This is a genomic window from Chimaeribacter sp. YP20170169 (assembly GCF_056739715.1).
This window is the reverse complement of record NZ_CP176824.1, coordinates 1,263,438-1,321,108: the sequence shown is the minus strand read 5'-3', so window position 1 is coordinate 1,321,108 and position 57,671 is coordinate 1,263,438. Positions and strand designations below refer to the sequence as shown.

At 63.8% G+C, this 57,671-nt stretch carries 26 protein-coding genes and 1 tRNA gene (2 of these 27 cut by a window edge); 13 read left to right on the top strand and 14 right to left on the bottom strand.

The window, feature by feature from the left end:
* The 3 genes in view from ACK3SD_RS05830 to yejF are tightly spaced (at most 1 nt apart) and all read left to right on the top strand, a layout consistent with a single transcriptional unit that may run on beyond the window.
* Positions 1-284: the 3' end of a microcin C ABC transporter permease YejB gene (locus ACK3SD_RS05830; RefSeq protein ID WP_481127074.1), read on the top strand. 805 nt of this gene lie to the left of the window's left edge; only the last 284 of its 1,089 coding nucleotides appear in the window; its start codon lies beyond the left edge, outside the window; it ends in the stop codon at positions 282-284.
* The gene (locus ACK3SD_RS05825; RefSeq protein ID WP_481127073.1) at positions 281-1,300 is read left to right on the top strand and encodes an ABC transporter permease; all 1,020 of its coding nucleotides are present in this window, start codon (positions 281-283) and stop codon (positions 1,298-1,300) included. Before ACK3SD_RS05830 ends, ACK3SD_RS05825 begins: the two co-directional genes overlap by 4 nt.
* A 1-nt stretch (position 1,301) precedes the next feature.
* Complete coding sequence (gene yejF, locus ACK3SD_RS05820) at positions 1,302-2,924, top strand: microcin C ABC transporter ATP-binding protein YejF (protein WP_481127072.1); 1,623 nt, start codon at positions 1,302-1,304, stop codon at positions 2,922-2,924.
* On the opposite strand, the gene ACK3SD_RS05815 is transcribed toward yejF, so the two are convergent.
* The 3 genes from ACK3SD_RS05815 to rsuA all read right to left on the bottom strand — a co-directional run bounded on the left by ACK3SD_RS05815 (position 2,912) and on the right by rsuA (position 5,612).
* A complete protein-coding gene (locus ACK3SD_RS05815) occupies positions 2,912-3,250 on the bottom strand; it encodes a YejG family protein (protein WP_137764912.1) in 339 nt (112 codons plus the stop codon). The genes yejF and ACK3SD_RS05815 overlap by 13 nt on opposite strands.
* 393 nt (positions 3,251-3,643) lie before the next feature.
* Positions 3,644-4,852, bottom strand: a complete 1,209-nt coding sequence (locus ACK3SD_RS05810) for a Bcr/CflA family multidrug efflux MFS transporter (RefSeq protein ID WP_137762652.1) — start codon at positions 4,850-4,852, stop codon at positions 3,644-3,646.
* Between the two features lie 55 nt (positions 4,853-4,907).
* Positions 4,908-5,612: a 16S rRNA pseudouridine(516) synthase RsuA gene (gene rsuA / locus ACK3SD_RS05805; RefSeq protein ID WP_137762651.1), complete on the bottom strand. Its 705-nt coding sequence runs from the start codon at positions 5,610-5,612 to the stop codon at positions 4,908-4,910.
* A gap of 225 nt (positions 5,613-5,837) precedes the next feature.
* Between rsuA and radD the strand changes: the two genes are divergently transcribed.
* Together radD and rplY are read left to right on the top strand one after the other, a co-directional pair.
* Positions 5,838-7,598: a DNA repair helicase RadD gene (gene radD / locus ACK3SD_RS05800; protein WP_481127071.1), complete on the top strand. Its 1,761-nt coding sequence runs from the start codon at positions 5,838-5,840 to the stop codon at positions 7,596-7,598.
* 137 nt (positions 7,599-7,735) lie between these two features.
* Positions 7,736-8,020 (top strand): 50S ribosomal protein L25, encoded by a 285-nt coding sequence (rplY, locus tag ACK3SD_RS05795; RefSeq protein ID WP_137762649.1) that lies wholly within the window; start codon positions 7,736-7,738, stop codon positions 8,018-8,020.
* A 92-nt stretch (positions 8,021-8,112) separates the two neighbouring features.
* Here the strand turns inward: rplY and yejK are convergent, their stop codons facing one another.
* Complete coding sequence (gene yejK / locus ACK3SD_RS05790) at positions 8,113-9,123, bottom strand: nucleoid-associated protein YejK (protein WP_137762648.1); 1,011 nt, start codon at positions 9,121-9,123, stop codon at positions 8,113-8,115.
* 194 nt (positions 9,124-9,317) lie between these two features.
* Here yejK and ACK3SD_RS05785 point away from each other — a divergent pair, with 194 nt between their 5' ends.
* The 7 genes from ACK3SD_RS05785 to ACK3SD_RS05755 all read left to right on the top strand — a co-directional run bounded on the left by ACK3SD_RS05785 (position 9,318) and on the right by ACK3SD_RS05755 (position 13,850).
* The gene (locus ACK3SD_RS05785; protein WP_137762647.1) at positions 9,318-9,545 is read left to right on the top strand and encodes a YejL family protein; all 228 of its coding nucleotides are present in this window, start codon (positions 9,318-9,320) and stop codon (positions 9,543-9,545) included.
* A gap of 24 nt (positions 9,546-9,569) precedes the next feature.
* Positions 9,570-11,345 carry an LPS biosynthesis-modulating metalloenzyme YejM gene (yejM, locus tag ACK3SD_RS05780; RefSeq protein ID WP_481127070.1) on the top strand — a complete coding sequence of 592 codons (1,776 nt, stop codon included), beginning with the start codon at positions 9,570-9,572 and terminating at the stop codon, positions 11,343-11,345.
* Positions 11,346-11,423: 78 nt separating this feature from the next.
* Positions 11,424-11,500: transfer RNA gene (locus ACK3SD_RS05775), tRNA-Pro, on the top strand.
* Positions 11,501-11,766: 266 nt separating this feature from the next.
* Entirely contained in the window at positions 11,767-12,012 is a 246-nt protein-coding gene (locus ACK3SD_RS05770) for a DinI family protein (RefSeq protein ID WP_481127069.1), read from the top strand.
* Between the two features lie 144 nt (positions 12,013-12,156).
* A complete protein-coding gene (locus ACK3SD_RS05765) occupies positions 12,157-12,501 on the top strand; it encodes a DUF2502 domain-containing protein (protein WP_481127068.1) in 345 nt (114 codons plus the stop codon).
* A gap of 629 nt (positions 12,502-13,130) precedes the next feature.
* A complete protein-coding gene (locus ACK3SD_RS05760) occupies positions 13,131-13,346 on the top strand; it encodes a hypothetical protein (protein WP_137762643.1) in 216 nt (71 codons plus the stop codon).
* Positions 13,347-13,463: 117 nt separating this feature from the next.
* A complete protein-coding gene (locus tag ACK3SD_RS05755; RefSeq protein WP_137762642.1) occupies positions 13,464-13,850 on the top strand; it encodes a helix-turn-helix domain-containing protein in 387 nt (128 codons plus the stop codon).
* A gap of 52 nt (positions 13,851-13,902) precedes the next feature.
* Here the strand turns inward: ACK3SD_RS05755 and ompC are convergent, their stop codons facing one another.
* Complete coding sequence (gene ompC, locus ACK3SD_RS05750; protein WP_481127067.1) at positions 13,903-15,003, bottom strand: porin OmpC; 1,101 nt, start codon at positions 15,001-15,003, stop codon at positions 13,903-13,905.
* A gap of 715 nt (positions 15,004-15,718) precedes the next feature.
* Here ompC and ACK3SD_RS05745 point away from each other — a divergent pair.
* The gene (locus tag ACK3SD_RS05745; protein ID WP_481127066.1) at positions 15,719-17,710 is read left to right on the top strand and encodes a DUF4034 domain-containing protein; all 1,992 of its coding nucleotides are present in this window, start codon (positions 15,719-15,721) and stop codon (positions 17,708-17,710) included.
* A gap of 1,815 nt (positions 17,711-19,525) precedes the next feature.
* On the opposite strand, the gene ACK3SD_RS05740 is transcribed toward ACK3SD_RS05745, so the two are convergent.
* From ACK3SD_RS05740 to ACK3SD_RS05700, 9 genes are all read right to left on the bottom strand, one after another.
* Complete coding sequence (locus tag ACK3SD_RS05740) at positions 19,526-20,056, bottom strand: GNAT family N-acetyltransferase (RefSeq protein ID WP_481127065.1); 531 nt, start codon at positions 20,054-20,056, stop codon at positions 19,526-19,528.
* A gap of 3 nt (positions 20,057-20,059) precedes the next feature.
* On the bottom strand, positions 20,060-20,329 hold the full coding sequence (locus ACK3SD_RS05735) for a type II toxin-antitoxin system TacA family antitoxin (RefSeq protein WP_481127064.1): 270 nt from the start codon (positions 20,327-20,329) through the stop codon (positions 20,060-20,062).
* Positions 20,330-22,324: 1,995 nt separating this feature from the next.
* Entirely contained in the window at positions 22,325-23,488 is a 1,164-nt protein-coding gene (locus tag ACK3SD_RS05730) for a beta-barrel domain-containing protein (RefSeq protein WP_137762637.1), read from the bottom strand.
* Between the two features lie 9 nt (positions 23,489-23,497).
* Positions 23,498-25,648 carry a type I secretion system permease/ATPase gene (locus ACK3SD_RS05725; RefSeq protein WP_481127063.1) on the bottom strand — a complete coding sequence of 717 codons (2,151 nt, stop codon included), beginning with the start codon at positions 25,646-25,648 and terminating at the stop codon, positions 23,498-23,500.
* A 52-nt stretch (positions 25,649-25,700) separates the two neighbouring features.
* Complete coding sequence (locus tag ACK3SD_RS05720) at positions 25,701-27,065, bottom strand: TolC family outer membrane protein (RefSeq protein WP_481127062.1); 1,365 nt, start codon at positions 27,063-27,065, stop codon at positions 25,701-25,703.
* A gap of 162 nt (positions 27,066-27,227) precedes the next feature.
* A complete protein-coding gene (locus ACK3SD_RS05715) occupies positions 27,228-47,765 on the bottom strand; it encodes an Ig-like domain-containing protein (RefSeq protein ID WP_481127061.1) in 20,538 nt (6,845 codons plus the stop codon).
* Positions 47,766-48,368: 603 nt separating this feature from the next.
* Complete coding sequence (locus tag ACK3SD_RS05710; protein ID WP_481127060.1) at positions 48,369-49,418, bottom strand: hypothetical protein; 1,050 nt, start codon at positions 49,416-49,418, stop codon at positions 48,369-48,371.
* A gap of 14 nt (positions 49,419-49,432) precedes the next feature.
* On the bottom strand, positions 49,433-51,400 hold the full coding sequence (locus ACK3SD_RS05705; protein WP_481127059.1) for an Ig-like domain-containing protein: 1,968 nt from the start codon (positions 51,398-51,400) through the stop codon (positions 49,433-49,435).
* A 640-nt stretch (positions 51,401-52,040) separates the two neighbouring features.
* Positions 52,041-57,671, bottom strand: partial view of an Ig-like domain-containing protein gene (locus tag ACK3SD_RS05700; RefSeq protein ID WP_481127058.1) — the end only. It continues 6,948 nt past the right edge of the window; only the last 5,631 of its 12,579 coding nucleotides appear in the window; its start codon lies beyond the right edge, outside the window — the gene reads right to left on this strand; it ends in the stop codon at positions 52,041-52,043.

The window sequence follows — 57,671 nt, the reverse complement described above, 5'->3', positions numbered from 1 at the left end:
AGATCCTCTACCGCCACGTGTTCCGCAACGCCATGCTGCTGGTGATCGCGGGCTTTCCGGCCACCTTTATTAGCATGTTCTTTACCGGTTCGTTGCTGATCGAGGTGATGTTCTCCCTCAACGGCCTCGGCCTGCTGGGCTATGACGCCACCCTGCAACGCGACTACCCGGTGATGTTCGGCACCCTCTACATCTTCACGCTGATTGGCCTGCTGCTGAATATCCTCAGCGATATCACCTACACGCTGGTCGATCCGCGCATCGACTTTGAGGGGCGCGGATGAACCTCTCGCCCCTGAACCGCGCGCGCTGGGCGCGCTTCTGCCACAACCGGCGCGGCTACTGGTCGCTGTGGATCTTCCTGCTGCTGTTTGCGCTGGCGCTGTTGGCGAACGTGCTGGCGAATGAGCGGCCGCTGCTGGTGCGCTATCAGGGCGAGTTCTACTTGCCGTTGGTGGTGGACTACCCGGAGAACACCTTCGGCAGCCCGCTGGAGACGGCAGCGGACTACCAAGACCCGGCGGTGCAGGCGCAGATCGCGCAGCATGGCTGGGCCATCTGGGCACCGGTGCGCTACAGCTACCGCACCATCAACTTTGCCGGCGGCCCCTTCCCTTCGCCGCCGGATCGCCATAACTGGCTCGGCACCGACAGCAAGGGCGGCGACGTGCTGGCGCAGGTGCTGTATGGCTTCCGTATCTCGATGCTGTTTGGCCTGCTGCTGACCCTCTGCACCAGTGCGCTCGGCATTCTGGCTGGCGCGGTGCAGGGCTACTATGGCGGGCGCATCGACCTGCTCGGCCAGCGCTTTATTGAGGTGTGGTCAGGGATGCCGACGCTGTTCCTGCTGATCCTGCTCTCGAGCGTGGTGCAGCCCAGCTTCTGGTGGCTGCTGCTGATCACCGTGCTGTTTGGCTGGATGACGCTGGTGGGCGTGGTGCGCGCCGAGTTCCTGCGTGCGCGCAACTTCGACTATATCCGCGCCGCGCAGGCGATGGGGGTGCCTGACCGGCAGATTATCCTGCGGCACATGCTACCAAATGCGATGGTCGCTACCCTCACCTATCTGCCATTTATCCTGTGTGGCGCGATCACGACCCTCACGTCGCTGGATTTCCTCGGCTTTGGCCTGCCGATTGGCTCCCCCTCCCTCGGCGCGCTGCTGCTGGAGGGCAAAAATAACCTGCAGGCGCCCTGGTTGGGGCTGGTGGCCTTTGCCGTGTTGGCCATCCTGCTCTCCCTGTTGATCTTCATTGGCGACGCGGTGCGCGACGCCTTTGACCCGAACAAGGCCTACTGATATGCCCACTTCCCCGCTGCTCGAGATCCGCCAGCTCAGCATTGCCTTCCGTCAGGGCGGGCAGGCGCGCCAGGTGGTCACCGATCTCAGCCTGTCGCTGGCGGCTGGCGAAACGCTGGCGCTGGTGGGCGAATCCGGCTCTGGCAAGAGCGTCACCGCGCTGTCAGTGCTGCGGCTGCTGCCCGCGCCGCCGGTCGCCTACCCACAGGGTGACATCCTGTTTGAGGGCGAGACGCTGCTACACGCCAGCGAGGCGCGGCTGCGGCAGGTGCGCGGCAACCGCATCGCGATGATTTTTCAGGAGCCGATGGTGTCGCTCAATCCGCTGCACACGCTGGAGAAGCAGTTGATGGAGGTGCTGAGCCTGCACCGCGGGATGCGGCGTGAGGCGGCGCGCGGTGAGGTTCTGGCCTGCCTCGATCGCGTCGGCATCCGCAACCCGCTGCGCCGGCTGGCCGACTACCCGCACCAGCTCTCCGGCGGCGAGCGCCAGCGGGTGATGATTGCGATGGCGATATTGACCCAGCCGGCACTGCTGATTGCCGATGAACCAACCACCGCGCTGGATGTGACGGTGCAGGCGCAGATCCTGCAACTGCTGGCCTCGCTGAAGCGTGAGCTGAACATGGCGCTGCTGTTCATCACCCATGACTTGAACATCGTGCGGCAACTGGCGGATAACGTCGCGGTGATGCGTCAGGGGCGCTGCGTGGAACAGGCACCGAGGGCGCAGCTGTTTGGCGCGCCGCAGCACCCCTACACCCGCGCCCTGCTGGCGGCCGAGCCACAGGGGCGGCCGCAGCCATTGGCCGCTGACGCGCCGCCGCTGCTGGAGGTGGAGAACCTGCGCGTCACCTTTCCCCGCCGCCGTCGGCTGTTCCGCCGTGACCCGCCGCCCCCGCCGGCGCTTGCCGGGCTGAGCTTTACCCTGCGGCGCGGTGAGGCGCTCGGGCTGGTGGGCGAATCCGGCTCCGGCAAGAGCACTACCGGGCTGGCGCTGCTGCGGCTGCTGGCGTCAGAGGGGCGCATCCGCTTCGACGGCCAGCCGTTGCAGGGACTGAGCCGCCGCCAGCTGCTGCCGTTCCGCCGCCGCATCCAGGTGGTGTTCCAGGATCCCCACTCCGCCCTCAGCCCGCGCATGACGGTGGCGCAGATTGTCGCCGAGGGGCTGGCGGTGCACCAGTCGCTGTCGCCGGTTGAGCGGGAGGCGCGGGTGGTGCAGGCGTTGGAGGAGGTGGGGCTGGACCCGGAGAGCCGCCACCGCTACCCCGGCGAGTTCTCCGGCGGCCAGCGCCAGCGCATCGCCATTGCCCGCGCTTTGATCCTGCAACCGGAACTGCTGATTTTGGATGAGCCGACCTCCTCCCTTGACCGCTCGGTGCAGGCGCAAATCTTGGCGCTGCTGACGGCGCTGCAACAGCGCCACGGGCTGGCTTACCTGTTTATCAGCCACGATTTGCAGGTGGTGCGTATGCTGTGCCATCAGGTGGTGGTCTTGCGGCAGGGGGAGGTGGTGGAACAGGGCGAGTGCGAGCAGATTTTCCGTGCGCCAGCGAGCGACTATACGCGCCAGCTGGTGCGGCAGGCCGCCGTCGGCGGCCCCAGCTGGGATCAGAAGGGATAGAGCGCTTTAAGTGAATCGGCAATCGCCGCGCCAACGTTTTTCAGGCGGCAGAGGGTGGCGTCTTCGTCATTGCCGCCGACAAACAGGCACGGCTCCCCTTCCCACTCCACCACCGAGGAGTCCACCTGGATCTCCGCCAGCGTCAGGCGCAGCTTCTCCAGCACCTGCCAGGCAGAGTCGCCATCGTGGCTCAGTAGTTTCAGGCCGATCAGGTTATCGCCATCGCTGGCAGGGGGAACCGGCTCCACCTTGACACCAGTGAAGCCAGCCAGCCAGCGGTAGTGGTGCGGCAAGCGGTGTACCACAGAGAGCGGCATCGTGTTCACGTTCAATCCCCAGAAGATCAGGTTATCACCGCGCGTTGCCCAATCTGGCGCAGCCGGCACTTGCCGCCCTGCCTTGGGTGAAAAACGCGTTACGACGGATGGCCGAGTTCACCCTTAGGCCCTGTCGCGCCCGGAAACGGTGAGAGCCAGGTCTCATTTTTTGTTAGTTGTAACCCTTTACTCGCTGTATCTCAATCATTTTTGTGCAAGCTGATTACTTTTTATAGCTTATTTTTTTACAAAAAAGAAACAATTGGCGGCAGAAAAGACAATTTCGTTGCGTAACTAATTGATTTGCATGTAAACAAATTGACCTTGAGGGAAACCCCTCAACGGGCAAAAAAAGCAGGAAAAAGAGGCAGATCGCGGCCCTGTGCGGGCCGCGATGGGGGGTTAGCTGGCCGTGGCGGCCGCTGCCTTGCCGGGACGGCTGGCGTAGAGGTAGAGCAGGCCCGCGGCGGTGATGCAGAAGGCCATGGAGCCGACCATCGGCCAGGCGCTGTGCGCGGGCAGCATCGAGAGCAGGGAGCCAATCAGCGCCCCACTGCCAAAACGCAGCGTGCCAGCCAGCGAGGCAGCGGTGCCCGCCATGTGCGGGAAGTCATCCATGATCACCGCCATCGCATTGGAAGTGACCATCGCGATGCAGCCCACATAACCGGCCACGCCCAGCACCAGCGCCCAGAAGCCGAGGCCCGAGGCGGTCGCCACCAGCAGCCAGATGCCCATCACGAACTGCACCAGCAAACCGATGCGGAACATGCCGCTGGCCCCGACGCGGCGCACGTTGCGGCTGTTGAACAGCGTCATCACCACCATGAACACCACGTTCAGCGCGAAGTAGAAGCCGAAGTGCTGCGGCGACACACCGTTCAGCTCGATGTAGACAAACGGCCCGCAGCTCAGGAAGGAGAACATGCCCGCGAAGGAGAAGCCGCTCGCCAGCATGTAGCTGAACACCCGCTTGTGGCGGAACAGGCTGGCGAAGTTGCCGGCGGTGGTGCGCAGGTTGAACTTCTGCCGCCGCTCTTTGGGCAGCGTCTCACGGATGAACAGCAGCACCAGCAGCGAGGCCACCAGCGCCGCGCCAGCCATGCTCCAGAAGATGGCGTGCCAGGTGAACAGCACCATCAGCGCGCCGCCCAGCATCGGGGCCAGCAGCGGGGCCACCGTCATCACCAGCATCACGAACGACATCATGCGGGAGAACTCCTCCTTGGTGAACATGTCCCGCATCAGGGCGTTGATCACCACGCTGGCCGCCGCCGCCGAGAGGCCATGCAGGAAGCGCATGTGCACCAGCTGGTCAACCGATTGCGCCATCGCGCAGGCCGCGCCCGCCAGCGCAAACACCAGCGTGCCGCCGAGGATCACCGGCTTGCGCCCCAGGCTGTCGGCCATCGGGCCGTAGAAGAGCTGGCCGATGGCAAAGCCCAATACATAGGCGCTCAGCGTCATCTGCACGCTGCCGCCGGAAACGCCGAACTCCTTAGCGATCACTGGCATACTGGGCAGATACATATCTATCGCCAGCGGCATCAGCATCGACAACAGTCCCAAAATCAACACCAATCCCGTCTGGGACGCGCGCTTTTCTTGCACCTTTACTGCTCCTGTCTGTAAAAAAACGCCTGCGGGGCCGCAGGCGTCAATGTCATCAGCGCGGCACGCCGACGCTGGCAATCTCATCGTCGGTCAGGGGGCGATACTCGCCCGGTGCCAGATCCTCATCCAGCGCAATCGCGCCGATGCGTTCGCGGTGCAGCTCCAGCACGCGGTTGCCGACGGCGGCGAACATACGCTTCACCTGATGGTAGCGCCCCTCGCGGATGGTCAGGCGCACCAACGTCGGCTCCAGCTGCTCCAGCTGCGCCGGCAGGGTCAGGTTCTTCTCGCCATGCAGCTGCACGCCGTCGAGGAACTGCTGCGGCGTCTCCGGCGACAGCGGCTGCTCCAGCGTCACCAAATAGGTCTTCTCGCAGTGGTGCTTTGGCGCGGTGATGCGGTGCGACCACTGGCCGTCGTCGGTCATCAGCACCAGCCCGGTGGTGTCGATATCCAGTCGGCCCGCGGCGTGCAGCTTGTACGCCACCGGCTCATCCAGGAAGTAGAGCACCGTCGGGTGATCGGGGTCATCCGTGGAGCAGACATAGCCCTGTGGCTTGTTCAGCATGAAGTAGCGCGGCCCGTTCTGCTGTTCGAGCGGGTTGCCATCAAATTCCACCACGTTCTCCGGCGTGAGCTTCAGCGCCCCGCTTTTGACGATCTCGCCGTCTACCGTTACGCGTTTGGCACGCAGCTCACGCGCCACCAGCGCCCGGCTGATGCCCAGTTGCTGAGATAAAAACTTGTCCAGTCGCATTAAATCTTTTACGCCCTTTGAGGAGCGGCCACGGTGCCTGCGGCCGCGCGCCATCGATGACAGCCCTCCCGAGGGGGTGGGAGGGCAATATGAACCCGCCAGTATAGCCGGGCTTGCCGCGCTATCATAGCCACGGGCGCGGGTTATCTGGCCGGGTCGCCATGCGGGCTGAAATTTGGCATACTGTTGGCTGAATTACCGCCCCCTTCTGTTGCAGGACACCCCATGTCATTTACCCTTCGCCCCTACCAGCGCGAGGCCGTTGAGGCCACGCTGAGCTACTTCCGCCGTCGCCAGGATCCGGCGGTGATCGTGCTGCCCACCGGGGCTGGCAAGAGTCTGGTGATCGCTGAGCTGGCGCGGCTGGCGCGCGGCCGGGTACTGGTGCTGGCGCACGTCAAGGAGCTGGTGGCTCAGAACCACGCCAAGTACCGCGCCTATGGGCTGGAGGCGGACATCTTCGCCGCCGGGCTGCAACAGAAGGCGAGCGCTGGCAAGGTGGTGTTCGGCAGCGTGCAGTCGGTGGCGCGCAACCTCGACCAGTTCGATGGCGCCTTCTCATTGCTGATCGTCGATGAGTGCCACCGCATCAGTGACGAGGATGAGAGCCAGTACCAGCAGGTGCTCAACCACCTGCGGCGCGCCAACCCCCAGCTGCGGCTGCTGGGGCTGACCGCCACCCCCTACCGCCTTGGCAAGGGGTGGATCTACCAGTTCCACTACCACGGCATGGTACGCGGCGACGAAAAGAGCCTGTTCCGCGACTGCATCTATGAGCTGCCGCTGCGCTACATGATCAAGCATGGCTTTTTGGTGCCGCCGGAGCGGCTCGACATGCCAGTGGTGCAGTATGACTTCAGCCGCTTGCAGGCCAACAGCAACGGGCTATTCAACGAATCTGAATTGAACCGCGAGCTGAAGCAGCAACAGCGCATCACTCCGCACATCATCAGCCAGATCATGGAGTATGCCGCTGACCGGCGCGGGGTGATGATCTTCGCCGCCACCGTCGAGCACGCTGGCGAGATCCACGGCCTGCTGCCGGCTGGCGAGGCGGCGCTGGTGAGCGCCCAGACACCGCCCGCCGAGCGTGACCGGCTGATTGAGGCCTTCAAGCAGCAGCAACTGCGCTATCTGGTCAACGTGGCGGTGCTGACCACCGGCTTTGACGCGCCGCACGTTGACCTGATCGCCATCCTGCGCCCGACCGAGTCGGTCAGCCTCTACCAGCAGATCGTGGGCCGCGGCCTGCGCCTCAGCCCCGGCAAGCAGGATTGCCTGATCCTCGACTACGCCGGCAACCCGCACGACCTGTTCACGCCGGAGGTGGGCGCCGCCAAGGGGGCCTCTGACAACCAGCCGGTGCAGGTGTTCTGCCCGGCCTGCGGTTTCGCCAACCTGTTCTGGGGCAAGGCGCTGCCGGACGGCACGGTGATTGAGCACTTTGGCCGCCGCTGCCAGGGCTGGTTCGAGGATGATGAGGGCCACCGCGAGCAGTGCGACTTTCGCTTCCGCGCTAAAAGCTGCCCGCACTGCGGCGCGGAGAATGACATCGCCGCGCGCCGCTGCCACCAGTGCAATCAGGTGCTGGTCGATCCCGATGACATGCTGAAGGCGGCGCTGAAGCTGAAAGATGCGCTGGTGCTGCGCTGCGGCGGCATGGCGCTGGAGAGCGGGCGCGATGACAAGGGCGAGTGGCTGAACGTCACCTACTATGACGAGGATGGCGCCAGCGCCAGCGAGCGCTTCCGCCTGAGCAGCCCGGCGCAGAAACTGGCGTTCCAGCAGCTGTTCGTGCGGCCGCACCAGCGTGCGCCGGGCGTGCCCTTTAGCTGGCAGAGCGCCGCCGACGTGCTGGCGCAGCAGGCGCTGTTCCGCCACCCCGATTTTGTGGTGGCGCGCCTGAAGGGGCACTTCTGGCAGATCCGCGAAAAGGTGTTCGACTATCAGGGGCGCTTCCGCCGCGCCAACGAACTGCGCGGCTAAGGCTATTTTCATTGCCGCGACAGGCGTAATCCGGTAAAATGCCGCCCGCTTTGCCGCCTGAAAAGGCGCAACGCTGAAATCTCCTACCTGTTGCTGGGTCGCCTGTAGCAGGGTTAATTTCTTAAAGAGAAAAAACAATGTTCACTATCAATGTAGAAGTACGTAAAGAGCAGGGTAAGGGTGCGAGCCGCCGCCTGCGCGCAGCTAACAAATTCCCAGCAATCATTTATGGCGGTACTGAAGCACCGATCGCTATCGAGCTGGACCATGATCTGGTTAAGAACATGGAAGCGAAAGCTGAATTCTATGGCGAAACCCTGACTCTGGTTGTCGACGGTAAAGAGACCAAAGTTAAAGTTCAGGCTGTACAGCGTCACCCGTTCAAGCCGAAACTGGCTCACATCGACTTCGTTCGCGCATAAGCAACGCAGTATGATGGCTCCGGGACGCCGGGGTTCGCCAAATAAAAAACGCCGCATCTGCGGCGTTTTTTATTGCCCTGAAAACAGGCTGGCTATTTGTCACCACCGCTCAGGCGGCGTTGCAGCTGGTCACGCAGGTTGGGCGGCGTGCCCTTGATGGTCAGCGTGTCGGTGGCCGGGTCCCAGAAGATCCGCTCGCCCATCAGCAGCGCGTCAAAGTTGATGCTCAGCCCGCCGCCGCTGCCAGAGAATTTGGTCAGCTGGCGCAGGGTGCTGCGATCCGCCGGGAAATTCTCCTCCAGCGAGTAGCCCTCATCCTGTGAGAACTGCTTGAAGTCGCGCTCGCCAATCGGTGGCAACGCCTGTGCCAGCTCCGTCAGCGCAATCTCCTCGCCGGCCTGCAACTGCTCGTTGCAGTAGCTGTAGACCTGCTGGCGATAGGCCTGACGCTCGTTCTTGTCCAGTTGCCCCTCGGCACAATAGTCATCCACCGCCTGCAACAGGCCACGGTTCTGCGCCTTGGTGTCCAGCCCCTCGGCCGCGCCGAGGAAATCCATGAAGAAGTCCGCGACCTTGCGCCCTACCCGCCCCTTCAGGAAGGTGAGGTAACGGCTCGACTCCGGGTTGGTCTCCCACTCGGTCAGATCGATGCGCGCCACGATGTCCGCATGGTTGATGTCCAGATAGTGGGTGCTGCTGATGTCGAGCTGCTCATTGACGCGCATACTTGGGCAGTTATCCAACACCGCAATCAATAGGTACTCCACCGCCAGGTAGCGGTACTGGCAAAACAGCACCACGCCACCGCTGGCGAACGGGTATTTGGCCAGCTCATCGCGCAGCCGGCCGGTAGCGGCGCGGGAGAAGGCGAGGAAATCGTCGTCGCCCTTGCGGCAGGCACGCAGCGCGTCAGCCAGCTCGCTCCCCTCATTGAACAGGCCATAGGCTTTGCTCTTGGCGCTGTAGACGCGGTGCAACTCAGCCATCATCTCATCCACCGCCGCATTGGTGGTAAGCAGGGAGTCGCGCAGGACCACCTCAAGTGTCTGCTCGTCCCGTTTGATCAACTGGTGTAGGGCGATCTGGCCGATATCCAGACTCATGGTGCTCTCCTCTCGTGGTGGGGTATGCCGTGCGCCGCGTATTCAAACACCGAAGGCGGCTGGCTGCAACTTAAAAGCGGGGTGCCGGGCGCAGGCTTACGCCCACGTCGCGTATAATGTTATAAAAGTGGGGAAACTCACGCGTCTATACGTTAAGATATTGGACTTTGTCAGGTTAAGAAGCACAGTAAACTATGCCACAATCATCCCGTTACAGCGACGAACACGTCGAACAACTGCTTGCCGAGCTGGTGAGCGTTCTGGAGAAGCACCGTACCCCGACCGATCTCTCATTGATGGTACTGGGCAATATGGTGACCAATCTGATCAATACCAGCGTTGCGCCGGCGCAGCGTAAACACCTGGCGCGCTCGTTTGCCGACGCGTTGCAGGCTTCAGTCCGCGACGATACAGCCCATTAAAACCACAGCCGCCCTGAATCCCGTATGGTGAACAATCGTCAGCGCTACCGCGAAAAAGTCTCCCAGATGATCAGCTGGGGGCACTGGTTCGCCCTGTTCAATATCCTGCTTTGCCTGGGGTTGGGCAGCCGTTACCTGTTTGTCTCCGACTGGCCCGCCTCGCTGGCTGGCCGCATCTACGCCTTCGTCAGCCTGCTGGGCCACTTCAGCTTCATTGGCTTCGCCGCCTACCTGCTGATCATCTTCCCGCTCACCTTCGTGGTGATGTCGCAACGGCTGTTGAGGTTCCTCTCCGCCGCCTTCGCCACCGCCGGGCTGACGCTGCTGCTGGTCGACAGCGAGGTCTTCACCCGCTTCCACCTGCACCTCAACCCGGTGGTGTGGGAGCTGGTGGTCAACCCGGAACAGGGCGAGCTGGCGCGCGACTGGCAGTTGATGTTCATCAGCGTGCCCGTGATCTTCCTGGTGGAGATGCTGTTTGGCACCTGGGCGTGGCAGAAGCTGCGCAGCCTTAACCGGCAGCGCTTCGGCAAGCCGCTGGCGATGCTGTTTATATTGACCTTCTTCAGTTCGCACCTGCTCTATATCTGGGCGGATGCCAATTTCTACCGTCCCATCACCATGCAGCGCGCCAACCTGCCGCTCTCCTACCCGATGACCGCGCGCAAGTTCCTGGAGAAACATGGCTTGCTGGATGCGCAGGAGTACCAGCGCCGGCTGGCGCAACAGGGCAAGCCGGAAGCGGTGGCGGTGGAGTACCCGCTGAACGCCATCACCTTCCGCGATGGCGGCAGCGGCTATAACCTGCTGCTAGTGACGGCAGAGAGCCTGCGCGCCGACAATCTGGCGCAGACCATGCCCACGCTGGCCGCGTTTGCCCAGCAAAATATCGCCTTCAGCCAGCACTACAGCGCTGGCAACCAGAATGATAGCGGCCTGTTTGGGCTGTTCTATGGCATTTCGCCGACCTATATGGACGGCATTCTGGCGGCGCGCAAACCCAGCGCCCTGATTGCTGCCCTGAGCAGCCAGGGCTACCAGTTCGGGCTGTTCACCTCGGATGGCTTCCGCTCGGCGCTCTACCGTCAGGCGCTGCTGGCCGACTTCTCACTGCCGGCCCCGGCCCCGCAAAGCGACCGCCAGACGCGCCAGCAGTGGCAACAGTGGCTGGCTAGCCGCAACGGCAACGCGCCCTGGTTCTCCTATCTGAGCTTCAACGGCATCAGTCAGGCGCTGGACAGTGACGGCAAGCCGCTCACTGGCAATGCGCTAGCGCAGCAGTACCGCCGCGCCGCCGGGCAGATGGATGAGCAGATTGCCGCGGTGCTGGAGAGCCTGCAGGCCAGCGGCCAGCTGGAGCGCACGGTGGTGGTGATCACCGGCAGCCACGGCATGGCGCTCGGTGACAAGGGCAAGCTGGCGAACGGCGGCAGCCGCCAGCAGTTGCAGGTGCCGCTGGCCATCCACTGGCCGGGCACGCCAGCACAGCAGATCAGCAAGCTGACCAGCCATGAGGATGTGATGGCCACGCTGATGCAGCGCCTGCTGCATGTGGAGACGCGCGCCGCCGACTACTCGCAGGGCGAGGATCTGTTCGCCGCACGCCGCCGCCATAACTGGGTGACCACCGGCGATCACGGCAACCTGCTGGTGACCACGCCGATGCAGACGCTGCTGTTGAGCGCTGGCGGCGACTACCGGGTCTACGATCGCGACGGCCAGGAGATGAAAAACGAGAAGCCGCAACTGGCGCTGCTGTTGCAGGTGCTGACCGATGAACGGCGCTTTATTGCTGACTAACTGCTTAAAACTAAAGCAGTCATTACGCCGCCCTCTTGCATTCGGGCCGGGAATCGGTAGTATAGTCGCCCATAGCGTCGGCATGTAGCGCAGCCTGGTAGCGCACCGTCATGGGGTGTCGGGGGTCGGAGGTTCGAATCCTCTCATGCCGACCAACTCTTTTTCCAGCCGTACCCGTTACAGCTGGATACCCCACAAAAAACCCGCACTCTCCTTGAGACTGCGGGTTTTTTGTTTTCCAGGATTTGGGGCTGGCGCGCCAGGCTGGCTGCCGTTCTCCCCGCCTCGATAGCGCCATCCATGCCCCTCCCTCTCCGCAAAAAAATTTTTGCCGCCGTCTGGCAAACTCTGGCGAAATGGCAACAACAACTGTATATTCGTCCACCTTAACACCCTAAATTGCCACATGTAAGGACGCGTCATGCGTGTAGAGCTGATTTACGACAAACGTAACGTTGCCGGGCTGCCAAATGCCCATGCCCTGATCACCGCGGAGCTGACCAAGCGGGTGCACCGGGTGTTCCCGGATGCAGAGGTTAAAGTGAAGGCGATGCAGGCCAACGGCCTGAACAGCGACGCCAGCAAGCAAGACAAGTCTGTACTGAACCGTCTGGTCGAAGAGATGTTCGATGATGCGGATGAGTGGCTGACGCACAACGACTATTGATCCATACGGTCGCGAAAAGGGTGTGATTCCTGTCACATCTGTTAAGAAACCGTAGGAGTGCGTAAAAGGGATAAAATCCTATAGCCGACGCTTTTTTTCAGCATTACTTTAGCCGCACCTGACGATCAGGCTGGAGTTAATACGATGAAAAAAACTGTCACGCTGTTCACCTTGCTCTCACTCTCCCTGCCGCTGCTGGCCCTTCCGCAGGTGTCACACGCGGACGTTGAGCTGGGTGTGGATGTGCCCGGCCTCTCCCTGCATATCGGGGATCAGGATCGGCGCGGTTACTACTGGGATGGCGACGACTGGCGCGACCCGGACTGGTGGCACCACCACCGCCACCATGAGGGCCGCTGGGTATGGGTCGAGGAGCCGCCCCACCATGGGCCGCCCCCGCCGCACTGGCATGATGGCTGGCGCGATGACGGCCCCCCGCACTGGCACGATGATGGCCCGCCGCCGGGCTGGCACCACGACCACGACTGACCCCTTTACCGGCTGCCGCCCGGCGGCCGGTTCACCTGCTCTCTTTCTTAAAATTCAGATTGTCTTTCGCGGTTTTTCTGAAAAGATATTGCCGGTCAATCTGCGTGGTCGCGTGAAAGGAGTGCGGGCGTATGAAACGGTTGCTGATGGTGTTGCTCTGTTTTGTGGCAGTGTGCGTAGGCGTCATTTCGCTGATGCAGAGCACCCCGCCCTGGGGTTAAGCGGGCGGCACGGCGGGCGGAAGCGCCCGCATGTCAACCGGTGAAAAGGCCCTGCTTCACCGCGCTGCTCGGCCGATTGCCCTCCCCTCCCGCAACGGATAATGGCAGCTCCTGTTTTGCCCCTGCGGAGGCTGCCATGCACCTGACCCCCACAACCCTCTGGACGCTGCTGATTGGCAGCTGCGCGCTGTTCTGGCTGGCGCTGGCCATGCTGGCGACCCACCTGTTTTAAGCAATCCCCGCCGCACTTTTTGTGGCAACTCGCAGAATTGCGATCCGCCCCTTCACAGCCAGGCATACCGGGCGGATACTAGTGGGCCGGCCTGGGGCGTCCCCTTGACGCCGCAGCCATGCCAGGGCACTTCGTCACGGCAGCTGTTTCCAGGCTACTGAAATCAAGGATGAAACATGCTTAAAACAAACTACATGCACCACACGGTCTACCAGCTTGAGGCGGGCGACCTGCTGACAGACTGTGAAAAGGGCAGCTACGCGGTATTTGATGAGGAGGAGGGTTGGTGGGTGGTCAAGGTGGAGGGCAACAGCGCCAATCCCCTCTCGACCGACCCGGTTGAGAGCCGCGCCGCTGCCTTCGATATTCTGGCCCGCCATTTGAGCCACTGACGATCTGCGCCGGGCGGCCACGCTGGCCCGGCGCATTTCCGCCCCCTCCCCCCGGCTCCGCTATTTCATAGAATTTGTGTATACTGCCCCTATACCTATTCAGAAACAGACAAACCCATGACACCAGATATCCATATCACCGTTGTCTGCGCCCTGAGCAAGTGGATTGAAAACCACCTTGGCCGTGTCATTCACTTGGAAGAGCTGGCTGAGTACTCTGGCTACTCCTTATGGCACATGCAGAAACTGTTCAAAGAGTCGACGGGCATTTCGCTGGGAAAATATATCCGCGAACGCCGTCTGGCGGGTGCGGCCTACCAGCTTAGCGCCAGTGACACTCCCATCTTTGATATCGCGATGGATTTTGGCTTCGGTTCGCAGTCACACTTCACCTATATGTTCCGCAAGCGCTTCAACATCACCCCGCTGGAGTACCGGCAGAACCCGGACATCACGCTGGACATCGCCCCGCCGCTGCATCTGGTGCACCAGAAATCCGCCTGATTTTGCATAAAAAAAGGGCCGGCATCGTGCCGGCCCTGTCAATTCATCAGGCTTAGAACTGGTAAACCAGACCTACGCCCACCACGTCATCGGTGTTGATACCGGCCGCGCGGGTGAACTCGTTGTCATCCAACAGGTTGATTTTGTAATCCACATAGGTGGACATGTTTTTGTTGAAGTAGTAGGTCGCGCCCACGTCCACATATTTCAGCAGATCCTGGTTGCCGAAGCCCTCAATGTCCTTGCCGCGTGATTGCAGGTAGGCCACGGACGGACGCAGGCCGAAGTCGAACTGGTACTGCGCCACCGCTTCCCAGTTGTCCGCTTCGTTGGCGAAGCCTTCAATGGTGCTGCTGTTGTCGCCAAAGCGGGTCGCGTTGTAGGTTTTGGTGTACATCGCCGCCAGATAGATGTTGTTGGCGTCATACTTCAGGCCGCCGGTGTAGGCGTCCGCACGGTCGCCGTGGCCATACAGGGCCGCGTTGTTCTGGTCGTCAGTGCGGTCAGAGCTGGCGTAGGCAGCCGCGGCGCTGATGCCGTTGCCCAGATCGTAGGAGAGCGAGAGGCCATAGCCATCGCCGTTGCTGTCCAGCACGCTGCGGCCATCTTCGCCGGAGCTGCTGCTGTTTTTGCCCTGATACTGCAGGCCGAGGCTCAGGCCATCCACCAGACCAAAGAAGTTGTTGTTGCGGTAGGTCAGCATACCGTTGCCGCGCTGCATCATGAAGTTGTCAGTACCGTAGGTATCGCCGCCGAACTCCGGCAGGACGTCGGTCCAGGCGCCCACGTCATAGATCACGCCGTAGTTACGGCCGTAGTCCAGGGCGCCATAGTCACCGAACTTCAGGCCAGCGAAGCCCACACGGGTGAAGGTGTCTGCGGAGCCTTCGGACTCGGCGTTGTTCAGCGCCACCTGGTACTCCCACTCGCCGTACCCGGTTAACTGGTTAGAGATTTGAGTCTCGCCACGCAGGCCGAAGCGCATGTAGGACTGGTCGCCATCGCTGCCGTCGTTGTCAGAGAAGTAGTGCAAACCGTCAATCTTGCCGAACAGATCCAGCTTGTTGCCATCTTTGTTATAGATTTCTGCAGCACCTGCGGTGCCGGCAACCAATAAAGCGGGAACCATCAGAGAGAGAATGCGGAGTTTCATTGTAATTTCCTCGATCGTGATGTCGGGCGTGCGCCACTGTTACCAAATAATAATTAAAGCCCGACAAGGCGAATTCATTCTCATGATAAGTGAATAATTAATCCAGAAAGAAAATGCTACCAACCTGGTGATAATGTTTCCTTGTTATAAATAAGCGTATCTGGTTGTAAAAATAAGTGCATTTTTCCAGCGTAAAAATAAAGGCAATAAAGCATCTTATGGTAAAGCAGGCGTGATAAATCATATAAAATCTTTATTTATCATATATTTAATTTATCGCACATTGTGATAAAGCAAATCTAAAAATTAACTATATACTTCCTCTCGCTATCATCATTATTTGTATTTATCTTCATTATCTCCGATAATTTGACTGTTTTTTGCACCGGCCTTTTGGCCGGTTTTTTATTGCCTTGAATAAGTAGTTATTCTGCGTGATTGATAATAACGGTAATCATCGATTAGTGCTGCGCAAATAAACGCCACTTCATCTTTAATGGAATAAATAATAGTCACTCCACAGGAAAATAGGCAACGTCCCAGCTTACACTTTATTTCCCTGATAAACAGTGCTGTTATTTTCTGCCCGCCACGCCTACGATGGCGCTTCTCGGAACATTCTGGCTGCGGCGCGCGGCCGCCATTACTTAGACTTATGCCGAGAAAATTCGCATAATCACGCCCTGACCGCCACCTGCCACCATAAAGGAACCGCATGCCACACCCTGACACCCAGCCCGATGAGATCCTGCGGGCGCGCACCCTGCTTCTGACCCGCCGCTTCGCCAAACTGGACGAGTGGCTGCTGATGCAGATGCGCGGCTGGCAGTCGCACAGCGATCCCCACAGCCCCTACGGCGTGGTGATGAGCATGGAGACCCTGTTCAGCGGCGGCGAGTTGGACGCGGCCGGCCGGCTAGAGCTGCTACAGGAGTGGGTGCTGCACTCACCGACGAGCTACCATGCGCGGGTGCTGCTCGGCATGTTCTGGCATGAGCAGGCGTGGGCGATCCGCAGCCAGGGCGACGAGGCCGAGATGCCGGACAGCCAGTGGCTGGGCGCGCAGCTCTGCTGTGACCATGCGGTGCTGGCGCTGCTGGACGTGGTGGCCTGCCACCCGCGCCCGACCCACGCCTTCCGCCACCTGATGACCCTGAGCGGCGGCTTTGGCGAGCCTTACTGGCTGCGCGCGCTGTTCGCTGGCGAGGTTCCGCTGCCACTGCACCAGAAATTCAAGTTGGAGAACAACCCGCTGTGGGCCGAGGGCGTCAGCTGGTTGCACCGGTTGGGCGCGGCCGCGCCTTCCGCCTGGCCGTCGCAGTTGCCGGCGTCGTTGCCGCCGCGTGAGGAGGCGGAGGCAGCGGTGGACTACTGGCTACGGCTGGCGCTGGCGGTGCGGCCGGGTGACAGCGGTACGCTGGAGTCGTGGCTGGTGTTCCAGACTCCGGCGTGGGGCGGCGATCAGGCGCGGATGGAGGAGGTGGTGGAAGGCCCGCTGATGGCGGCCTTTGATGAGGAGACGCGCCAGCGTTTTCGCGCCGAGGCGCTGTTGGCGGCGCTGGCTGGCGAGGTGGCTGAGCCGGAGAGCGACCGGGCGACGCAGTTGCAGCAGCGGCTGGCAGAGGTGCTGGCCGCCGATCTTGCCCCGGCGCTGCGCTGGCGATTGCTGGAGGCGGCCGCGCCCTGTCTGGCCTACTGGCAGGATGACGATGCTGCCGGGCTGGCCTGTTACGCCGAGATGCTGCCGCTGTGCCCGGAGGCGACGCCCTCCCCCTTCGCCACGCTGTTTATCTCGCGGGCGGTGCTGGCCTCTGGTGTGGAGGATGAGCACGGCGTGCTAGCGAGCCTGTTGCGGCGCGCCTGTGCCTTCCCCTCCGACGCGCTGTTGGCGGCTTTCGCGGCCTGCGCCAGCGCCCACGGGCTGTATGGCGTGCCGGAGAACCTGCGCCTCTCCACCTCGCTGATGGATTACGCCGCTTCCTTGCTGGCAGCGGATGGCGCACGTGAACAGACCGAGCAGCAGCAGATCACGCTCGCGCACGATATGGCGCTGCATGGCGATCTCAACGCCGCCCACACCATGCTGTTGGGGATGGCCCTGCACGGCAGCGCGTTGCACAGTTACGAGCTGTACCTGTTTTACCGTAACGCCTGGCACGAGGATGTGCCGGAGGCGTTGCAGAGCGCGCACGGGGCGATGCAGGCCGCTGGCCGCGCCGCCGAGGCCGGCATGGTGCCAGCGATGTTCGCTTACGCCAATGCGCTGCGCGAGGGCAGCGGTGGCGAGCCTGACTACGCCGGAGCGATGCGCTGGTATCAACAGGCGATTGCCGGTGGCGATCTGCACGCCCGTTACTGGCGCGCCACCTGGGCGCTGGAGGCTGGCCCGGAGGCCGATCGCCGTCAGGCGGTGGATCAGTGGTTGCCGGAGATTATCCGTGATGAGGAGAGCCGCACTCGCGCCGAGGCCGCCTGGTCGCTCGGCATGGCCTGGCTGAACGGTCTGGGCTGCGATCGCAACCGCTACATGGCGCAGCGGCTGTTTGAGCTGGCGCTCAGCTTAAACCCGGCATTTGACGAAGCGCGAAGCGCGCTGGAGAGCCTGAGCACCACCCTGCGCGGGCGGATGGCGCTCTGGCAGGATAAGCGGAAATTGAGTGACTCTCACGCTCTGGAGTCGGTGGGGCTAAGGGGCGAGGCCCCTTAATATCCCCGCTTGTTTTGGCATGGGGGATGCCGGTAGGCGGGGGAAAGGTTCAGGCATTGCGATTGCCTTTGGCCTCGCTAGGCCGGAGCAGGGTTTCGGTTGTTTGAGTTCCTTTGTCTACCTGTGCCTCGGAGCCTCAACCGAGCAGGGCCTGCCGGCGCGCCGGCCCTGCACCCGCGAGCGGCTTAACCTTCGGTTTGTCCTTGTCTTTTTCTGTCTTTGGCTTTCGTGGTTATTTTTGGCCTCGCTGGGGCCGGAGAAAGGTTTCGGTTGTTCGGGTTCCTTTGTCTACCTGTGCCTTGGAGCCTCAACCGAGCAGGGCCTGCCGGCGCGCCGGCCCTGCACCCGCGCGCTCTGGGTGCCTCGGCTAATTATTGCCCGCTACCGCGGGTTCCCTCCGTCAGCTTCCGGCCTGTCGGGCCGCGGCAGACGCGCTCCCAGCGCGACTGCCACTTTCGCGCACATCCCTGTGCGCTCACCCGGCCCGGAATCCTTCGTCGGCAATAATTAACGCCCCCACCTCCTCTACAAATTCTTGGCTATGTGAGGAAAGAGTTGGGGGGATTTTTATTTGTGGGGTGTTGTGGGTGAGGCTTGCTGTGGCCTGTTGTCGCGTTTAGGCCGGAGCAGGGTTTCGGTTGTTTGGGTTCCTTTTTCTACCTGTGCCTCGGAGCCTCAACCGAGCAGGGCCTGCCGGCGCGCCGGCCCTGCACCCGCGCGCTCTGGGTGCCTCGGCTAATTATTGCCCGCCACCGCGGGTTCCCTCCGTCAGCTTCCGGCCTGTCGGGCCGCAGCAGACGCGCTCCCAGCGCGACTGCCACTTTCGCGCACATCCCTGTGCGCTCACCCGGCCCGGAATCCTTCGTCGGCAATAATTAACGCCCCCGCCTCCTCTGCAAATTCTCGGCTATGTGAGGAAAGAGTTGGGGGGATTTTTATTTGTGGGTGTTGTGGGTGAGGCTTGCTGTGGCCTGTTGTCGCGTTTAGGCCGGAGCAGGGTTTCGGTTGTTTAGGTTCCTCTTTCTGCTTTGGCTCCCGAGCTTCAACCGAGCAGGGCCTGTCGGCGCGCCGGTCCTGCACCCGCGCGCTCTGGGTGCCTCGGCTAATTATTGCCCGCTACCGCGGGTTCCCTCCGTCAGCTTCCGGCCTGTCGGGCCGCGGCAGACGCGCTCCCAGCGCGGCTGCCACTTTCGCGCACATCCCTGTGCGCTCACCCGGCCCGGAATCCTCCGTCGGCAATAATTAACGCCCCCACCTCCTCTACAAATTCTTGGCTATGTGAGGAAAGAGTTGGGAGGGTGATTTTTATTTGTGGGGTGTTGTGGGTAGAGCTTGCTGTTGCCTGTTGTCGCGTTTAGGCCGGAGCAGGGTTTCGGTTGTTTGGGTTCCTTTTTCTACCTGTGCCTCGGAGCCTCAACCGAGCAGGGCCTGCCGGCGCGCCGGCCCTGCACCCGCGCGCTTTGGGGGAATGGCTAATCATTGCCCGCTCTCGCGGGTGACCCTCGCTGCGTCTCCGGGCTTGCGGGCCGGCCCAGACGCGCTCCCGGCGCGGCTGGCCCTTTCGCGGGCGTCCTGCCCGCTCACCCGGCCCTACGCCTCCACTCGGCAATGATTTAACGCCCTCACCTCCTCTGCGCGCTGTAAGTATGTGAGGAAAAAGTTGGGGGGTGATTGTATTGGAGGGTGGGATGTGCCCGCTCACCCGGCCCTGCGCCTCCACTCGGCAATGATTAACGCCCCCACCTCCTCTGCAAAACCTCGGCTATGTGAGGAAAGAGTTGGGGTGATGTTTTTTTGAGGGTGCGATGCTTTTGCTTATTCGTCTTTCTCATCAAACAGCTGTTCGATAGATTTGGTCGGATAAAAGAGGTAGTTCTCACTCTCTCCCTCGAGTTGTGTAAAGCCCAATCTCAGGTAGAAGTTTTTCGCATTTGCATTTAGCGCTTCGACGAACATTCCGTGAATGCCAACGGCCTGTGATGCCCGGTAAACGACTTTCATGGCATGGGCGACAAGCAACTCTCCCCAGCCTTGCCGATGGATGTTCTTATCAATTGCCAGGCGACCCAAGGTCACGCTTGGGACGTTCTTGTAAGGCACTCGCCTTTGCTGCGTTTTGCTTGGAAGAAAGGTCTTTTCAAAGCAACTTCCTGACAATGTGTAGTACCCCATGACACGCGGCTTTTCCTCTCGCGTAATGAGCATATAGCCACGTAAAACTTTATTGTCGTGCTGGCGTTTTAGGTGCTCAGTAAGAAAATTATTGAGGTACGCTTCACCGCAATCGAAATTGCTTAAATCATATTCAACTTCCTCAGAAAAAATCTCTACTTTTAAACCGTCCACTTATCACTCCATTTCTTGTAGACGCTTGGCTGCTCGTTTCAACCGGCTGTTTGGTTCTGGTGGGTTATTGATGGCATCCTGAACCAAGTTCCATGACTGCTCGCTGAGGATCAGGCGGCGGTGCTGGTCAATAATTTCCGCTGCACGTTGAGAGGCCGTGTTGACCATGAACTGTGAAATGGACTGGTTAGTCATTGCCGCGGCTTCTTCGATCAGGCTTTTGTCGTTTTCGTTTAGTCTCAAATCGATGCGCTGTTTCTTCAAGGTTGACATGTCTTTCTCCTCGACCGCCCGTGATGAAGGGAGGACGGTGACTCCTCGTTACGAACCATAAGGCTCTCTCTATTTTTTAGACGCTATGCCTACTATTCTATCAATATCAAATGGTGTACGGAATTATGCCGTACAAACATGGTAGGGTTTCATAGGTGGGAACTCAACACTTATTGTGCTTTAAAAAGGTACAAGCCAGAGTAATTCTCATACCTGTCGAAACGCATAATTAACATTTATAATCAATTAGTTATTGTAATTACATTCAGTAGATTAACAATATAACTATTCACCCATTGCCGAGTGGAGTCGCAAGGACAGGTAAGCGGGCATATCGCTCAAGAAAATCACCCCAACTCTTTCCTCACATAGCCCAAGGATTTGCAGAAACGGTGAGGGCGTTAAATCATTGCCTAGTGGAGGCGTAGGGCTGGGTGAGCGGGCAGGACGCCCGCGAAAGGGCCAGCCGCGCTGGGAGCGCGTCTGGGCCGGCCCGCAAGCCCGGAGACGCAGCGAGGGTCACCCGCGAGAGCGGGCAATGATTAGCCATTCCCCCAACGCGCGCGGGTGCAGGGCCGGCGCGCCGGCAGGCCCTGCTCGGTTGAGGCTCCGGGATACAGGCAGACAAAGGAGCCCAAACAACCGAAACCCCTCTCCGGCCCCAGCGTCGCCACAGGCACCCGCCATTCCCACCCACAACACCCCACAAATAAAAACTCCCCTACTCTTTCCTCACATAGCCAAGCATTTGCAGAAACGGTGGGGGCGTTAAATCATTGCCGAGTGGAGTCGCAGGGCCGGGTGAGCGGGCAGGACGCCCGCGAAAGGGCCAGCCGCGCCGGGAGCGCGTCTGGGCCGGCCCGAAAGCCCGGAGACGTAGCGAGGGTCACCCGCGAGAGCGGGCAATGATTAGCCATTCCCCCCAAAGCGCGCGGGTGCAGGGCCGGCGCGCCGGCAGGCCCTGCTCGGTTGAGGCTCGGGAGCCAAAGCAGAAAAAGGAACCCAAACAACCGAAACCCTGCTCCGGCCTAGTGAGGATACAGGCAACAACAATGCCCTCACGACACTCCACATATATAACGAACTCCCCTATTCCTTCCTCACATAGCAAAGGATTTGCACAATGGTGAGGGCGTTAATCATTGCCGAGTGGAGTCGCAGGGCCGGGTGAGCGGGCAGGACGCCCGCGAAAGGGCCAGCCGCGCCGGGAGCGCGTCTGGGCCGGCCCGCAAGCCCGGAGACGCAGCGAGGGTCGCCCGCGGGAGCGGGCAATGATTAGCCACTCCACCCCAACGCGCGCGGGTGCAGGGCCGGCGCGCCGGCAGGCCCTGCTCGGTTGAGGCTCGGGAGCACAGGTAGAAAGAGGAACCCAAACAACCGAACCCCCTCTCCGGCCTAGCGCGGCCACAGGCACCCGCCATGCCCACCCACAACACCCCACAAATAAAAACTTCCCTACTCTTTCCTCACATAGCCAAGAATTTGCAGAAACGGTGAGGGCGTTAATCATTGCCGAGTGAAGTCGCAGGGCCGGGTGAGCGGGCAGGACGCCCGCGAAAGGGCCAGCCGCGCCGGGAGCGCGTCTGGGCCGGCCCGAAAGCCCGGAGACGCAGCGAGGGTCACCCGCGAGAGCGGGCAATGATTAGCCATTCCCCCCAAAGCGCGCGGGTGCAGGGCCGGCGCGCCGGCAGGCCCTGCTCGGTTGAGACTCCGAGGCACAGGTAGAAAAAGGAACCCGAACAACCGAAACCCTGCTCCGGCCTCAGCGAAGCCTCACACAACAAAGAAGCCAAAGCAGAAAAAGACATGAACAAACCGAAGGTTAACACGCCCCCGCCGGCAGGCCCTGCTCGGTTGAGGCTCGGGAGCACAGGTAGAAAGAGGAACCCAAACAACCGAAACCCCTCTCCGGCCTAGTGAGGCCAAAGGCAATTGCAATGCCTAAAAATCTTTCCCCCCCCAGCGGGGGCTAAACGGGGTCACCAGCCCCCCTCCTCACCGTTCCCTCAACGACTCCTTCACCTTGTTCAATGGCTTCAGCAGATAGTCCATCACACTCTTCTGGCCGGTCTTGATGTCCACGGTGGCGACCATCCCCGGCACGATGGGGAACTGGCGGCCGCTGCGGTTGGTCAGGAAGGCGCGGTCGGTGCGGACGTAGACGCGGTAGTAGAACTGGTCACGCTTCACCTCGTCCTGGATGGTGTCGGGCGAGACTGTCTCCACCTGGCCCTTCAGATCGCCGTAGATGGAGGAGTCGTAGGCGGTGATCTTCACCGTCGCCGGCAGGCCGGGGCGGATGTAGGCGATGTCGCGCGGGTTGATGCGCGTCTCAATCAGCAACTGATCCTCAATCGGCACGATCTCCATCAGCTTGCCGCCCGGTTGCAGCACGCCGCCCACGGTGGTCACCTGAATGTCCTTCACGATGCCGCGCACTGGCGAGAACATCTCGGCACGCGTCACCTGATCCTCCTTGCCGGCCATCACCTGCATCTCGGCCTCCAGATCGGCGTTGTTCTTCACCTGCTCCTCGCGCGCCTTCACCGCGTACTGGTTGCGCGCCTCATCAATCTTGCCGCGGATCTCGCTGGCCTGCCGCCGCAGGCGGATCACCTCCACCTGCCCCGCCGCGCCCTTGGCAACCAGCGGCTCGGTCATGCGCAACTCCTGCTCTACCAGCCGCAACGAATCCTGCAAGTTCTTCACCGTCTCGTCGCGGTTCTGCTTGCGCGACAGATAGAGCTGACGCTCGCGCGCCACCAGCTCCGGCGACTTCATCGACTCGGCGCTGAACACCAGCGGCGCGCCGGTCAGTTCGGCGCTCAGGCGCTCGGCAGAAGCACGCAGAGTGCGCACCCGCGCGGCCGCCTCGCCAAAGTTGGACTGGAAGCGGGTCGGGTCGAGGCGCGCCAGAATCTGCCCCTTATTGACGATGCTCCCCTCCTGCACCAGCAACTGCTTGATCACGCCGCCGTCCAGGCTCTCAATCTGCTGGGCGCGGCTCGAGGGCGTCACCTTGCCGGTGCCGACCGTCACCTCATCCAGCACCGCAAAATAGGCCCAGACAAAAAACAGCACCAGCGCCAGCAATGAGAGCCAGATAATGCCGGAGACGCGCTTCTCCTGACGTTCAAAATCATCCGTTATGAGGGTCATACAGGCTCCTTATGCCGCGCCCTGGCGCGCTTTGGCGGCCGCGGCCTGAGTGGCAGCGGCGTTAGAGAGGATCTGGTCACGCGGGCCATCGGCCACCACGCGGCCGTTGTCCATCACCACGATGCGATCCACCAGCTTCAGCAGTGCCGGGCGGTGGGTCACCAGCACCAGCGTGCGGCCGGTCAGCCAGGTGTGCATCTGGCGCAGCACGTACTCCTCCAGCTGCTCATCCATCGAGGCGGTTGGCTCATCCATCAGCACCACCTGCGGGTTGCGCAGTACCATGCGGCTGATCAGCACCATCTGCTGCTGGCCGCCGGAGAGGCCGCGCCCGCCCTCGTTAATGATGCGATCGAGGCTGGCGGCGTCCTGCTGCACCATGGTCAGCGCGCCACTGATGCGCAGCGCCTGCAACATCTCCTGATCGGTGGCGTGCGGGTAGCCCAGCATCAGGTTCTGGCGCAGCGTGCCGAAGAACAGCCGCGAATCCTGCGACAGGTAGCCCAGCTGGCGGCGCAGGTCGGCTGGCTCGACGCGGGTGATGTCCACGCCGTCGATGATGATCTTGCCGCCGGTCGGTGTCGCCTGACCGGAGAGCAATTTCAGCAGCGTTGATTTGCCCGCCCCCACCTTGCCCAGAATCGCCACCCGCTCGCCGGGCTTGATCTCCAGCTTGCCGATGCCCATCACGTTCGGCCCCTGCTCCGGATCGTAGGCGTACTGCACGTTGCTCAGCTGGTAGTGGCCACTGAGCGCCGGGCAGTGCGCCAGCACCTCCTCCTCTGGCCGGTCGAGCGGCTTTTTCAGCAGCTCATCCAGCCCCTTCATCGCGCTCTTGGCGTGCTGCCAGCGCGAGAAGACCATTGTCAGCTGCATCAGCGGCGCGATGGTACGTGACGAGAGCAGGCTGGCGGCCACCAATGTCCCGGTGGTGATGTCGCCCTGCAACACCAGATAGACGCCGAACACCAGCATCCCGGCGTAGGTGAGTTGCTGCACGGTAGAGGCCCAGCCGGTCAGGCGCGCGCCCCACTGCCGCTGCTTGATGCCGATGGTGGCCCCAACGTCGTGGTTCTGCTCCCACTGGCGCTGGAAGTAGGGTTCGGCCTGCAACGCCTTGATATCCTCAATCCCCTCAATCGACTCCACCAGCACCGCGTTACGCAGCGCGCCCTCACGCATCCCCTCCTGCGCCAGCTTCGCCATCGGGATCTGGATCAGCAGGCCGGGAATGACGATCAGCGGGATCGCCAGCAGCGGGATGATCACCAGCGGCCCGCCGAGAAAGGCCATGATGCCAAGGAACAGCAGCACGAACGGCATGTCCGCCGCCGCACCGACGGTGGTGGAGGTGAGCAGCTCGCGCACCTGATCAATCTCGCGCAGCTGGGCGATAAAGGCACCGGTGGACTTGGGCCGCGCCTCGTTCTTCATCGCCATCGCGCGCGAGAAGAACATCGACGACACCTTAAGGTCGATGCGTTTGCCCATCAGGTCAGAGACGCGGGTACGCATCAGCCGGATGCCATACTCAATCGCCGCCGCCAGCAGCACGCCGACAAACAGCACCCACAAAGTTGGGAAGGACTCGGCGGGAATAACGCGGTCATAGACCTGCATCGAAAACAGGATGCCGGCCAGCGCCAGCACGTTGCCCACCACCGAGGCCAGCGAGATCTCGGCGATGCGCCGCCCGGTGCCGCGGAAGTTGTGCCAGAACCAGTGCTTGCGGTAGGGCTGCACGAACTCATCGATGCGCCCATCGCGCCCGCGCGCCGCCACGCCCACCAGCACCACATTGCCGTCGCCCTGCGACAGCAGGCTGGAGAGATCGGCCTGACGCATGATGTCGCCGCCATCCTCCATCCAGTAACCGGCCTGCCCCTGCTCATCCAGCGTCTCGATCACCGCGGTGCCGCCATGCTCCAGCACCACAATCGCTGGCAGCACCTCTTGCCGCCAGCGCACGCGGTCGCGGTTGACGATGCTGACCTGCAATCCCATCAGGCCGCTCAGGCGGTCGAGCTGGCGGTTCCAGGGCAGTTGCTCAAACCAGCGCATCTGCTGGCGCAAAAATTTTGGATCGGCGGGCTTGCCAAAGATCTCGGCGGCCCGGACCATCGCCGCGATCCAGGCGTCCGTTGAGGCTGTCGTTGTCATCACACTCTCCATTCACGGGCCGCGCGCCCTGCGCCGGCCCGAAGCAATAAGGTCACAGGGCTGGCAGGGTGTCGCCAGCCTGTCGCTGCCGGTCAATTCCCAGCATGTCGAGCAAATTGTCCACGGCAGCGGCGTAGCGCACCGTGCCGTCCCAGCCGTCATAGAGCGCGCCAATGCGCATGGTGTCCGCCTGGAACACATCCTGCTCCACCGTCAGCAGGTCATTGAGGCTGCGTTTGCTGAGCTTGTACTCATCCTGATAGACATCGCGGGTGTGGGTGGCGCTGGCATACTGGTCGTCGCCGGCGCGCTGGCGCTGCTGCGCGCCCACCATGTCCGCATAGGCCGTGGAGGCCTGTTGGTTAATGTCAAGTTTAGCCTTCTCCACCTCGGCCTGCGCCGCCTCGCGCTCCCCCTGTGCCGACTCCACTTGCGCGCTGATGGCGCCGCCTTGGTAGACCGGGGCGTCCAGCACCAGCTGCACCTGATCGTCCCAGTAGGAGCGGGTGTCATTCTCATAGCGGGTGCGGCCCGCCTGCACGCGGATGGTGGGCCAGTGCTGCGCCTGCTGGGCGCGCACCCGCTGGATGGCGGCCTCCTGCCGCGCCTGCGCGCTGCGCACCAGCGAGCTATTCTGGTAGGGGATGCGCGCCAGCACCACCTGCTGGTTGAGCAGGCTGCGCGGCAGATCCGGCAGATTGTCAGAGACCACGCCGGTCAGCACCGTCAGCTGGGCGGCGGCGGAGCGCTGCTGGGCGCGGTACTGCTCCAGCGTGGCGCGCATCCCGGCGATGCGGGTCTCGGCCTGCAACACGTCCGACTGCGAGCTAAGCCCGGCGTCGGCGCGCAGCCGCGCGGTGTCGCGCACCCGCTCCAGCGAGGTGATGTTGTCCCGCGCCGCCACCACCAGCGCCTGATAGCGTTTCACCTGCAAATAGGCCTGAAGCGTGCTGAGGCCGACGTCGGTCATGGTGCTGAACAGCGAGTAGCGGTACGCCTCGGTCAGCCGCTCCTGCTCATCGATGCTGCCGCCGGTCTTGCCAAAGTCATAGATCAGCTGGCTTAGCTCAATGCCGCCGGAGGCGTTGTTGTTCAGCTGCCCGGCGGAGTCGGTCTGGTTGGAGCGCCCCGTCGCGGCGTTGAGGGAGATTTGCGGGAACCAGGCACTGCGCGCCTGTTTGAGGTCGCCCTGGCCGACGTGGATCTGTGCCGCCGCCGAGGCAATTTGTGGGTTGCGTGCGAAGGCCCGCAAGATGGCCTCACGCAAAGAGAGGCTGGCGCGCGCCTCCTCGGTGGGCGCCGCCTGCCATTGGAATTCCGGTTGTGTTTCGGCGTGGGCGCTGCCCGTCGCCAGTATCCCTGTTACCCATAACGTGCTGAGCACAATCCCAGCACAATGCCTGCCTTTTTTGGTCATTACCGACGCTACCCTCTCTTCGGTGATCTCGGTTGACCGCCCGGCCAACCTGCCGGGCGGCCGCTCTGCTTTCCATACTTAATCGGGGCCGGACAGTGCCCGGCCCCTTGCGTCAGACCTTTCTCTTCCCAGCCGGGGCCGTCGCCCCGGCGATGTCGCTCCTTATACCTGATGCACCTGGATGCCGTGCTGCACCAGCACATCGGCCAGCGTGTTGCTGCTGTCCAGCGTGTTGTTGTGGTAGACGTCGAAGGTCATGCCATCGACTACCCGTTCACCGGTGTTGGCCCAGGTGCCGCCGTCGCCCGCCAGATTGACCTGGCTGCCATCCGCCCCCTTGATCAGCAGGGTGTCGGCCGGCGCATCCTTGACGTTCTGCGCCTCATTGAGGTTCAGCGTGATGCTGTTGGTGCCGCTCTGCCCGAGGTCAAAGATCTCGATGTGCTCCACCTTCAGCCCGAGCGCCACCAGATCGAGGTGCTGCTCGGTGCCCGCCAGCAACAGGGTGTCGGTGCCGGCACCCCCATCAATGTGCGAGAAGTCGAGGGTGTAGAGCGCAATGGTGTCATTGCCGCTGCCACCCACCGCCTCGCCGCCGTTGGTGGAGAGATCGAGGGTCATGCCGCCAATCGAGTAGGCCGTCTCCTCGGCTGCCGTGCCGGTTTCCGCCGTGGTGCTAGTGGTATCCGGTGTGGCCAGCGCCGTGGTCAGGGTGCTCTCTGGCTGGCTGCTGTCGCCCTCCGCCGTCACGCTGAAGGCCGAGAGCGTGACCGTACCAGCATCCTCGGTGGAGAGTGCCGAGACGTCATCGGTGGTGACCGCCGCCAGCGTGGTGGCCGCCACTGCCGGCTCACTCAGCAGTGAGCCAAGCAGCAGCGAGGTAGTGACCGCCGCCGTGTTGCCCGCCACGTCCGAGGCCGACACCGTGACGGTTGACAGCAGGGTGACCCCCACTTGGGTCAGCAAGCCACCGCTGTAGTGGACGCTGTAGTTGCCCAAGGCATCCACGGTGCCGGTCTGCACAAGGCCTTGCAGGTTAACGGTGACGCGGCTGCCCGCTGCCAGGTTACGGGTCGGGCCAGTCACCGTCAGGCCGGTCAGCAGCACACCCACCAGGCTGGTGAGCGGGTAGACGCCCACTTCCGGCGGCGTCTGCACATCCGCCGTAAAGGCGCGGCTGGCGGCGGCGGTATTGCCCGCCGCGTCACGCAGGGTGACCGAGACCGTATGCGCGCCATCCGCGATGGCGCGCAGCTCTGCCGGGGCCAGCGTGACGCTCCAGGTGCCATTCGCCGCCACCGTGGCGGTGTGGTTCACCCCGGCTACGGTGACGGTGGCGGTGCCACCCACCGCGTTGGTGGAGGTGCCGCTGATGGTCTGCCCGGCGTTGGCCTCGCTCAGGTTCAGGTAGCCGTCGCCGCCGAAGAAGTTGTTGAGCGTCACCGTTGGCGTGGTATGGGTGATCACCTGCACCGCGGCGCTGCTGCTGCCAGTCAGGTTGGCGGCGTTGGTGACGCTGGCGGTGACGTTATAGTTGCCATCCGGCAACGCGATCAGGGTGGTGGACGGCACCGACAGGCTCCAGGTGCCGTTAGAGGCCACCGTGGTGGTGAAGGTCTGCGTCCCCAGCGTCACGCTGACGATAGAACCTTCCGCGTTGGTGGTGGTGCCGGTGATGGTCTGCGCCTGATGCGAATCCGCCGCACTGATGGCGTTATCGCCAAACACCGAGGTCAAGGTCACGGTCGGCGGGGTCTGGGCGATGACGCTGACCGAGCCATTGGCGGTGGCCGTGTTGCCGTAGGTGTTGGTCACCGTCGCCACTACCGCCTGGTTGCCGTTGGCCAGCGCCGCCAGCGCGCTGGTGGGCACCGTCAGGCTCCAGGTGCCGCTGTTGCCCACGGTGGTGGTGTAGGTGCTGCCCCCCAGCGTGACGCTGACGTTGGAGCCGGTCGCCGCGTTGGTGGTAGTACCGCTGATGGTTTGGGCGGTAGCGAGATCCGCCGCGCTCAGCACGCCATCGCCAAAGATAGTGTTCAGCGTCACGGTCGGCACGGTGGCCGGGCTGGTGCCGACGCGCACCCCGGTGCTGAAGCTGGCGACGTTGCCGACCGGGTCACTCAGGGAGACGCCGAGCGTCAGGTTACCATTCAGCAGGGTGCCGAGGATGTCCGGCGTCAGCGCGGCGCTGAAGCGGCCATTCTGGTCAACCGCCGCGGTGGTGGTGATGTTGCCCACGTTGATGTTGACCGTGGTGCCCGCTGCCGCGTTGGTCACTGTCCCGCTGACGGTCTGGGTCACCAGCGACTCGACCAGACTCAGCACGTTGTCGCCGCCAAACAGCGGGTCAACCGTCAGGGTCGGCAGGTTGGTGATGCCGACCAGCGCGGTGCCGGTGGTACTGTTGCTGTTGCCCGCGGCATCCGTCACCGTTACGCCCACGGAGAGGTTGCCATCCGTCAGGGTGCGCAGTACGGAGGGCGTGATGCCGAGGTTAAAGCTGCCATCTGCCGCGGTGGTGGTGACCAGTTGTTGGTTGCCAATGGTTACCGCCACGCGCGCCCCGGCCTCGGCGCCACTGACCACGCCACTCAGCGTCTGGGTGACCAGCGCATCCGCGGCGTTCAGCAGGCCATCGCCAAACAGCGGGTTGAGGGTAATCACCGGCGGCGTGACATCCACCGTCAGCAGCCCGCTGGCGGTGGCGGTATTACCCGACGCACCGTTCAGGGTGGCGTTTACCGTCAGCGGGCCATCGACCAGGGTGCCCAAGATGTCAGGCGTCACGGTGGCGGTGAAGGTGCCGTTGTTGCCCACCGTGGCATTGACGGTGCTGTTGCCAACCGCCAGCGTCACGCTGCTGCCCGGCGCGGCGTTGGTCACTATCCCGCTGATGGTCTGGTTCACCAGCGCATCGGCGGCATTGAGGATGCCGTTGTTGAAGATCGGGTTGAGGGTGATGGTCGGCTGCAGGTTAAACACGCCAATGCTCGCCGTGGTGGAGGCGACGTTGCCCGCCGGGTCAACCACAGTGACGCCAAGGTTGGTGTTGCCCACCGCCAGCGTGGCGAGATCCACCGCCGGGATCAGCACGTTGAAGCTGCCATCCGCCGCCACAGTGCCCTGATAGCTGCGAGTACCGAGTGTGACATTGACGGTCGAACCCGTGGCCGCCGTCACCACGCCGCTGACGGTCTGGTTGACCGCCGCCTCGGCGACGTTGAGCAGATTGTCACCGCCAAACAGGCCGGTCAGGTCACCAATCACCGGCACATTATTGATGATGGTGGTCACGGTCTGGCTGACGCTGCGGCTGTTGCCGGCGGCGTCCGTCAGGGTGACGTTGACCGCCAAATCGCCATCCGTCAGGGCTTGCAGCACGCTTGGCGGTACTACAATCGCCCACTGGCCATTCTGGCCGACCGCTGCGGTCAGGTTGGTGCCGCCCAGGTTGACGGAGACCGTTGCCCCGACGCCAGCGGAGGTCGCCACCCCGCTGATGGTCTGCGCCACCGTGGTGTCCAGCGCGTTCAGCGTGTTGTCGCCAAACACCGAGTCCACCACCAGGTTCAGCGCCTGATTGACAACCTTGTTGACGGTCAGGGTGGCTTCGGTCTGGTTGCCCGCCACATCGCTGACGCGCAGGCCGAACACTAGCGTGCCCTCAGTCAGGCTGCCCAGCACCTCTGGCGTCAGGTCAAGGGTAAAGGTGCCATCCGATTGCACCACTGCGGTGGCGATCGGGTTGGCATCGCCCAGATAGAGGCCGATGGTCTGGTTCTCGGCCCCTACGGCAGTACCGGTCAGCACCTGGCCAATCAGGATGTCGGCGGCATTCAGGATGTTGACGCCCAGCAGCGCATCCACGGTGATCAGCGGCGCGCTGGTGTCCAGCACCACATCCTGGGACTGGCTGGTGGTGTTGCCGGCGGCATCGGTCAGGGTGGCGACCATCGGGTAGGTGCCGTCATCCAGCGCCTGCAAGGCACCGCTTGAGATGTTCACCGACCAGTTGCCGTTGGCCTGCACCGCCGCCCGGTAGGTAGTGCCGTTAAAGGTGATGGAGACAATCTGCCCTGCCTCGCTGGTGGAAGCAGTGCCGCTGATGGTCTGGCTGCTGTTCTCCTCGCTGGCGTTGACCACGTTGTCGCCGGTGAACGGGTTGAGCGTCAGGGTCGGCGGCGTGCGATCCACCAGCACATCGACGCTGCCGGTCAGGGTCTGGCCTGCGCTGGTGGTCAGGGTGGCAGTCAGGGTGTCGTTGCCCTCCGGGATCAGGGTAGCGTCAACCTGTGCCGTCCAGTCGCCCGCCGCCCCAGAGATCCCTACGCTGCCAATCACGGTGCCATCCGCCAGCGTCAGCGTAATGGTGCCGGTGCTGTCTGGCAGCAGGTTGGCGAAGCTGCCGGTGACCGGCAGGGTGGTGTCGCCGGCGTTGATGATGTTATCACCGCCGATCGCGCCGACAATCAGCAGCGGATCCGGCGGCGGGGTGAGATCGACCGCCACGGTCAGGCTGGTGTTGCCGACGTTGCCCGCCAGATCGGTGATGGAGACGTTAATCACGCCGCCCGCCGCCCCCAGCCCGGCCAGTTGCGCCGGTGTCACGTTAACTGACCAGCTGCCATCCGCTGCCAGCACGCCGGTGGTGGAGAGGTTGCCGATGCTGACGGTGACGATGTCGCCCGGTTCCGCGTTGGTGGTGGTGCCGGTCAGGGTCTGGGTATCGAAGCTCTCCAGGTATTCCAGGGTCGTCCCGGCCGAGAAGGTGGTGACGGTGATGACCGGCACCGTGGTATCAACGAAGATCACATCGTTGATGGTGGCGCTGTTACCGGCGGCATCGGTCGCCGTCAGGATCAGCGGCTGGTTGCCCTGTGCAACCGAGGCCAGTTCACCGGCCGCGAACGACACTGACCAGTTGCCACTCTCATCCACGCTGGCGGTGTAGGTCTCGGTGCCGAGCGTCAGAACTACGCTCTGGCCCGCCCCAATCTCGCCGGTGGTGCCGGTGAAGGTCGCGCCGTTCACAACGGCGGCGTTGTCCAGTATCCCCGTGCCAGAAGCCACGGAGAAGGCCGGCAGCGGCGCAGTCTGGTCAGAGGTAAAGGTGGCGGTCTCGGTGGCGCTGTTGCCCGCCTGATCGGTGATGGTCACCTCCAGCTCATGCTGGCCATCCGGCAGGTAGCGCAGTGCGCCCGCCGGTAGGGTCACCGTCCAGTCGCCGTTGTCCTCTACCGTGCCGGTGTAGGTCACGCCATTGAGATCCAGTGTCAACTGCACACTCTCACCCGGCGCGGGTTCACCGGTGTTGCCGGTCAACGTCAGGGCGCCCGCGGCCTCATTGATGCTCAGCAGGCCATCGCCAAACGGCGTGTCGATGACCGGTGCCGGCCCAGCCAGGCTGGCGACAAAGGTCAGCGGCGCACTGGTGTTGCTGTTGCCCGCGAAGTCGGCGGCGGTGACGCTCAGGGTATGAGGCCCCTCTGCCAGCGCGAGCAGCAACTCCGGTGCCAAATCCAGACTCCAGAAGCCGTTGACATCCACGTCTGCCGCGATTGGCGCCCCGCCATCGATGCTCACGGTAACCGTCACGGTGCCATCAGGGTTCGCCAGCCCGGTTTCGCCGGTCAGGGTCTGCCCGGCCGTGGCCTCCGCATTGTTGAGCAGCAGGTCGCCAAATGGCGCATTCAGGATTGCCTGCGGCAGATTATTGACGGCAACGGTGATTGAGCCACCAATGGTGGCGCTGTTGCCTGCGCCATCCGTGACCGTCACGGTGCCGAGCCACTCGCCATCCGGCAGTGCGGTCAGCACCTCCGCCGGCAGCGGCAGCCGCCAGTTGCCGGTGTCGGTGTCCACCTCCGCCGTGTAGAGCGTGCCGTTGATGTTCACCGTCACGGTCTGCGCACCCACAATGCCGGTGGTGCCGGTGAACTCTCCGCCCTGCGCCGCCTCAGTGGCATTGATGATGCCATCGCCAAACGGCACATCGAAGGTCGGGGCTGGCAGGGTGTCAACGATGGAGGCGAAATCAACGCTGTTCTGTGCGCTGTTGCCAGCGCGATCAGAGGCGGTCAGCGCCAGCGTGTGGGTGCCATCCGCCAGATCGCCCAACTGGGCGGCGGTCAGGGTGGCACTCCAGACGCCATTTTCATCGACCGTCACATCCACTGCCGTGCCATCAAGGGTCAGCGCCACGGTCTGCCCCGGCCCGGTGAGGCCGGTGGTGCCGCTGATCACCTGATCGGTGGTGGCCTCGGCGGCATTCAGCAGCCCATCGCCAAACAGCAGGTTGAAGCCGATGGCCGGCGCGGTGGTCACCAGCAGCTCGACGCTGGTATCGGTGGAGGCCACGTTGCCATAGACATCGGTGGCAGAGACCTGCAACGCATAGAGGCCATCGCCCAGCGTGGTCAGGCTGCCAGCCGGGATCAGCGCGCTCCAGGTGGTGCCGTCACCGTTGACGGTGCCGGTGGTGGTGAAGTCGCCCAGCGTGACGTTGACCGTGCTGCCCGCCGCCAGATTGGTGACGCTGCCGGTCAGGGTGAAGTCGCTCGTTGCCTCGGCGATATTGACCAGCCCATCCGTGTACGGCGTGTCGAGGGTCAGGGTCGGCAGTGCGTTGAAGGCCACCGTCAGATCCACACTCTGGCTGATGGTATTGCCGCTGGCATCCACTATCGATACCGTCAGCGGCAGCGGGCCATTGGCGGTAATCAGTTGCAGGTCGCCCGCTGGGATCAGCACGCTGTACTGCCCATCGTCACCCGATGCCACGCTGTAGGTGGTGCCATTGAACTGCACCGCGACGTTGATGTTCGGCTCGGTGGTGCCGTTGACCGTCAGGCCAACCGCCGCCTCGGCCTGATTGATCGCCAGATCGACCCCGGCGCTGGTATTCACGCTCAGGGCCGGTGTGGCGGTATCCACCAGCACGCTGGTGCTGCCGGTGCCGGTGTTACCGGCGGCATCGGTGGCAGTGACGCTAATGTCGAGCGTGGTGCCTGATGGGGAGAGCGCGATATCCGTTGGCGGCACCAGCACGCTCCAGCTGCCGTCGGCGGCGACCTGCGTCTGGTAGCTGGGGCCGCTGCTGAGGGTGACGGTCAGCAGGCTGTCCTCTGGCAGGCGCTGGCTGTTGCCGCTGATGGTGACGTCAGCCTGCGCCTCCAGCGTATTGATGATGCCATCGCCCGCCACGGCGTTGAGGGTGATCAGCGGCAGGCTGGCGGCCTGCGCCGCCACGGTGAACTCACCGATGTTGTTGGCCGGGTTGCCGCTGGCATCCGAGGAGGTGACGGTCAGGGTCTGCGCGCCATCTTGCAGGTTGGCGATATCCGCCTGCGGCACCAGCACGCTCCATGTGCCGTCCACGCCCACCGTGCCGCCATAGCTTAGGCCATTCAGGGTCACGGTGACCGGGCGGCCCTCCTCCAGGTTGGTGCTGCTGCCGGTGATGGTGACATCGGCCGCCGCCTCCGCCTGATTGATGAAGTTATCGCCAGCGACCGCCGTAACGGTCAGGGTCGGCAGGTTGGCGTCAGAGGCATCCACGGTCAGGGTCAGGGTCTGTGGCGCGGAGATATTGCCGGCGGCGTCAGTCAGGGTGATCTCGACCGGATAGGTGCCATCGGCCAGATCCTGGGTCACCTCAATCGGCAGGTCGATGCTCCAGCTGCCATCGCCCAGCACCAGCGTGGTGTAGGTGGTGCCATTGAACAGCACGCTGACCGGCTGGCCGCTTTCGGCCGGATCCGTGCTGCCGATAATGGTGACTGGCAGGGTGGACTCGGCGGCGTTGATGGCGTTATCGCCGCTGATGGTGGTGGCGTTGAGCACCGGCACCGTGAAGTCGACGGTCAGGGCGCTCTGCGCGCTGCCCTGGTTGCCAGCGGCATCGGTGACATTCACCAGCACCTGCTGGATGCCCTCTGGCAGGCTTTGCAGCACCTCTGGTGCCAGGGTCACGCTCCAGTTGCCTGCCTCATCCGTGGTGGCCGGGTAGGTCTCGCCGTTGAGGGTGACGGTAACGGTCTGGCCCGCCCCCGCCACCCCGCTGTTGCCGGTCAGGGTCTGCGGCTGGGAGGCCTCGGCAAGGCCGAGGTAGCTGTCGTCCAGCGGGGTATTGATCTGCGGCAACGGTGTGCCGGTCACCAGCGTCAGCGGGTTATTGACGGTGCTGTTGTTGCCAGCGGCATCAGTGAGGCTGACGGAGAGCGGCACGCTGGCCGCCGTCACGCCGGTCAGCGCGCCAGTCGGGATGGTGACAAGCCAACTGCCATCGCCCTGCACTGTCGTCTGGTAAGTGACGCTGTTGAGCAGCACCGTCACGGTGCGGCCCACTTCGGCCGGATCGGTGGTGCCGCTGACATCAAAGGCGGCCTGCGCTTCCGCGCCATTCAGCACGTTGTCGCCGCTCACCGGGTTGACCACCAGCACCGGCAAGGTGTAGTCCACGGTGACGTTGCCGGTGGTCTGGTTGAGGTTGCCCGCCGCATCCCGCGCGGTGACGGTGACGGCGTTTGGCCCATCCTGCAAATCTTGCAGGTCGTCAGACGGAATCGTCACCGTCCAGCTGCCATCCGGGTCCACATCCGCGTTGTAGGTGACGTTATTCAACACTACATCCACGCTCTGCCCATTGCCGCTGACGCCGGTGGTGCCCGAGAGAGTCTGGTCAGCGGTGGCGTCCGCGCTGTTGAGCACCCCATCACCAAACAGGCTGCTAATGACCGGGGCCGGCAGGTTGGTGATGTGCACGCCGATGTCAACGGTCTGGGTGATCAGGTTACCGCCCAGATCCGTGACGCTGGCGGTCAGCGGCACCGTGCCATCCGGCAGGCGGGCCACGTCTGCCGCCAGCACGGTGATGCTCCAGGCGCCGTTCGGCCCCACCGCCGCGATGTAGCTCTGACCATCCAGCGCCAGCGTGACAATCGCCCCTTCGGCCACGTTGGTGGCCACGCCGCTCAGGGTGACATCGGCGGTCGCCTCGTTGGCGTTGATGAAGTTGTCGCCGGAGACCGGATCGAAGGCGATGCCGCCCACATCCAGGTTAACGGTAACCGAGCCGCTCTGGACGGCGGTGTTGCCGTAGATGTCACTGACGCTGGTGGCGATGATGACGCTGTCGCCATTCGCCAGCCCGGCCAGCGCGCCCTGCGGCAGGACAAGGCTCCAGCCGCCACCGGCGGTGACCTCGGTGGTGTAGTCGGTGCCATTGAAGTTGACGGTGACAAGCTGCCCCGCCTCGACGCCCACGGTGCTGCCGCTGATGGTCTGCGGCACCAGCACTTCCGCGCCGTTGATCACATCATCGCCAGTAAAGGCATCGCGGGTAATGGCGATGTCCAGGTTACGCGCCACGCGCAGCTCGTCGTTGAGGGTGGTGACGTTGCCCGCCGCATCGGTCACGCTGATGCTGTAGGGGTAGATGCCGTTTGGCTGCTGGTTCAGGCCGCTGAGGAAGAAGGTGTAGCTGCCATCCTGCTGCACTTCGGCCTGGTAGGGCACGCCAAACAGCGTCAGTACCACGGTCTGGCCGATGGCATCCGAGGAGCCGGTAACGGTGGTGCTGGTGTCGGTGTTGACCAGCACGTTGTCATCGGAGATCGGTTGCAGCGTCAAGGTCGGCGGCGTGAAGTCAACGGTGAAGGTGCTTTCGCTCGGTACGCTGTTGCCCGCGGCGTCGATGGCGTTGACCGTTACGGTGGTCGGGCCTTCGCCCAGCCCGCTCAGCAGGCTGGCTGGCAGGGTGGCGCTCCACGTGCCATTGCTATCGACGTCGGCGGTAATGGTCTGGCCGCCGAGGGTGACAGTGACACGCTGCCCATCACCGGTGATACCGGTGGTGCCAGAGAGGCTCTGCCCGGCCACGTTGGTGGCCTCGGCGCGGCTCAGCAGGCCATCGGCAAACGGTGTGTCAATGGTCGGCGCTGGCAGGGCATCGACAAACACGCCCACGGTGACGCTGGCGGTGAGCGGGGTATTGCCAGCATCGGTGGCGGTGGCGGTCAGCAGCAGGTTGCCGTCGGTCAGCAGCGCGGTGTCCTCCACCGGCACGGTGACGCTCCAGCCCCCTTGCGGGCCGACCACGGCGGTGTACTCATTGCCGTTGAAGGTCAGGGTGACCGCCCCGCCCTCTGGCACGTTGGCGCTCGAGCCGCTGATGACAATCGCCCCGGCCGCCTCCACGGCGTTGATCAGGTTGTCGCCGGTGACCGGGTCGATGCTCAGTCCGCCCTCGGCGTTGTTGAAGGTGACGTCACGGGTGGCGGTAGCCGGGTTGCCAGCCAGATCCGTGACGGTAGCGCTGATGGTCTGCGCGCCGTTGCTGACCAGCGCGAGATCGGTGGCTGGCACGCTCACCGACCACACCCCGCCCGCCTGCACCTGCGCCGTATAGCTGCCCGCGCCGAGGGTGATCAGGACGCTGCGCCCCGCCTCCACGTTCTCGGTAGTACCGCTGATCAGCTGGGCTGTGCGCGACTCGGCCCCGTTGACGATGTCATCACCGGCGAAGCTGTCGATGGTCAGGGTTGGCAGGTTGGCAGCGTTGCCATCCAGCGTAACGACCCGATCAATGGTGGTCGGGTTGCCAGCCCCGTCCGTCAGGGTGACGCTCAGGGTGTAGGGGCCATCCGCCAGGTTAACCAGTGCCGTGGATGGCAGGGTGAGGCTCCACGCCCCGCCCGGCTGCACCTCGGCGGTGTAGGTATTGCCGTTAAACAGCACGCTGACCAGCTGCCCCACCTCCGAGCCGGTGCCGGAAATAGGCACGCCGCTGGCGATCTCGGCAGCATTGAGCAGGTCATCGCCGGTGATGCTATCCAGGGTGAGCAGCGGCGCACTGAAGTCCAGCTGCACCGGGATGCTGGTGCTGGCGGTATTGCCGCCAAGATCGCTGACGGTGACATCAATGCTGGTCGTGCCATCCGGCAGGCCATTGAGCGTCTGGGCCGGGATGGTGACGCTCCAGACACCGTTCTCATCGACGGTGCCGTCATAGAGCACGCCGCCCAGCGTGACAGTGACGCTCTGGCCCGCGCCGGTGGTGCCGGTGTTGCCGGTCAGGGTCTGCGGCAGTGCGGCGTCGGCGCTGCCGACGATGCCATCACCAAACGGCGTATCGATGGTCGGCTGCGGCAGGTTTTGCAGGAACACTGTCAGGGTGCTGCTGTTGCTGACCAGATTGCCGCCGGCATCGGTGGTGGTCGCCTCCACGGTCTGCGGCCCGTCGGCCAGGTTAACCAGCGCCGACTGCGGCACCAGCACCAGCCAGTTGCCCAGCTCATTGGTGGTGGCGTTGTAGGTCTGGCCGCCCAACGTGATGGTGACCGGGGTGTTGGCCGCCACGCCCTGGGTGGTGCCGCTGATCTCCAGCCCGGCGGCGCTCTCCTGCACGTTCAGGCGGTTGTCGCCTGCCAGGGTGTTGAGGCTGATGCCGCCCAGATCGAGGTTCACCTCAAAGGTGCGCTCGCCGGTGGCGACGTTGCCCGCCACATCCTGCACCGTGCCAGTGACGGTGACGTCACCGTTGGTCAGCAGGCGCAGGTCATTGGCTGGCACCTGCACACTCCAGCTGTTGTCGCTCATCACCTCGGCGGTGTAGGTGCGGCCATTGAGGGTCAGGGTGACGAGTTGCCCCTGCTCGACGTTATAGGCGAAGCCACTGAGGGTCTGGGCGGTGTTCTGCTCGGCCCCATTCAGGATGTCATCGCCCGCGAAGACGTTGAACACCAGCTCCGGCGTGCTGGCCGGGTCAGTGGCGAGGGTGACGCTGCTGGTCACCTCGGTGCGGTTGCCCGCGCTGTCGGTGATGGAGGCGACGATGTCATAGCTGCCGTTGGGCAGGCCCGCCAGCACGCCCGGCTCCAGCGGGATGCTCCAGGTGCCCTCCTCGGTGACGGTGCCGCTGTAGGACTGGCCGTTGAGCGTCACGTTGACCGTCGCACCGGGCGCGCCATTGCGCGGGATGTCGGCGGAGGTGCCGCTCAGGGTCAGCGCGCCCGCCGCCTCGGTCTGGTTGACGATGTTATCGGCGGTCAACGGCCCGATGTTGAGGCCCGGCGGGGTGATGTCAACGGTGAAGGCACCGGTGGTGTTGGCGAGGTTGCCCGCCACGTCACTCACCTGCACGCTGTAGTTCACCAGCCCATCGGTAAGGGTTTGCAGGGTGCCGGAGGGGATATCAACGCGCCACAGGCCATTCTCATCCACCGTGCCGGTGAAGGTCTGCCCACCCAAGTTGACGCTGACGCTCTGCCCGACGCCAGTGACGCCGGTCTGGCCGCTCAGCGTCGCGCCGTTCGCCGCCTCGGTGATGTTCAGGAAGCCGTCACCAAAGGCCGGATCGCTGACGACCACCGGCGGGTTATTGATCAGGACGTTGAGATCCTGGCTGGCGGTGATTGGCGTGCCGTCATTGCCGGGGGTGGTGGCGGTCAGGGTATAGGCACCATCCGCCAGCCCGGTCAGCGCTTCAGCCGGGATCACCACGCTCCAGGTGCCATCGCCGTTCACGTCGGCGGTGTAGGTCTGCTCATTGAAGGTGACGGTCACTGCCGCGCCGCCGGTCACGCCGGTGGCCGCGCCGCTGACCGTCAGGCCCGCCGCCGCCTCATCGATATTCAAATAGCCGTCGCCGGAGAGCAGGTTAATTGCCAGCGAATCGACGCCGGTATTGACGGTGATCTCGCTGGTGGCGGTGGCCGGGTTGCCAGCCAGATCACTGACGCTGGCATCCAGCGTAATCGCGCCAGCGGCCAGCAGTTGCAGGTCAGAGGCAGGCACCGTCAGGTTCCAGCTGCCATCCGCCAGCACAAGGGCGGTGTAAGTCTGGCTGCCGAGGGTGACGGTCACCGTCTGGTTAGGCTGCACGTTGGTGGTGGTGCCGCTCAGCAGCTGGTCAACGCTACGCTCCGCGCCATCCAGCACGTTGTCCACAGCGAAGGCATTGAGCGTTAGGGTGGGCAGTGCGGTGGCCGCCAGCGTGAAGGATTGGGTCACGCTGGTGACGTTGCCGACGCTGTCCTGGCTGGTGACGACCACCTGATAGGTGCCATCCGCCAGCCCGACCAGCGCCTCCGGTGGGATCTGCGCGCTCCACGCGCCATTCCCATCGGCGGTGGTGCTGAAGACCTGCCCGTTAATGGTGGCGGTCACCAGATTGTTGGGTTCGGTGGTCAGGCTCAGGGTGATGCCCGCCGCCAGCTCCGCGGCGTTGATGATGTTATCACCGGCGATCGGATCCAGTGACAGCCCCGGCGCGGCGGTGTCCACCACCAGCTGGCCGGCGGTGGTGCTGATGTTGCCCGCCACGTCGGTCACCGTCACGGTGACCGGGTAGCCGTCATCCGGCAGATCCGCCAGGTCATCGGCGGGTATCGTGGCGCTCCAGCTACCATCCCCCGCCACCAGCCCGGTGTAGGTCTGGCCATTCAGGGTAACGGTGACCGACTGCCCATCGCCCGCCACACCGGTATCGCCGGTGATCACCAGCGGGTTCTGCGCGGCATCAGCATTCAGGGCTGGCAGTGGGTCGAGGGTCGCCTGCGGCAGGTTAGTGACATGCACATCCAGCGAGGTGGTGGCGTTCTGCGCCGTGCCCGCGCTGTCGGTGACGGTGGCGGTGATGGCGTTGGGGCCATCGGCAAAGGCAGTGGCCGGGATGCTGGTGCTCCAGCTGCCGGTGTTGGTGACCAGCGCGGTGTAGGTCTCCCCGCCCGCGGTGATGGTGACGGTGCTGCCCGCCGCCACATTGACGGTGGTGCCGCTGATCACCAGCGGCAGGCCCGCCTCGGTGGCATTGAGGGCGTTGTCGCCGGAGAGGGTATCAAAGGCCAGCCCGCCGAGGGTGTTGTTGACTGTCAGGGCGCGGCTGTCGGTGGCCGGGTTGCCGGCCGCATCGGCCAGCGTGGCGGTGACGGTCAGGCCACCATTGGTCAGCACCGCCAGATCGGTGGCCGGTACGGTGACCTGCCAGTTGCCGCTTGCCTGCACTTCGCCGCTGTATGACACGCCATTCAGGACGACGGTGACGGTCTGCCCAGCGGTGCCGCCGCTGCTGGTGCCGCTGATCACCAGCGGCACTGCCTGTTCGGCGGCGTTGAGGATGTCATCGCCCGCCAGCGCATTGAGGGTCACGGTCGGCGCGGTGGTATCCACGGTCACGGTTGCCTGGGCATTGCTGACGTTGCCAGCGGCATCCGCCACCTGCACCGCGATCGCCACGTTGCCGCTCTGTGCCTGCAACAGCACTGCCGGTACTGTGACGCTCCAGTTGCCGTTGTTGTCCACCGTGCCGGTCAGCTCGGTGCCATTGAGCGTCACCTGCACCGTCTGCCCGGCCCCGGTGACGCCGGTGCGCCCGGTGAGCACCTGATCGGTTGCCACCTCCTGCGCATTGAGATAACCATCGCCAAACGGCGTATCCACGGTCGCCACCGGCAGCGGGTTGACGTAGAGGGTCAGCGCCAGCGTGCCGGTGAGAGTATCGCCCTGCACGTCGGTGGTAGTGACCACCGCCTCCGTCGGGCCATCGCCCAGCGCCTGCACATCGGCGGCTGGCACAGTGATGCTCCAGCGGCCCCCCGCCAGCGTGCGGGCGAAGTAGGTGCGGCCACCCAGTGCCAGCGCCACCTGCGTATCTTCCGGCACGTTGGTGGTCGCCCCCTGCACCACCAGATCGCCATTGGCCTCCAGCGCGTTGATGCGGTTGTCATCCGAAATGGTGTCGATGGCGATGCCGGTGAGGGTCTCCTCGACGCTAAAGTCAAAGGTGGCCGGGTCAGCGGCGTTGCCAGCACTGTCAGAGACGGCGGCGGTCAGGGAGCCAGCCCCAGCTGGCAGCGCGGCCACCGCGTCGGCGGGCACAATCACGCTCCAGCTGCCGTCGCCCTGCACGGTAGTGGTGTAGGTCTGCTCATTGAGGGTCAGGGTCACCAGCTGGCCCGCCTCAACGTTGGTGGTGGTGCCGCTCAGGGTCTGCGCCACCTGGTGCTCCGCGCCATCCAGCACCGTGTCGCCGCTGCCAAAGCCAGTGATGGTCAGGGTCGGCAGGGAGGCGGAGTCGGCGTTGATCACCAGATCCTGCGTGGTGGTAGTGGTGTTGCCATTGGCATCGGTGATGGTGGCGGTCAGCGGGTAGGTGCCATCCGGGAAGGCACCCGCCGCCGTCAGGGTGTCGGCCGGGATGGTCAGGCTCCAGGCACCCCCGTCGGCGGTCTGGGCGGTGAAGGTCTGGGTGCCCAGCGTTACCGTGACCGTGCCGTTGTTGACGGAAGAGGTGCCGCTGACGGTGATATCCGCCGAGCCTTCGGCAAAGTTGATCAGGTTGTCGCCCGCGATGGCATCCAGCGTCAAGGTTGGTGCGGTGACGGCCACGGTCGGCGTGAAGTCGGTGCTGTTGGTGTTGCCACCGGCGTCAGTCACGGTCACCGTCAGGGTGGCGGTGCCATCTTCCAGCGCTTGCAGGTCGGTGGCAGGCAGCGTGACGCTCCAGTTGCCAGCCTGATCCACGCTGCCGGTGTAGGTGTTGTCGCCCAGCGTCACGGTGACGCCCTGCCCGGCCCCGATGGCGCCGGTGGTGCCGGTCAGCACCTGATCAAGCGCCGCCTCCTCGGCGGTCAGCACATTGTCGCCAAACGGCGTCTCCAGCGTCGGCGCGAGGGTGTTCTGCACATAGTTGCCAATCTCGACGCTGGTCACTTCGCCCTCCGGCGTGGTGACGGTCAGGGTCAGCGGGTTGCCAGTCCAGTTCTGCACATCTTCGGTAGGCAAATCAAAGCTGAAGGTGCCATCCGCCAGCACCGGGGTGGTGTAGGTCTGGCCGCCGACCGCGATGGTCAGCTGATCGCCCTCCGCCAGCCCGGCGGCGCTGCCGCTCACGGTCAGGCCCGCCGCCGCCTCATCGGCATTGACGATGTTGTCACCCCCGAGCGGATCGAGGGTGATGGCGGCTGGCACCTGATCCACCTCGACATTGGTGGTGGCGGTGTTGCTGTTGCCTGCGGCGTCGGTGGCGGTCACGGTCAGCGGCGTGGTGCCCTCTGGCAGTGCCTGCAACGCGGTGGCTGGTAGGGTGGCGCTCCAGTTGCCGTTCTCATCCACGGTGGCCGGGTAGTCGGTGCCGCCCAGGTTCACGCTGACGATCTGGCCTGCCCCGGCCACGCCGGTGGTGCCGGTGACGATCTGGTCAGTGGCGGCTTCATCAGCATCCAGCACGCCATCCGTAAACGGCGTGGCGGTGATTGGGGCGGGCAGGTTCTGCACAAAAATGCCCAGATCGACGCTGGCGGGCGGATTACCCGCCACGGCAGCGGTCAGGGTGGTGGTGCCATCCGGCAGGTTCAGCAGATCGGTGGCGGGAATCGGCACCGACCAGCTGCCATCCGGGTTGACGGTGCCGCTGTAGTTCTGGCCGTTCAGGGCCACAGTGATCGGCAGGCCAGCGGCCTCTGCCCCGGCATTGCCGGTGATGGTAACGCCCGCGGCCGCCTCGGTGGCGTTGATGCGGTTATCTTCCGCGATCGGATCCAGCGTCACCACCGCGTTGCCGAACGCCACGTCAAAGCTGGCCTGTCCGCTGGCGGTGTTGCCCGCCACGTCGGTGGCCTGCACGGTGATCTGGCTGGTGTCGCCAGTGATGGCTTGCAGGGCGGCGGCCGGGATGTTGACCGTCCAGTTGCCCTCCTCCGTGACGGTGGCGGTGTAGTTGATGCCATTGACGGTCACCACCACGTTCTGCCCGGCCCCGGTGATGCCGGTGGAGCCGGTCAGCAGCTGGTCAGTGGCCGCCTCGTTGCCGGTCAGGACGCTGTCTTCAAACGGCGCGTTGACCTGCACGTTGAAGTTGGCCTGATTCTGGATAAAGACGCCGATGTCAGCGGTGATCGGCGCGCTGCCCGGTGCGCTGACGGTCAGGGTCTGGGTGCCATCCGGCAGGCCAACCAAGGCATTGGCCCCCACCGGCGCGCTCCAGGTGCCCTGCTCATTCACCGTGGCGGTGAAGGTGCGATCACCGAGGGTGATGGTCACTGGCGTACCAGCTGCCAGATCCGGCGCGCTGCCGCTGATGGTGAAGCCCGCGGCCGCCTCGGCGGCGTTGATCTGGTTATCGGCGGTGATCGGATCGAGCGTCAGGCGCTCGGTGGTGAAGTTTACGGTCACTGGCTCGCTGGCGCTGGTGCTCTCCCCGGCGAGGTTGGTGACGGTAGCGGTCAGCAGCGCCTGTCCATTGCTGAGCAGCAGCAGGTCGGCCGCCGGGACGTCCACCGTGAAGCTGCCATCCTCATTGACGGTGGTGGTGTAGGTGCGGCCATTCAGCGTCACGCTGACGCTCTGCCCCGCCTCCACGCCGGTGGTCGCGCCGCTCACCGCTTGCGCGGTGCCGGTTTCATCCTCGGTCAGGATGTTGTCTTCCGCGAAGGGATCCAGGGTCAAGGAGGGGAGCGCGGCATCGACGGTCAGGGTGTTGCTGGCGCTGGCCTGCAGGCCAGCGAGGTTGCTGACGGTGGCGGCAATCAGGTCACCGGTCACCAGCCCAGCCAGATCGGCCACTGGCACCTCGACGCTCCAGCGGCCATCTTCTCCTACGTTGGCGGTGTAGCTGTTGCCGCCCAGCGTCAGGGTCACGGTCTGGCCCGCTTCGACGCCGGTGGTGGTGCCGGAGAGGGTCTGGGCAACGGCCGCCTCGTCCCCACTCAGCACGTTGTCGCCGGCGAAGGCGTCCAGGGTGATGGAGGGGGCATCCGGCTGGATAATCAGGTTGCTGCTGGCGGTGGCTGCCGTACCGGCCTGATCGGTGACCGTGGCGGTCACGGCGAGGCTGTCACCGGCACCAATCAGCGATTGCAGTTGGCTGGCGGTCAGCGGCGCGCTCCAACTGCCATCGGCCTGTACCGTGGCCTGCACGGTGAAGAGGGTGCCAAACGCCACCGAGACCGTCTGTCCGGCCTCGACGTTGGTGGTGGTGCCGTTCACCAGCTGCTCAGTTTGCGCTTCGCCGCTGGTCAGGACGTTATCCCCGGCAATGACATTCAGGGCAATTGTGGGCAGTTCAGCGGGGGCCTCGACCGTCAGGGTCTGGCTGGCGGTGGCCTGCTGACCGTTGAGGTTGGTGACGCTGACATCCAGCGTCTGCTCGCCCGCCGCCAGCGCCGCCAGATCGGCCGCTGGCACCAGAATGCGCCAGCTGCCATCCGCAGAGACCAGCGCGCTGTAGGTTTCACCATTCAACGTCAGGGTCACCGTCTGGCCCGCCTCCACGCCAGTGGTGGTGCCGGTCAGCGCCTGCGCCAGCTGGCTCTCCGCGCCGCTCAGCACATTGTCGCCCGCGAAGGGATCAAGGCTCAGGGTTGGCACCGGGTCAGGCCCGTTGGCAGTGATCACCAGTGGCAGGCTGTTGGTGACTTCGGTGCCCTCCAGCGTCGTGACCGTGGCGGTCAGGGTGGCGTCACCGCTTGGGATCAGCGCCAGATCGGCCGCTGGCACCGTGGTGCTCCAGCTGCCATCTTCGCCGACGGTGGCGGTGTAGGTTTTGTTGTTCAGGGTGAGGGTAACGGTCTGCCCGGCCTCAATGCCGGTGGTGGTGCCGGAGAGGGTCTGGGTGCTGTTGCTCTCCTCTTCGGTCAGGATATTGTCGCCGGTGAACGGGTTGAGGGTCAGGGTCGGATCGACCGCCGCGGCCTCTACCGTAATGGTCGCGCTGGCGGTGGCCTGCTGGCCGTTGGCCGTGTTGACCACCGCGCTCAGGGTAAGGTCGCCGCTCGCCAGCGCCTGCAAATCAGCAGACGGCACATTGACGCTCCAGGTGCCATCCTGCGCCACTACCGCGGTGTAGCTGTTGCTGCCAAGGGTGACCAGCACCACCTGGCCAGCGGTGACATTGGTGGTGGTGCCGGAGAGGGTCTGGTCACTCTGGCTTTCGGTGGCATCCAGCACGTTGTCGCCGGCGAACGGCGCGAGCGTCAGGGTCGGTTCACCGCCGCCGCCCGTCGCCACGGTCAGATCCACACTGGCGCTTGCCCCCTGCCCGGCGGCGTTGGTGGCGCTGGCGGTCAGGGTGGTGGTGCCATCAGTCAGCGCCTGCAAGTCCGCGGCTGGCACGGTGACGCTCCAGCTGCCGCCCTCGCCGACGGTGGTGGTGTAGGTGATGCCGTTCAGGGTGACGGTGACCGGCTGGCCGACCTCAATGCCGCTGGTGGTGCCGGAGAGGGTCTGGTCACTCTGGCTCTCGGTGCCATCCAGCACGTTGTCGCCAGCGAACGGGTTGAGGGTCACGCTTGGCTCACTGCCGCCGACGGAAACGGTCAGCTCCACGCTGGCGGCTGCCCCCTGCCCGGCGGCGTTGGCGGCCGTGGCGGTCAGGCTGGTGGTGCCATTCGCCAGCGCCTGCAAGTCGGCGGCTGGCACGGTGACGCTCCAGCTGCCATCCGCGCCGACGCTGGCGCTGTAGGTCACGCCATTCAGGGTGACAGTGACCGGTTGGCCAGCCTCAATGCCGCTGGTGGTGCCGGAGAGGATCTGGTCGCTCTGGCGCTCGGTGGCGTCCAGCACGTTGTCGCCGGTGAACGGGTTGAGGGTCAGGGTGGGCAGTACCGCGCCGCTGGCGTTCAGGGTCACGCTCTGGCTCAGGGTGGTGGTGTTGCCAGCGGCATCACTCAGGCTGGTGGTGATCAGGTAGCCGCCATCAGCCAGCCCGCTCAGGGCCTCCGCCGGAATGGTTAGGCTCCAGCTGCCGTCTGCGGCCACGGTGCCACTGTAGGTCACGCCGTTGAAGCTGACGGTGACCGGCTGGCCCGCTTCGCTGGCGGAGGCGGTGCCGCTGACGGTCAGCGGCTGGCTGGCCTCGGTGGCGTCAATCACGCCATCGCCAGCAATGGGCGTCACGCTCAGGGTGGGCGGTGTCTTGTCAACGATCAGCGGGATGGTGGTCTGGCTGGTCTGGCCGGTGGGGGTGGTGATGGTGACGCCAATGGTGCTGGTGCCATCCGGCAGGCCCTGGAGGGCGGAGGCCGGGATGGTGACCGAGACGCTGCCATCCGCGCCAATGGTGCCGGGATAGGTGACGCCATTCAGGGTGGCCTGTACCGTGCTGCCCGCCGGGGCATTTTGCAGGGTGCCGGTTAGGGTCAGGTCATTTTGGCTTTCGGAAGCATTCAGCTGGTTGTCGCCCGCGGCGGGCGTCAGGGTCAGTACCGGGGTCGCACCCGGCGTGCCATCGTCATCCTCCCCGCCGCCACCGCCACCACCGGTGCCAGCGGCAATCGCAACCCCACCGCCCACCGCCACCGCGCCCAGCCCGGCCAGCACTGCCGGGGTGAAGACCGAGCCAGCAAACTCTAGCGCGGCCAAGCCATCGAGCGCCACAAAGGTCGGCTCCAGCGCCAGCGGTGCCGCCGGGGCGGCTGCCTCGGCAAAGACGGCATGGTCGAGCAGGCCGGTGCCATCATCAAACACCAGCTCGCTATGGTAACCGGCGGCATCCTCCAGGAAGAAACTGCGATAGCGCACCGTGGTGCCATCCTGCATGTGCAGGATCAGGTCGTTGCCGACGCGCTCATAACTGGTGACCATGCTGCGCACGCCATTCAGGCGCACAATGCTCGGCTCCGTAAGGGAGAACGTCTGGGAGCCGTCTGAAACCTGGGAGATGAAAGTGCCTTCATTGCGGGAAAGGATCTGTCCGGTTGCCATATGCTGCCTCTTATCCAAATCGTCGTGAAAAAATTCCATGTGCCTGTGGCCCGGCATACAGCAGGGAGTAGGACGCGCGGAAAATTGACTAAAGCCCACTTAATTTGTGGCTTTGTGGTTTCTCAATCTGGTGTGGCACGGCAACAAAGAACAAAAAATAAACACTACATAAAAATAATCAGTGATGTCCTGACCATTGATAAACGATGCTTTTTTGAGTCAGCGACCCTCTAGGTATATGTTTCAAAGTGTGGCTCTGCTTTAAAAAAAATCTATCATAGAGATAAAAAATATTTATTACATCGATGTAAACGGATGCAACTTTGTTAAATAAACCGGTTTATAACGGCAAACACCCGCTATAAAATGCTGATTAAAAACAAATTTAACTAAACTTATTATAATTTAACTTAAGGTGCACATAATAAACACAACTTTTAACACAGAAAAAGGGGCGGCCAGGACACATCAGAAAAATTTATCTATTGTGCGAGCTGAATCGAGCAGCCCAGCCGGCGGCCTGCTTTATCCGTATAAAAAGCGAACGTTTTATGGCGTGTTGAATGGCAAAGGCCGGGTTGCCCCGGCCTAATGTGATGGATGTTAGATCTGGTGCACCACAATCCCCTGCTGCACCAGCACGTCGCCCAGCGTGTTGTCGCTCTCCAACGCGCTGTTGTGGTAAACGTCAAAGAGCAGCCCATCCAGCTGCCGCTCGCCACTCTCCGTCCAGAGGCTGCCATCGCCCACCAGATTGAGCTGGCTGCCCGCCGCCCCCTTGATCAGCAGGCTCTCATCCGGCGTGTCCTTGAGGGTTTGCGCCTCATGCAGGCCCAGCGCCAGACTGTTGCTACCGCTCTGGCCGAGATCGACGATCTCGATATGCTCAATCTTCAGCCCCAGCGCCGCCAGATCGAGGTGCTGATCCTCGCCCGCCAGCAGCAGGGTATCGATGCCCGCGCCGCCGTCGATGTGCGCCACCTCCGCCGTGGTGAGCAGCAGGGTATCATTGCCGCTACCGCCCACCGCCTCGCCCTGCACACTCTCCAGCCGCAGGCCGCCAATAAAGCCCCCCTCCTCAGCCTGATCGGGCGTGGCCGCGACCTCCGCCGCGGCGGGTGCCGCCATCAACGCGCTCTCAATGGCGGCAGGTGCACGCGCCTCCTCTGCCCCGGCCAGCGTCAGTACGCTATTGACCTGCGCCAGATTGCCAGCCAGATCGCTCAGGCTGATGGCCAGCGGCAACTCGCCCGCCGGTTGGTCTGCCAGCGCCCCGGCCGGGATGGCGGCCGTCCAGCTGCCATCCGCCTGCACCGGCGCGTGGTAACTCACCCCATCCAGCATGATCATCACCAGCAGCCCGGCCGCCACCGCGCTGGCGGTGCCGGTCAGGGCAAAGCCCGCCTGCGCCTCCTGGAGGGTAATCAGGTTATCGCCAGTGACCGGTGCCAGCGCCAAACTGGGGGCGGTGAGATCGACGGTGAGCGTGGCTCTGGCGCACAGCATTCGGCCATGCGCGCCACGCACATGGGCCGTCAGCGTCGCCGTCCCCTCCTCCAGCGCCATTGCATCCGCCGCCGGGATGCGCGCTGACCAGCTGCCGTCCCGGCCGACGCGGGCGCTGTAGTGCTGGCCGTTTAGCGTCAGGTGCACCAGCGCGCCGCGCGCTACCCCTCGGTGTGGCCGCTCAGGGCGATCGCCCCGTCTGCCTCGCTGGCGTTGATCAGGTTGTCGCCGGTGACCGGGTCGATGCTCAGGCCGTCACGGTGGCTGTGGACGTGGATTGCCCGCGAGGCGCTGGCCGGGTTGCCAGCCACGTCACTGACGCTGGCGCGCAGCACCTCGCGGCCATTGCCAAAGTCCGCCACCGCCTCCGCCGGGATGATCAGCGACCAGCGCCCATCCGCCTGCACCACGGCGCTGTAGGTGACGCCATCGGCCTCCAATTCCACCGTCTGGCCGCTCTGCACATGGCGGGTGGTGCCGCTGATGATCTGGTCACTCTGCACCTCCGCCCCGTTCAGCACGTTGTCACCGCTGACCGGGTTGATACGCAGCGACGGCAAATTGTCCTGATAGACCATCAGGGTCTGGGTGATGTCGAGACTGTTGCCCGCGCTGTCGCCGGTGTTGACCGCCACGGTGTTCGGGCCATCCGGCAGTTGCGCCAGATCCGCTGCCGGGATGGTCACGCTCCAGTGACCGGCGTCATTAATCACCGTCGTAAAGTAGATCTTGCCGTTGAGGATGACATTCACCCCGTTGCCCAGCGGCACATCCTCGGTGTCGCCGCTGATCACCAGATCCTGCGCCCCCTCCGCCGCATTCAGTTGGTTGTCACCGGCGATCGAGTCAAGGGTGAGGCTGCCGACGTTGAGGTTGACGTACAGACTGCCCTCGGCAAAGGCGGTGTTACCGGCGCGATCCGCTACCGTAGCGGTGATATCGACCGGGCCGGTGGAGAACTGGCCCAGATCCGAGGCCGGGATCAGTACGCTCCAGCTCTCGAAGGTATCCACCACCGCGCTGTAGGTGAAGTTGCCCAGATGGAGGGTGACGATCTGCCCCGGCTCGACAAAGTAGGCGTGGCCGGTGAAGTACTGGTCGGTGGCCTGCTCCTGCACGTTCAGCACGTCATCGCCAGCGAAGGCGTCAAAGTAGAGCTGCGGCGTGTCGATGATGTCCGTCACCAGTTGCAGGCTGTCTGACAGCGGGTTGCCAAATTCGTCGGTGGTCTCTACCACCGCCGCCAGCTGGGTGTCGCCCAGCGCCTGCACATCCGCCGCCAGCACCGTGACGCGCCAGCTGCCATCCGCTTGCACCTGCGTGCTGTAGCTCAGGCTGCCGAGCGCCAGCGTGACCGGTGTCCCCGCCGCCACCAGATGGGCGATGCCCTGGATCACCACGTCGCCTTGCGCCTCCGCCGAGTTGATGATGTTGTCACCGGCCACGGTATCAATGGCGATGCCCGGCAGGCTGTCCTCAAAGATAAAGCGTGAGAGGGCCGGCTCCACCGGGTTGCCCGCGCGGTCAGTGACGGTGATCCAGAGGTTGTCGGTGCCGTTGGGCAGCGAGGCGACCTCCTCCGCGGACAGGAGCACCTGCCAGCTGCCATCCGCCTGCACCTGCGTGGTGTAGACCCGCTCATTGATGTGCAGTATCACCTCCTGCCCGGCCTCGACGTTTTCAGTCCAGCCGTTGATGGTCTGCCCCACCCGGTGCTCCGCGCCGTTGTTGACGCTGTTCTCAAAGCCGCCGCCGCCCGACGGCAGCGAGCCGCTGTCGCTGTTGAGGTAGAGCACCCGGCTCACCACCTGGCTATTGCCGTTGCCATCCGCCACGCTGGCGGTCAGGGTGTAGTTGCCATCCGGGTAGGCACCCGCCGGGTAGCTGAGGGTGTGTGATGGGATAATGACGCTCCAGCCGCCGCTGGCATCCGTCTGGGTGGTGTAGCTGCCGCTGCCGAGCGTCACGGTCAGGTCAGCATTGACCAGCGACGACGTGCCGTTGACGGTGATGCCGGGTTCCGCTTCCGCCTCGGCAAAATTGATCATGCCATCCGTGGCGACCGGGTTGATGACTAGCGTAGCGGCGGCGGCAGTTATTGCGCCGTCGCTGAGTTGGGAAAAGAGCACCCCGCCCTCACGGGCGGAGGAATTTATCGTTGAAATAGTTGCCTCACTCTTTACAGAATTCGCGAAAATTCCCACCCGGCCCCTTTCCAACGGGAAAAGGCAGGTGGGGGATAACCTGAATGCCTTGCATCAGGTTATTACGCTCTCTGAACGCAGGAGGCGCGTAAAATAGCCGGAGCGGTAAAAAACCGCGCCAGCTTAGCGTTATCACACGGATCTTTTTTCACTGCCTGCCGGTTGATTTAATGATATTTTTCCAACGCAGGCTATTCCGGGCGTCCATATCCCGTTCCGCTTTGCAAATAACACTATTGGGTTATTCTGTGTCTTTTTAAAAAGCGGTTTCTTTTGCCGGGAAATCGATGTTCACTTTTTTTTAGCGCAAAACCCATTAAACGTTGCCATACGCCTTGCGCCCAGCAAATAGGCCGCCCGCCAGAAACGGGGACAGGGGGTCTATTTAATCCCATGCTATACCCAATGTTCAGGTTAATTAATGGGCGGCCCATCGCGCCGGACGATATTTAATTTATTTGCGTTCTGAATCGACCTTTAATGCAATTTCCCACTGAATAAAATGCCCTGAATGGCAGGCATAAAAAAAGGCCGGGGCAACCCGGCCTTTTTTACCGCGTGAACGTTACACCTGCTGCACCACAATGCCGTGCTGCACCAGCACGTCGCCCAGCGTGTTGTCGCTCTCCAACGCGCTGTTGTGGTAAACGTCAAAGAGCAGCCCATCCAGCTGCCGCTCGCCACTCTCCGTCCAGAGGCTGCCATCGCCCACCAGATTGAGCTGGCTGCCCGCCGCGCCCTTGACCAGCAGGCCGTCCGCCGGTTGGTCTTTGACGTTCAGCGCCTCATCCAGATTGAGCGTCAGGCTGTTGCTGCCGGTGCGCCCGAGGTCGAAGATGTCGATGTGCTCAATCTTCAGCCCCAGCGCCGCCAGATCGAGGTGCTGATCCTCGCCCGCCAGCAGCAGGGTATCGATGCCCGCGCCGCCGTCGATGTGCGCGAAGTCGAGGGTGTAGAGCGCGATGGTGTCGTCGCCATCGCCCCCCTGCGCCTCGTCGCCCGCCTTGGTGAGATCGAGCGTGACGCCGCCAATGGTGAAGCTCCCCTCGCTGTTGGCCTCCGCCCGATCCTGCGTCAGCGAGCCGGTGTCACTGGCGAGCGCCGCTGTCAGGGTGCTCTCAACAGTCGTGTCGCCGCCCTCCGCCGCCGTCTCCACCGTGGCCGTGTCGCCCTCGGTGCGCAGCGTCACGCTGCTGGTGAGATCAGTGGTGTTGCCCGCCTCATCCGTCAGGCTGATCGCCAGCGGCCAGCTCGCCTCAAAGGCTGGCAGTGCGCCGCTCGGGATCTCGGTTGACCAGCTGCCATCCTCTTGCACCTCTGCCTGATAGCTTTCGCCGTTAAGCAGGATCAGCACCACCAGCCCGGCCGCCGCCGCCGTGGCGGTGCCGCTCAGGGTGAAGCTGGCCGACTGCTCCGCCAGGCCGATGGCCGGCAGCGGGGCCAGCGACAGCACCGGCGGCGTGAAGTCCACCAGTACGGTACGGGTGGTTTCGGCGCTGTTGCCCGCCGCGTCCTTCGCCACCACCCGCACCTCCAACTCACCCTCCGGCAGTGCCCGCAGGGCGGCCGCCGGTAGCGTGACCGACCACTGGCCGCGGTTGTTGACATCCGCGCTGTAGTCCACGCCGTTCAGGGTGAGCGTCACCAGCTGCCCCTCGCCGCGCACCCCGGTTTCGCCGGTGAGGCGCTGCGCGGTACGGGCGTCCGCCAGGTTCAGCGTGCCATCCCCAAACGGCGTCTCCAGCGACAGGTCTGGCAGGTCGCGCGTATGCACGTCCAGCGTCAGGCTGTCACTCAGGCGATCGCCATGCCGGTTCTTGACGTTGGCGGTGAGTTTCAGCTCGCCGTCACGCAGCCGCGCCGCCTCAGAGGCTGGGATCTCGGTAGACCAGCTGCCATCCTTCTGCACGGTGGCGCTGTAGCGGTGGCCGTTCAGCTTCAGCTGCACCGTCGCCCCTGAGCGCACGTCGTAGGTCTCACCGCTCAGCACGATTGCCCCGTCCGCCTCGCTGGCGTTGATCAGATTGTCGCCGGTGACCGGGTCGATGCTCAGGCCGGGGCATTTGCCCTTGATGGTGAAGTCACGATCCGCCTCCGCTGGGTTGCCGGAGCGATCGGTGACGCTGGCGGTCAGGGTTTCACGCCCGTTGCCCAGCGCCAGCAGATCGGCGGCTGGCACACTCACGGCCCAGCTGCCGCCCGAGAGCACCACGCCGGTGTAGGTGTGGTCGCCGAGCGTCACCGTCACTGGCTGACCAGCCTCCACATTTTTCACCGTGCCGGTGATGATCTGGTCGCTCTGCACCTCTGCACCATTGAGCACGTTGTCCCCGCCGATGCGATCAATGTTGATCGTCGGCAGGTCGCGCGGATCGCCATCCAGCCGCAGTGTCTCGGTGACGGTGGTGGTGTTGCCCTCGGCATCGGTCTGGCTGACGGTCAGGGTGTAGTCGCCGTCACGCAGGTGGGTCAGCAGCCCGGCTGGCAACCTGATCTCCCAGCTGCCATCCTCCTGTACCTCGGTGTCGTAGCTGACGCCCTCCAGCAGTTGCAGGTTGACCCGGCCACCCACCTCGGAGCTGGTGCCGCTGACCACCACCCCGGCGGCCATCTCGGCGGCGTTGGCGATGTTATCGCCCGCGACGGTGCCGAGCGCCACCTCAGGGCCAGTGGTGTCCACCACCAGCGTGCTGGCGAGGGTGGTGCTGATGCCATCGGCGTTCGTGGCGGTGATCTCCAGCGTGTTGTCGCCCTCCGGCAGCCCGGCCAGCAGTGCGCTTGGCAGGGTGAGGTTCCAGACGCCTGTCTCATCCACCGTGCCAGTGAAGGAGATGCCGTTCACCACCACGCGCACGCTCTGTCCCTCGCCGCTGAGGCCGGTATTGCCGGTCAGCACCTGGTCAAGCTGTGCCTCCTGCGCGTTGAGCACCCCATCCTCAAACGGCGTGTTCAGCGTTGGCTGCGGCTCGCTGACCAGATCCACCGTCAGCGGCGCGGTGGCGATCAGGTTATTGCCGCGCGCATCCTGCGAGGTGACGGTCACTGTGTAGAAGCCTTCCGGCAGCGCCAGCAGCTCCGCCGGGGGAATATAGAGATCCCAAGTGCCGTTGGAGGCAGTGACCGAGGTCTGGTAGGTGGTGCCGTTCAGCTCCACATAGACCGGGGTGCCAAACTCCCAGCGCGAGATGGTGCCGCTGACGATTATCCCCTCGGCCGCCTCGGCGGCGGAGAGGATGTAGTCACCGCCGGCCAGCGGATCGAGGCTCAGGTTGCCGTAGGACTCATCGACATAGAAGGTGTGGTCGGCGCTCGCCAGCACATTGCCGTCGGCGTCCGTCACCTGGCCGAAGAATACCGCGTCACTCTGTTCGGGCAGTGCTTGCAAATCTGTCGCCGAGATGGTCACGCTCCAGCGCTGGTCTGCCTGCACCTCGGCGGTGTAGCTCAGATGGCCGCCCATCGTAATGGTGACCACACTCCCCGCCGGCACGCCATAGGCAAGGCCGCTGAGCGGTTGGTCGTAGCTGTCCTCATCGGCTCCCACAATGTCATCCCCGGCAAAGGGATCGAACACCAGCTCCGGCTGGAGGTTGAGATCCACCACCAGCGGCGCGCTGGCGCTCAGGGCGTTGCCCTCCGCATCCTCGGCGCTGGCGGTCAGGGTGTAGTTGCCATCCGTCAGCCCGAGCAAATCTTCCGCCGGGATGGTGAGTTGCCAGCTGCCGTTGGAGGCCGTGACGGTGGTCTGGTAGGTGTTGCCGTTGAACTCCACGGTCACTGGGGTATCCACCATCCACAGCGTGATGGTGCCACTGACGATCAGCCCGTCCGCCGCCTCATCCGCCGTCAGGATACTGTCCTCCGCCAGTGGGTCGAGCGACAGGGTGCCCAGCCCGCGGTTGATGAAGATGCCCAGCTCACTGCTTGCCAGCACGTTGCCGTCGGCGTCGGTGATCTGCCCGCTAATCAGGCTCTCGGTGTCATCCGGCAGTTGCGCCAGATCGTCGGCGGTGACCTGCACGCTCCAGCGGCCATCCGCCTGCACCTCGGTGCTGTAGCTCAGATCGCCCAGCGTCAGGGTGACCAGACTGCCGACCGGCACGGCAAGCGCCTCACCGCTCAGCGTCTGGTCGCTGAACTGCTCGGTGCCATCGACGATGTTATCGCCGGCAAAGTCATCAAAGACCAACGCCGGATCGATGGCCGCCAGCTCCACCGGCTGGCTGATGTTCAGGACACCGTTGCCAAAGGTATTATTCAGCCAGACCACCATGTTGTAGGTGCCGTTCGGCAGCGCCGCCAGGCTACCCTCCGAGATCGTGACGCTCCAGTGACCCGTCTCATCCACGGCGCCATCAAAGACATATTGGTCAATGAACACGCTGACCAGCGTTCCCTCCCCCAGATAGGTGGCATTGCCGGTGATCACCTGGGCCAGCTGCGCCTCCGTGCTATCCAGCACGTTATCGCCAAACGGCGTGTCCAGCGTCAGCGTGATGCCGCTCGCCAGCGTCACCTCCTGCGCCAGCGAGGTGTCACCCTGCGGCCCGTTTACCGTCACGGTCAGCGGGTAGTTGCCGTTCTCCGTATCAGCCAGCGCGCCCGCTGGGATCAGCACGCTCCAGGCACCGTTCTCATCCACGGTGGCGCTGAAGATCTGCCCCGCCAGCTCGAGGGTGACACTCTGCCCTTCGCCGCTCTGGTTGGTGGTGCCGGTCAACTGCTGATCCTGCTGCGCCTCCAGAAAGTCCAGCACGCCGTCGCCAAACGGCGTGTCCAGCGTCGGGGACGGTAGGCTGTAGAGATCAACCTCCAGAAGGGTGGTGGCGATCACCGAATTGCCGCTCAGGTCGGTACTGCTGGCGGTGATCGTCAGTGAGCCGTCCGGCAGGAGCGCCAGCTCCTCTGGTGAGAAGGAGACTGACCACTGCGAGCCGCTGTTTGAGTCGATATAGAAGTATTTGGTCAGGCCATTCAGCTCCACGGTGATCTGGTTGCCGTTGCGCGGATCGTAGAGGTAGTTGCTGTCGCCGCTGATCACCAGCCAGTCCGCCACCTCATCGGCGGTCAGGATATTGTCCCCGGCGACCGGGTCAAAGGTGATGCTGCCGCCGCCCTGCGGCAGTACCGCCACATCCAGCGGCACGCTGCCATTGACCGTGTTGCCTGCCCCATCGATGACCGACGCGCTAAACCCTATCCAGTCACCAATAATCTGCAACATATCCGCGGCGGGCACGGTCACGCTGAAGTTGCCGTTGTCGTCGGTGCGCGTCTCATAGCTGAAGGTCTGTCCGCCGCTGTCCTGTAGGGTGACGCGCGCCAACAGGTTCGCGTTCGGCCCCTCCTGGGCGAAGTAGGTGCCAGTCAGCACCTGATCCTGCGTCTGCTCGTCATAGGTCAGCGTGTTGTCCCCGGTAAACAGGTCCAGCACGATGTCGCCAACCAGCGGACGGGTGTCCATGGTGAATTCACGGCTGGCGGTGGCGGTCGCGCCATCCTCCTGCGTCAGCACCGCCTCCACGGTGTAGAGGCCGTTGTCGGTGGAGTAGTAGAGATCGCCGGCTGGCACCGTGACGCTCCAGTTGCCCTCGGCATCGACCGTGCCGCTATAGCTGCGCTCCGGGATGAAGGTGAAGGTGACGGCCACCGCCGCGCCCGCCCAGCTCACGGCAGCATGGCCGGTGACGGTGAAGTCCTGATCCGCCTCACTGTCCGTGAGCCGGTTGTCGTCGGTGATCGGGTCGATGATCAGGCCGGTCAGGATGACGCTGAAGGCGCGATCGACACTCACGCTATTGCCCTCTGCGTCGGTGGCAGTCACCGTCAGGCTGTTTTCGCCCTCGGGCAACGCTTGCAACGCCTCAGCCGACAATGCCAGCTGCCAGTTGCCCTGCCCATCCACCTGCACGTCATAGTCGATGCCCGCCAGGCTCACCACCACGCGCTGTCCATCGGCCACCAGCCCGGTGCTGCCGACCAGCGTCTGCCCCTGCGCGGCCTCGCCGCTGTCCAGCACGCCGTCGCCAAACGGCGTCTCCAGCGTCGGGCTGGGCAGGTTATGGACGTAGACATCCAGCGAGCGCTCAAACGAGATGGGGTTACCGGCGTTGTCCTGCGCCGAGACCACCACCCGGTAGTTGCCATCCTGCAACGCCAGCAGATCCGCCGCCGGAATGGTGACCGACCAGTTGCC

Excerpts from the sequence above, each read along its gene's own strand:
- ACK3SD_RS05825 (WP_481127073.1), top strand. The coding sequence starts at position 281 with ATGAACCTCTCGCCCCTGAACCGCGCGCGCTGGGCGCGCTTCTGCCAC.
- ACK3SD_RS05720 (WP_481127062.1), bottom strand. The coding sequence starts at position 27,065 with ATGACCAAAAAAGGCAGGCATTGTGCTGGGATTGTGCTCAGCACGTTA.
- ACK3SD_RS05755 (WP_137762642.1), top strand. The coding sequence starts at position 13,464 with ATGACACCAGATATCCATATCACCGTTGTCTGCGCCCTGAGCAAGTGG.
- ACK3SD_RS05735 (WP_481127064.1), bottom strand. The coding sequence starts at position 20,329 with ATGTCAACCTTGAAGAAACAGCGCATCGATTTGAGACTAAACGAAAAC.
- ompC (WP_481127067.1), bottom strand. The coding sequence starts at position 15,003 with ATGAAACTCCGCATTCTCTCTCTGATGGTTCCCGCTTTATTGGTTGCC.
- ACK3SD_RS05765 (WP_481127068.1), top strand. The coding sequence starts at position 12,157 with ATGAAAAAAACTGTCACGCTGTTCACCTTGCTCTCACTCTCCCTGCCG.
- ACK3SD_RS05745 (WP_481127066.1), top strand. The coding sequence starts at position 15,719 with ATGCCACACCCTGACACCCAGCCCGATGAGATCCTGCGGGCGCGCACC.
- yejK (WP_137762648.1), bottom strand. The coding sequence starts at position 9,123 with ATGAGTCTGGATATCGGCCAGATCGCCCTACACCAGTTGATCAAACGG.
- radD (WP_481127071.1), top strand. The coding sequence starts at position 5,838 with ATGTCATTTACCCTTCGCCCCTACCAGCGCGAGGCCGTTGAGGCCACG.
- ACK3SD_RS05715 (WP_481127061.1), bottom strand. The coding sequence starts at position 47,765 with ATGGCAACCGGACAGATCCTTTCCCGCAATGAAGGCACTTTCATCTCC.
- rsuA (WP_137762651.1), bottom strand. The coding sequence starts at position 5,612 with ATGCGACTGGACAAGTTTTTATCTCAGCAACTGGGCATCAGCCGGGCG.
- yejF (WP_481127072.1), top strand. The coding sequence starts at position 1,302 with ATGCCCACTTCCCCGCTGCTCGAGATCCGCCAGCTCAGCATTGCCTTC.
- rplY (WP_137762649.1), top strand. The coding sequence starts at position 7,736 with ATGTTCACTATCAATGTAGAAGTACGTAAAGAGCAGGGTAAGGGTGCG.
- yejM (WP_481127070.1), top strand. The coding sequence starts at position 9,570 with ATGGTGAACAATCGTCAGCGCTACCGCGAAAAAGTCTCCCAGATGATC.
- ACK3SD_RS05770 (WP_481127069.1), top strand. The coding sequence starts at position 11,767 with ATGCGTGTAGAGCTGATTTACGACAAACGTAACGTTGCCGGGCTGCCA.
- ACK3SD_RS05730 (WP_137762637.1), bottom strand. The coding sequence starts at position 23,488 with ATGACCCTCATAACGGATGATTTTGAACGTCAGGAGAAGCGCGTCTCC.
- ACK3SD_RS05785 (WP_137762647.1), top strand. The coding sequence starts at position 9,318 with ATGCCACAATCATCCCGTTACAGCGACGAACACGTCGAACAACTGCTT.
- ACK3SD_RS05760 (WP_137762643.1), top strand. The coding sequence starts at position 13,131 with ATGCTTAAAACAAACTACATGCACCACACGGTCTACCAGCTTGAGGCG.
- ACK3SD_RS05725 (WP_481127063.1), bottom strand. The coding sequence starts at position 25,648 with ATGACAACGACAGCCTCAACGGACGCCTGGATCGCGGCGATGGTCCGG.